This window comes from Streptomyces sp. WMMB 322, from assembly GCF_900090145.1.
In the GTDB taxonomy this organism is placed as follows: domain Bacteria; phylum Actinomycetota; class Actinomycetes; order Streptomycetales; family Streptomycetaceae; genus Streptomyces.
Map to the genome: position 1 here is coordinate 227,314 of NZ_FMHI01000006.1, position 57,384 is coordinate 284,697.

Annotated in this window: 47 protein-coding genes and 1 tRNA gene (1 of these 48 only partly in view); 18 read left to right on the top strand and 30 right to left on the bottom strand. The window is 71.7% G+C overall.

What is annotated here, in order from left to right; translation table 11 throughout:
- From H180DRAFT_RS12730 to H180DRAFT_RS12740, 3 genes are all read right to left on the bottom strand, one after another.
- On the bottom strand, positions 1-478 hold the beginning of the coding sequence (locus H180DRAFT_RS12730; protein WP_074466786.1) for a tetratricopeptide repeat protein. 1,283 nt of this gene lie to the left of the window's left edge; 478 of the gene's 1,761 nt are visible here — the first part of the coding sequence; the start codon lies at positions 476-478; its stop codon lies off the left edge, out of view.
- A gap of 578 nt (positions 479-1,056) precedes the next feature.
- Positions 1,057-1,130 (bottom strand) — tRNA-Met (locus tag H180DRAFT_RS12735).
- A gap of 75 nt (positions 1,131-1,205) precedes the next feature.
- Positions 1,206-4,076 carry a UPF0182 family membrane protein gene (locus H180DRAFT_RS12740; RefSeq protein ID WP_079100067.1) on the bottom strand — a complete coding sequence of 957 codons (2,871 nt, stop codon included), beginning with the start codon at positions 4,074-4,076 and terminating at the stop codon, positions 1,206-1,208.
- A 131-nt stretch (positions 4,077-4,207) separates the two neighbouring features.
- On the opposite strand from H180DRAFT_RS12740, the gene H180DRAFT_RS12745 reads away from it, so the two are divergent.
- Positions 4,208-4,780 carry a PPA1309 family protein gene (locus tag H180DRAFT_RS12745; protein WP_175437762.1) on the top strand — a complete coding sequence of 191 codons (573 nt, stop codon included), beginning with the start codon at positions 4,208-4,210 and terminating at the stop codon, positions 4,778-4,780.
- Positions 4,781-4,861: 81 nt separating this feature from the next.
- Here H180DRAFT_RS12745 and H180DRAFT_RS12750 read toward each other — a convergent pair whose 3' ends face one another.
- From H180DRAFT_RS12750 to H180DRAFT_RS12765, 4 genes are all read right to left on the bottom strand, one after another.
- Entirely contained in the window at positions 4,862-5,956 is a 1,095-nt protein-coding gene (locus H180DRAFT_RS12750) for a YlbL family protein (RefSeq protein ID WP_055486132.1), read from the bottom strand.
- A 25-nt stretch (positions 5,957-5,981) separates the two neighbouring features.
- Positions 5,982-6,236: a hypothetical protein gene (locus tag H180DRAFT_RS12755; protein ID WP_055486133.1), complete on the bottom strand. Its 255-nt coding sequence runs from the start codon at positions 6,234-6,236 to the stop codon at positions 5,982-5,984.
- 336 nt (positions 6,237-6,572) lie between these two features.
- The gene (locus H180DRAFT_RS12760) at positions 6,573-7,031 is read right to left on the bottom strand and encodes a molybdenum cofactor biosynthesis protein MoaE (protein ID WP_055486134.1); all 459 of its coding nucleotides are present in this window, start codon (positions 7,029-7,031) and stop codon (positions 6,573-6,575) included.
- Positions 7,032-7,087: 56 nt separating this feature from the next.
- The gene (locus H180DRAFT_RS12765) at positions 7,088-8,185 is read right to left on the bottom strand and encodes an SDR family oxidoreductase (protein WP_055486135.1); all 1,098 of its coding nucleotides are present in this window, start codon (positions 8,183-8,185) and stop codon (positions 7,088-7,090) included.
- A 265-nt stretch (positions 8,186-8,450) separates the two neighbouring features.
- Here H180DRAFT_RS12765 and H180DRAFT_RS12770 point away from each other — a divergent pair, with 265 nt between their 5' ends.
- Together H180DRAFT_RS12770 and H180DRAFT_RS12775 are read left to right on the top strand one after the other, a co-directional pair.
- Entirely contained in the window at positions 8,451-9,998 is a 1,548-nt protein-coding gene (locus H180DRAFT_RS12770) for a zinc-dependent metalloprotease (protein ID WP_055486136.1), read from the top strand.
- Entirely contained in the window at positions 9,995-10,540 is a 546-nt protein-coding gene (locus H180DRAFT_RS12775) for an NUDIX hydrolase (protein ID WP_055486137.1), read from the top strand. The genes H180DRAFT_RS12770 and H180DRAFT_RS12775 overlap by 4 nt, the downstream gene beginning before the upstream one ends.
- Before the next feature lie 30 nt (positions 10,541-10,570).
- Here the strand turns inward: H180DRAFT_RS12775 and H180DRAFT_RS12780 are convergent, their stop codons facing one another.
- Positions 10,571-11,131 (bottom strand): M48 metallopeptidase family protein, encoded by a 561-nt coding sequence (locus tag H180DRAFT_RS12780; RefSeq protein ID WP_254666003.1) that lies wholly within the window; start codon positions 11,129-11,131, stop codon positions 10,571-10,573.
- Between the two features lie 198 nt (positions 11,132-11,329).
- Here H180DRAFT_RS12780 and H180DRAFT_RS12785 point away from each other — a divergent pair, with 198 nt between their 5' ends.
- Complete coding sequence (locus H180DRAFT_RS12785) at positions 11,330-12,430, top strand: ThiF family adenylyltransferase (protein ID WP_368073122.1); 1,101 nt, start codon at positions 11,330-11,332, stop codon at positions 12,428-12,430.
- Between the two features lie 55 nt (positions 12,431-12,485).
- Positions 12,486-13,934 carry an ABC1 kinase family protein gene (locus tag H180DRAFT_RS12790; protein ID WP_055486139.1) on the top strand — a complete coding sequence of 483 codons (1,449 nt, stop codon included), beginning with the start codon at positions 12,486-12,488 and terminating at the stop codon, positions 13,932-13,934.
- A gap of 305 nt (positions 13,935-14,239) precedes the next feature.
- On the opposite strand, the gene H180DRAFT_RS12795 is transcribed toward H180DRAFT_RS12790, so the two are convergent.
- The 4 genes from H180DRAFT_RS12795 to H180DRAFT_RS12810 form a co-directional block, all read right to left on the bottom strand.
- A complete protein-coding gene (locus H180DRAFT_RS12795) occupies positions 14,240-14,563 on the bottom strand; it encodes a hypothetical protein (RefSeq protein ID WP_055486140.1) in 324 nt (107 codons plus the stop codon).
- Positions 14,560-14,925 (bottom strand): WhiB family transcriptional regulator, encoded by a 366-nt coding sequence (locus H180DRAFT_RS12800; RefSeq protein ID WP_302622440.1) that lies wholly within the window; start codon positions 14,923-14,925, stop codon positions 14,560-14,562. The genes H180DRAFT_RS12795 and H180DRAFT_RS12800 overlap by 4 nt, the downstream gene beginning before the upstream one ends.
- 131 nt (positions 14,926-15,056) lie before the next feature.
- Positions 15,057-15,332: a hypothetical protein gene (locus H180DRAFT_RS12805; RefSeq protein WP_107097638.1), complete on the bottom strand. Its 276-nt coding sequence runs from the start codon at positions 15,330-15,332 to the stop codon at positions 15,057-15,059.
- Between the two features lie 149 nt (positions 15,333-15,481).
- Entirely contained in the window at positions 15,482-17,818 is a 2,337-nt protein-coding gene (locus tag H180DRAFT_RS12810; protein ID WP_055486141.1) for an ATP-dependent DNA helicase UvrD2, read from the bottom strand.
- Between the two features lie 180 nt (positions 17,819-17,998).
- Here H180DRAFT_RS12810 and H180DRAFT_RS12815 point away from each other — a divergent pair, with 180 nt between their 5' ends.
- Positions 17,999-18,241, top strand: a complete 243-nt coding sequence (locus H180DRAFT_RS12815; RefSeq protein ID WP_055486142.1) for a mycoredoxin — start codon at positions 17,999-18,001, stop codon at positions 18,239-18,241.
- 36 nt (positions 18,242-18,277) lie between these two features.
- Here the strand turns inward: H180DRAFT_RS12815 and nudC are convergent, their stop codons facing one another.
- The 5 genes from nudC to H180DRAFT_RS12840 all read right to left on the bottom strand — a co-directional run bounded on the left by nudC (position 18,278) and on the right by H180DRAFT_RS12840 (position 28,643).
- Positions 18,278-19,183 (bottom strand): NAD(+) diphosphatase, encoded by a 906-nt coding sequence (nudC, locus tag H180DRAFT_RS12820; RefSeq protein WP_055486244.1) that lies wholly within the window; start codon positions 19,181-19,183, stop codon positions 18,278-18,280.
- A 190-nt stretch (positions 19,184-19,373) separates the two neighbouring features.
- Positions 19,374-20,828, bottom strand: a complete 1,455-nt coding sequence (locus tag H180DRAFT_RS12825) for a dipeptidase (RefSeq protein WP_055486245.1) — start codon at positions 20,826-20,828, stop codon at positions 19,374-19,376.
- A 10-nt stretch (positions 20,829-20,838) separates the two neighbouring features.
- Positions 20,839-24,414 (bottom strand): ATP-dependent DNA helicase, encoded by a 3,576-nt coding sequence (locus H180DRAFT_RS12830; RefSeq protein ID WP_055486143.1) that lies wholly within the window; start codon positions 24,412-24,414, stop codon positions 20,839-20,841.
- Positions 24,415-24,546: 132 nt separating this feature from the next.
- Positions 24,547-27,987 carry an ATP-dependent helicase gene (locus tag H180DRAFT_RS12835; protein ID WP_055486246.1) on the bottom strand — a complete coding sequence of 1,147 codons (3,441 nt, stop codon included), beginning with the start codon at positions 27,985-27,987 and terminating at the stop codon, positions 24,547-24,549.
- A gap of 290 nt (positions 27,988-28,277) precedes the next feature.
- On the bottom strand, positions 28,278-28,643 hold the full coding sequence (locus tag H180DRAFT_RS12840; protein WP_055486247.1) for an MGMT family protein: 366 nt from the start codon (positions 28,641-28,643) through the stop codon (positions 28,278-28,280).
- Between the two features lie 123 nt (positions 28,644-28,766).
- Here H180DRAFT_RS12840 and H180DRAFT_RS12845 point away from each other — a divergent pair, with 123 nt between their 5' ends.
- A complete protein-coding gene (locus H180DRAFT_RS12845; RefSeq protein ID WP_074466770.1) occupies positions 28,767-31,886 on the top strand; it encodes a lysylphosphatidylglycerol synthetase family protein in 3,120 nt (1,039 codons plus the stop codon).
- 146 nt (positions 31,887-32,032) lie between these two features.
- Here H180DRAFT_RS12845 and moeZ read toward each other — a convergent pair whose 3' ends face one another.
- The 7 genes from moeZ to H180DRAFT_RS12880 form a co-directional block, all read right to left on the bottom strand.
- Positions 32,033-33,211 carry an adenylyltransferase/sulfurtransferase MoeZ gene (gene moeZ / locus H180DRAFT_RS12850; RefSeq protein ID WP_055486145.1) on the bottom strand — a complete coding sequence of 393 codons (1,179 nt, stop codon included), beginning with the start codon at positions 33,209-33,211 and terminating at the stop codon, positions 32,033-32,035.
- A gap of 61 nt (positions 33,212-33,272) precedes the next feature.
- Positions 33,273-34,127 carry a spherulation-specific family 4 protein gene (locus tag H180DRAFT_RS12855; protein WP_055486146.1) on the bottom strand — a complete coding sequence of 285 codons (855 nt, stop codon included), beginning with the start codon at positions 34,125-34,127 and terminating at the stop codon, positions 33,273-33,275.
- On the bottom strand, positions 34,115-35,041 hold the full coding sequence (locus H180DRAFT_RS12860; RefSeq protein ID WP_055486147.1) for an NAD-dependent epimerase/dehydratase family protein: 927 nt from the start codon (positions 35,039-35,041) through the stop codon (positions 34,115-34,117). The genes H180DRAFT_RS12855 and H180DRAFT_RS12860 overlap by 13 nt, the downstream gene beginning before the upstream one ends.
- Before the next feature lie 173 nt (positions 35,042-35,214).
- Positions 35,215-36,678: a hypothetical protein gene (locus H180DRAFT_RS12865; protein WP_055486148.1), complete on the bottom strand. Its 1,464-nt coding sequence runs from the start codon at positions 36,676-36,678 to the stop codon at positions 35,215-35,217.
- Positions 36,675-38,687: a DUF3492 domain-containing protein gene (locus H180DRAFT_RS12870; protein ID WP_074466771.1), complete on the bottom strand. Its 2,013-nt coding sequence runs from the start codon at positions 38,685-38,687 to the stop codon at positions 36,675-36,677. Before H180DRAFT_RS12870 ends, H180DRAFT_RS12865 begins: the two co-directional genes overlap by 4 nt.
- A gap of 373 nt (positions 38,688-39,060) precedes the next feature.
- Positions 39,061-40,551, bottom strand: a complete 1,491-nt coding sequence (locus H180DRAFT_RS12875; protein WP_254666004.1) for a DUF3152 domain-containing protein — start codon at positions 40,549-40,551, stop codon at positions 39,061-39,063.
- Positions 40,551-41,582, bottom strand: coding sequence for an alpha/beta fold hydrolase (locus H180DRAFT_RS12880; protein ID WP_074466772.1), 1,032 nt, complete (start codon positions 41,580-41,582; stop codon positions 40,551-40,553). The genes H180DRAFT_RS12875 and H180DRAFT_RS12880 overlap by 1 nt, the downstream gene beginning before the upstream one ends.
- A 113-nt stretch (positions 41,583-41,695) precedes the next feature.
- Between H180DRAFT_RS12880 and H180DRAFT_RS12885 the strand changes: the two genes are divergently transcribed.
- The 4 genes from H180DRAFT_RS12885 to H180DRAFT_RS12900 all read left to right on the top strand — a co-directional run bounded on the left by H180DRAFT_RS12885 (position 41,696) and on the right by H180DRAFT_RS12900 (position 43,529).
- On the top strand, positions 41,696-41,926 hold the full coding sequence (locus H180DRAFT_RS12885; protein WP_055486150.1) for a hypothetical protein: 231 nt from the start codon (positions 41,696-41,698) through the stop codon (positions 41,924-41,926).
- A gap of 120 nt (positions 41,927-42,046) precedes the next feature.
- The gene (locus H180DRAFT_RS12890; protein ID WP_055486151.1) at positions 42,047-42,670 is read left to right on the top strand and encodes a TetR/AcrR family transcriptional regulator; all 624 of its coding nucleotides are present in this window, start codon (positions 42,047-42,049) and stop codon (positions 42,668-42,670) included.
- Positions 42,671-42,857: 187 nt separating this feature from the next.
- On the top strand, positions 42,858-43,088 hold the full coding sequence (locus H180DRAFT_RS12895) for a DUF3107 domain-containing protein (protein WP_055486152.1): 231 nt from the start codon (positions 42,858-42,860) through the stop codon (positions 43,086-43,088).
- Positions 43,089-43,238: 150 nt separating this feature from the next.
- A complete protein-coding gene (locus tag H180DRAFT_RS12900; protein ID WP_055486153.1) occupies positions 43,239-43,529 on the top strand; it encodes a hypothetical protein in 291 nt (96 codons plus the stop codon).
- A 160-nt stretch (positions 43,530-43,689) separates the two neighbouring features.
- Here H180DRAFT_RS12900 and H180DRAFT_RS12905 read toward each other — a convergent pair whose 3' ends face one another.
- Entirely contained in the window at positions 43,690-44,421 is a 732-nt protein-coding gene (locus tag H180DRAFT_RS12905) for a ferritin-like fold-containing protein (protein WP_055486248.1), read from the bottom strand.
- Between the two features lie 331 nt (positions 44,422-44,752).
- On the opposite strand from H180DRAFT_RS12905, the gene H180DRAFT_RS12910 reads away from it, so the two are divergent.
- Together H180DRAFT_RS12910 and H180DRAFT_RS12915 are read left to right on the top strand one after the other, a co-directional pair.
- Positions 44,753-46,522 (top strand): DEAD/DEAH box helicase, encoded by a 1,770-nt coding sequence (locus H180DRAFT_RS12910; RefSeq protein WP_055486249.1) that lies wholly within the window; start codon positions 44,753-44,755, stop codon positions 46,520-46,522.
- Positions 46,523-46,695: 173 nt separating this feature from the next.
- Complete coding sequence (locus tag H180DRAFT_RS12915) at positions 46,696-47,583, top strand: alpha/beta fold hydrolase (protein ID WP_055486154.1); 888 nt, start codon at positions 46,696-46,698, stop codon at positions 47,581-47,583.
- Here the strand turns inward: H180DRAFT_RS12915 and H180DRAFT_RS12920 are convergent.
- The 3 genes from H180DRAFT_RS12920 to H180DRAFT_RS12930 form a co-directional block, all read right to left on the bottom strand.
- On the bottom strand, positions 47,573-48,466 hold the full coding sequence (locus tag H180DRAFT_RS12920; protein WP_055486155.1) for a PHP domain-containing protein: 894 nt from the start codon (positions 48,464-48,466) through the stop codon (positions 47,573-47,575). The genes H180DRAFT_RS12915 and H180DRAFT_RS12920 overlap by 11 nt on opposite strands.
- A gap of 186 nt (positions 48,467-48,652) precedes the next feature.
- Positions 48,653-49,291, bottom strand: coding sequence for a DUF6758 family protein (locus H180DRAFT_RS12925; RefSeq protein ID WP_055486250.1), 639 nt, complete (start codon positions 49,289-49,291; stop codon positions 48,653-48,655).
- A 126-nt stretch (positions 49,292-49,417) separates the two neighbouring features.
- Positions 49,418-50,005: a suppressor of fused domain protein gene (locus H180DRAFT_RS12930; protein ID WP_055486156.1), complete on the bottom strand. Its 588-nt coding sequence runs from the start codon at positions 50,003-50,005 to the stop codon at positions 49,418-49,420.
- Between the two features lie 495 nt (positions 50,006-50,500).
- Between H180DRAFT_RS12930 and H180DRAFT_RS12935 the strand changes: the two genes are divergently transcribed.
- Positions 50,501-51,616 carry a magnesium and cobalt transport protein CorA gene (locus H180DRAFT_RS12935; protein ID WP_055486157.1) on the top strand — a complete coding sequence of 372 codons (1,116 nt, stop codon included), beginning with the start codon at positions 50,501-50,503 and terminating at the stop codon, positions 51,614-51,616.
- Between the two features lie 105 nt (positions 51,617-51,721).
- A complete protein-coding gene (locus H180DRAFT_RS12940) occupies positions 51,722-52,252 on the top strand; it encodes a hypothetical protein (RefSeq protein WP_055486158.1) in 531 nt (176 codons plus the stop codon).
- Between the two features lie 46 nt (positions 52,253-52,298).
- Here the strand turns inward: H180DRAFT_RS12940 and H180DRAFT_RS12945 are convergent, their stop codons facing one another.
- Entirely contained in the window at positions 52,299-53,006 is a 708-nt protein-coding gene (locus H180DRAFT_RS12945; RefSeq protein ID WP_254666005.1) for a hypothetical protein, read from the bottom strand.
- A gap of 283 nt (positions 53,007-53,289) precedes the next feature.
- Here H180DRAFT_RS12945 and H180DRAFT_RS12950 point away from each other — a divergent pair, with 283 nt between their 5' ends.
- The 3 genes from H180DRAFT_RS12950 (at position 53,290) to H180DRAFT_RS12960 (ending at position 56,566) form a co-directional block, all read left to right on the top strand.
- Entirely contained in the window at positions 53,290-54,630 is a 1,341-nt protein-coding gene (locus H180DRAFT_RS12950) for a magnesium transporter MgtE N-terminal domain-containing protein (RefSeq protein ID WP_055486159.1), read from the top strand.
- On the top strand, positions 54,620-55,300 hold the full coding sequence (locus H180DRAFT_RS12955) for a DUF1003 domain-containing protein (RefSeq protein WP_079100082.1): 681 nt from the start codon (positions 54,620-54,622) through the stop codon (positions 55,298-55,300). Before H180DRAFT_RS12950 ends, H180DRAFT_RS12955 begins: the two co-directional genes overlap by 11 nt.
- Positions 55,301-55,378: 78 nt before the next feature.
- The gene (locus tag H180DRAFT_RS12960; RefSeq protein ID WP_055486160.1) at positions 55,379-56,566 is read left to right on the top strand and encodes an Mrp/NBP35 family ATP-binding protein; all 1,188 of its coding nucleotides are present in this window, start codon (positions 55,379-55,381) and stop codon (positions 56,564-56,566) included.
- A 126-nt stretch (positions 56,567-56,692) separates the two neighbouring features.
- Here H180DRAFT_RS12960 and H180DRAFT_RS12965 read toward each other — a convergent pair whose 3' ends face one another.
- On the bottom strand, positions 56,693-57,346 hold the full coding sequence (locus tag H180DRAFT_RS12965; protein WP_055486161.1) for a hypothetical protein: 654 nt from the start codon (positions 57,344-57,346) through the stop codon (positions 56,693-56,695).
- Between the last annotated feature and the right edge of the window lie 38 nt (positions 57,347-57,384).

Genomic DNA, 57,384 nt, shown 5'->3' on the forward strand with positions numbered 1-57,384 from the left:
CAGCCTCGCGGTGGCCCTGTTCGGCGGCGGCGCGGAACCAGGCTTCCGCGCCCTCATCACCATGGTGGTCGAGCAGATCCGCCAGGGCGTACGCGCCCAGCGCGTGGCCGCACTCGGCGGCATGGAGAAGCCAGTAGTGCGCCGCGGCCTCGTCCCCCCGCTCGCGGTGGTGCCTGCCGAGGGAGTGGGCGGCGGCGGCCGACCCGGCGACGGCGGCAACCCGCCACCAGCCGGCGGCCTCGTCGGCGCTGCCTCGCTGGTGAAGCAGAACCCCCAGGTTGTTGGCGGCCGCACGGTCCCCCGCCGCGGTGGCCGCCCGCAGCGGCGCCTCCGCACCGTCGAGATCGCCGCTGCGCAGCAGCCGCGCCCCGAGCACGCTCAGCTCACCGATGTCCTCGACTTCTCCCGCCCCGCTGTCAACTCCCGCCGGAGCCGTACCGGTACCCGGCGGAGCCTCCAGTCTCACCTTGTCCCCCATGAACCCCATGTTCGCACCACCCGCAACCCACGTACACCTGGAATACCACCACCGGGTGAGGTCAATTCAGAGGTTTGTCGACTTCCCGACAGAGAGACACCTCAAACCGTCTGCCACGAAAGGGAGTTGAGTTGTCCTGCGTTGACGCGTGCGAAGGGGCCGGATCCTTGAGAATCCGGACCCGCCACCGGCCACCCGTTCTCGTTCTTCTGCGACCTCGGCGTCAGGTCCTCGCCGACATCGCTTCGACCCCGGACTTCCGGCACGAGCCGGGAGCCCGAGGCGAACCGCCGGCGGCTGCCCGACGTGCACAGCGACAGCCGGACTCACTGCGGACGCGTCGGGTTCTCCGGGTCCTGGGTCTTCTTGCCGGCGGGACGCCCTCGCCGGCTGCTCGTGCAGACCCCGGTCGAGGTGTGCCGGGACGAAGTCACGTTCCCCTGAGCCCTGCATGCCCGCGGGTGACCGTCTCTGCCCCACGGGGCGCGCGGCTTCCTTCGGCCAACGGATCCGGTCATCACTACGCGAGTGGGCCCCCTTCTGTGTCAGAAGGGGGCCCACTCATCTGCGATCTTCAGTAGCGGGGACAGGATTTGAACCTGCGACCTCTGGGTTATGAGCCCAGCGAGCTACCGAGCTGCTCCACCCCGCGCCGTTGTGTGACAACTCTACACCACGGTGGGGAGTGCTCCGCACCCGGGCGGGTGTGACCGCCCGGGTGCCCCAACTACTCCTTCTTCGCTGCCTTTTCGGCGTCCTCCTCGGCGTCCTGCGCCTCCTGGATGGCGTCCTCGAGGTCCTGCTGCGCCTTGCCGTACGCCTTCCAGTCGCCCTTCTCCAGCGCGTCCTGGCCCGCGTCGTACGCGTCCTGGACGTTCTTCAGGGCTTCACGCACCGATGCGTCACCTGCCGCCGGCGGCTTCTCCGACTGATCGTCGGGTTCGGAGGCGTCCGGGTCGCCCTTTGCGTCGAAGACCTTGTCGAGGGCCTGACCCAGGGTGTTCTCGAAGGCGATGCGTTCGCCGTAGGTGACCAGAACCTTCCGCATGCGCGGGTAGTTGGTGCCCGCGCCACGCACGTACACCGGCTCGACGTAGAGCAGGCCGCCCTCCAGCGGCACCGTCAGCAGGTTGCCGTACTCGATCTCGGAGTCGCCGCGCTTGAGGAGGTTGAGCGACTCGGCGATGGCGGGATCGGAGTTGAACTTGCTCTGCACCTGCGAAGGACCGGAGACCGTCGTGTTGGACGGCAGCCTCAGCATCTTGATCTTGCCGTACCCCGGACTGCGCGGATCCGCGTCGATGGCCATGAAGGCGCCAAGCGTCTCCCGCTTGTTGGGGTTGAAGGTCGTGGTGAGCGAGAAGGTCTGCTTCTTCTCGTCGGGCATCTTCAGACTCAGGTAGTACGGCGGTACCGCATTGCCCTTGTGTGTCGGGTCGTCGGGGATCTGCCAGCGCTCACTGCCGCTGTAGAACTGCGAGGGCGACGTGACGTGGTACCGGGTCAGCAGTTCCCGCTGCACCTTGAACAGGTCCTGCGGATACCGGAGATGGTCCATCAGGTCGTCGTCGATTTCGCTCTTCGACTTGACCGTTCCGGGGAAGGCCTTCATCCAGGTCTTCAGGACGGGGTCCTTCTTGTCCCACTGGTACATCTCGACGTCACCGCTGTAGGCGTCCACCGTCGCCTTCACGGAGTTGCGGATGTAGTTGACGCGGTTCTCCTTGGTGACCACGGCGCGCTGACCGTCCGTCAACGAGTCCTCGGTGGTGTCGCCGAGGGTCGTACGCGAGGAGTACGGGTAGTTGTCGGACGTCGTGTAGGCGTCGACGATCCACTTGATCCGGCCGTTGACGACGGCCGGGTAGGGGTCACCGTCGATCGTCAGCCACGGGGCGACGGCCTCGACGCGCTTCTTCGGCGTCCGGTTGTAGAGGACCCGGGAGCCCTCGCCGATCGCTCCGGAGTAGAGAATCTGCGGCTCGTTGAAGTTCACGGCGTACGCGGCGCGGTTGAGCGGGTTGGCGAGGTTGACCCCGCTCTTGCCCGTGTACGTGTACGTCTTCTCGCCCTCGTCGTCCGCGTAGTCCAGCTCCTTCTGCGGACCGCCGACGATCGAGTACTGGTTCGTCTTCTCCCCGTAGTAGACGCGGCCTTCGTACTTGCCCTTGTCGCCCTTGGGCGGCAGATCCTTCTCGGTGAAGGACGGCGCGCCGTCATTGTCGACCGTGGTGCCCTTGGCGGCGACCATGCCGTAGCCGTGGGTGTACTTGAAGTGCGTGTTGATCCAGTTCTTCTCGGGGATGCCGTCGGTGTTGATCTCGCGCAGACCGACGACGGTGTCCTGCTCCTTGCCGTCCTTGGTCTTGTAGCGGTCCACGTCGAGCACTGCCGGGAACTGGTAGTAGCCCCTGACCTGTTGCTTCTGCTGGAAGGTCGGCGAGACGACATTGGGGTCGAGCAGACGTGTGCTCGCCGTGGTGTCCGCGGCGTCGCGCAGTTGCTGCTTGTCCGCCTTGCTCGTGCCCGAGTAGTCCTTCACCTGTGAGTCGTCGACGTCGTAGGCCTCACGCGTGGCCTTGATGTTCTTCTTGATGTACGGCGTCTCCTTGGCCTGCTCGTTCGGCTGGACCTGGAACTTCTGGACTATCGCCGGGTACAGGCCGCCGATCAGGATCGCCGAGAGGACCATCAGTCCGAAGCCGATGACCGGCAGCTGCCAGGTGCGGCGCCAGATGGTCGCGAAGAAGAGCACGGCGCAGATGATCGCGATGCAGAAGAGGATGGTCTTGGCCGGCAGGTATGCGTTCGCGTCGACGTACTTCAGACCCGTCCAGTTGTCGGTCGCCTTGAAGTCGCCCGACTTCACGGCCAGCCCGTACCGGTCCAGCCAGTAGGCCACGGCCTTGAGGGCCACGAAGAAGCCCAGCAGCACGGACAGATGCCCCGTGGCCTGCGCCGTCGCGCGGGCGCCCGGGGTCGTCACCCGCAGACCGCCGTACAGGTAGTGCACCAGGGCGGAGGCGAGCAGGGACAGGACCACGACGGCGAAGCCGAAGGCGAGCAGGAAGCGGTACCAGGGCAGATCGAAGGAGTAGAAGGAGATGTCCTTGCCGAACTGCGGATCAGTCTTGCCGAACGGCACGGAGTTGACCCACAGCAGCCACGTGCGCCACTGCCCGGCCGCCGAGGCGCCGGCGATCAGCCCGACGAGAGCGGTCACGCCGAGCAGCACCCACTTCTTGTACGGGGCGATGCTCATCCGGTAGCGGTCGAGGCTCTGCTGCTCCAGCGACATGGCGCTGAGCGGCGGACGCATGCGGTGCGCGATCCAGACGTTGAGCCCGACGGCCGCGGCCATCACCAGACCGAAGACGGCGAACATGCCGACCTTCGTCCACAGCGTCTTGGTGAAGACCGAGCTGTACTGGACCGAGCGATACCAGAGCCAGTCGGTCCAGAACCCGGCGAACATGACGAAGAGCATGGCGAGCACCGCGAGCACGCCGGCCGTCATCAGCAACGTACGGGAACGCCGGGAAGGCCGGCCCACTCTGATCCGTGGCCCTGAAGGACCGGCTGGCCCACGGTCCGGCATTTGAAAAGCCAAGGTGCGCACCTCGAAGATCGCTGTGACAAGAAGGGCCCAGCATCGTAAGCCCACTCATGCAACTTACCGAAGCTTTACCCAGTTCCCGATCCCGGGGTGGAAGCGGGCACGATATACCCATGGACAACCTCCCCACCGACGGCACGCCCCCCGCCTCCGACCCGCTCACCCGAGCGGTGCTGGAACTGGACGAGTACGCGGCAGGTCTGGGCTGGGACCAGCCGAGCCGGCTGTTCGCCCTGGTCGACACGGCCCGACTGCGCGCGGAAGAGCCCGAACTCGCAGGTCAGCTCGGTTTCGACGACAGCGGCCCGGCGGCCTCCTCCCTCACGCCCGTCGAACAGGACGAGCTGCCCACAGGTGCTCCGCTCGATGAGTTCCTGGCGACGATCGCCTGGCCCGAGGCCGTCACGGGCTGTGCGATGACCGTCGAGCGGCTGATGCTGCCGCAGGCCGCCGAGGAAGCCGTGCCGGAGGAGCTCCAGCGGGAGGGGGCCGAGGAGAAGCTCGCGGAATGGGTCGGCGAACACCCCGAACGTCAGGAGGTGCGGCTCACGGTCGCAGTGCTGCGGGACGGCACGCGCGAGTCGGCTCTGCGCCTGCGCTCAAAGGACAGCCCGACGGAGGTCCTGACCGGCTCGGGCCTGGTGCCGGGACTGGCCGACGCCCTGGCGGCGACGTTCGAGGAGTGACCGAGGAGGGCAGCTCCGCCGGGCCGATGCCCGGGAGGGGCAGCCTTGCGGACACAGCAGACACAGCGGACACAGCGGCCGTCAGCCCGCCTTGCAGCGCGGGAGGGCGGCCGTGTCGTCGTTGCGGATCTTCTCCAGCGCGTCCATGGCCTCGTCCATGGTGCCCGTCCTGACGAGAGTGAGACCGTCCGGTTTGTCCTTGGAAGCCGAAGGACAGTTGGCGGACGGTGTCAGGAAGTACTTGGCGCCCTTGGCGCGTGCCGCGACCGTCTTCATCTGAATGCCGCCGATCGCTCCGACCTTGCCCTTGTCGTCGATGGTGCCGGTGCCCGCGACGAACGAGCCGCCGGTGAGGTCCTCCCGCGTCAGCTTGTCGACTATGCCCAGGGAGAACATCAGGCCCGCGCTGGGGCCGCCGACGTCGGCGAGCTTGATGTCGATGTCGAAGGGGAAGGAGTGACCGGCCGCGGGCTGGATGCCCACGATCGCGCGCCCGTCGTCCTCTGCCTTCTTCGTGCCGACGACCACCTGCCGCGCGTCACGCGGGGAGGGCTTCTTCCCTGCCTTCTGGGCCGCCTTGACATCAGCGGCCGGGATGATCGTGAAGCGGACCTTCTCCCCCGGCTTGTGCTTGGTCACGATGTCCGCGACGCCCTTGGGGTCCTTGACCGGTTCGCCGTCGACGGTGCGGATGAGATCACCGGCGTGCAGCTTGCCCTCCGACGCCCCGCCCTTCACGACGGACCCGACGATGATGTAGCTGGGCACCCGTATCCCCAGCTCCCTCAGCGCCGACACCTTCGCGCTCTCCTGCGAGGCGCTGAACTCCTCCGCGTTCTGCTGGTCGACCTCCTTGGCCGACTTGTTCTCCGGGTAGAGAGTCGAATGCGGAACCACCGCGCTGTCGTGCTGCAGCCAGCCGCCGACGGCCTCCAGCAGATTCATCCGGTAGTCGGCGCCGGTGACGCGGACCGTCGTCATGTTCAGGTGGCCGGACGTCTCGTAAGTCCTGCGGTCCTTGATGCTGAGCACCGGCTCTCCGTCGTGCTCGCCGAGCGTGTTGACCGTCGGCCCGGGCGACATCTCCGCGTACGGCACCTTGATCAGCAGCCCGGCACAGAGCATCGCTATGAGGAGCAGCGTGGACGCGAGCATCGTCGCGGTGCGTCGTGGCATAGCACGACAGTACGGGACGGGACCGTCAGTCCGCCGTCCGGGCGGAACGATCCGCGGCCCGCCCGGCGGCCGTCACAACGGGCTCCGCAGGAGGTTCCGGACGGAATCCTCCGCCCGCCTCCTCGACGCGTGAGCGTTCCATCGCGGCGCGGAACCTTTCGTAGCCCGCGACGCCCGCGGAATCCGGGATGCCCGACCGGCGCCGGCTGGCCCAGCTGCCCCACACACCGGCAGCGACCGCGCCCATGATCGGAATCAGCAACCAGGAGAGTGCCGCCATGATGACCTCCCGACCCCTTGAAAGACGCTGTCCGACCGAGTCCTGCCGGGCAGAACGGCCGATGAGCAGATTAACTCCCGGCATGACAACGCTCTTTCCCGGGATCCGGTTCCGCAACCGGAATGTGCACCGTATGGGTGCCCCGGTCGCCTCCCCCGGTGACGCCGCTGCGCCGTCCCGACCACCGGACGGACGCGCACCGCGCGGGGGCGCGGACAGGGCCGGGCACCGAGAGCACCGGACGGGGCGCAGACCTCGCCCAGGAGGCTCACCCACGTCACCGGGTCACCGGCCACCGGCCCTCCACGAGGGCGCAGCACGCCTGGCCGGGCCCGGTCAGGCCCCGACCCACTCCTCGGTACCGTCCGCGAAGGTCTGGTGCTTCCAGATCGGGACCTCGCGCTTGAGGTCGTCGACGAGACGGTGGCACGCCGCGAACGCCTCCGCGCGATGGGGGCAGGAGACAGCCACGACCACGGCCAGATCGCCGATCGCCAGTTCCCCGACCCGGTGCACCGCCGCGAGCGCGCGGACGGGGAAGTCGGCGGCGGTCTTCTCCGCCACCCTTCGCAGCTCCGCCTCCGCCGTGGGATGCGAGGAGTACCCCAGACGGGTGACGTCCGCGCCGCCGTCGTGATCGCGCACCGTGCCCACGAAGAGCGCGGTGCCGCCCGCCGAGTCGTCACCGACGGCCCTGAACACCTCGTCGACGGAAAGCGGTGCGTCGCGGATGCCCAGCAGCCTGATCGGATCGGGGGCCGCCTGCTCACCGGGGTGTTCGTGTTCGTGCGCCATGGCCTCATGCTGCCCCACGCCCGGCGCCGAGGGAACTGCCCCGCCCTCGCCCGCCGCTACAGGCCGCGGCGCTTGCGGGCCCTGCGCACCAGTGCTGCCGTGCCCAGGAGTGCCACGGTTGCACCGGCGCCGGCCGCGGTGGCGGCTTCCGTACGCCCGAGCCTGCGCCCGGCGACCGTGTGACGGCCCGCGACCTCCTCCAGCAGCTCCGCGAGGACCTCCTCGTTGGTCCAGCGGGGTCGCCAGCCCGCGTCGTGCAGGCGGGCTCCGGAGACGACCCAGGGATGCATCGTGTAGGCGAGATCGCCTGCCGGGGAGGGTGTGAGGCCCAGCCGGTGCAGTCGTGAGGCGGCCCCGAGCGCGACGGCGGAGGGCAGCTCCATGCGGCGGATGCCGGTGAGCTCCTCGACCTCCTCCTGTTCCAGCCAGCCGTCGCAGCCGACGGCCATCTCGCCGTCGGCCTTCTCCAGGACGGCGAACTCCAGCGCGCTCACCAGGTCCTCGACGTGGCAGAACTGCCAGCAGGGGCGGGAGTCGGCGACGACCAGCAGACGCGGCGACTCGAAATAGCGGGTCAGCGCGGTGTCCATGCCCGCGCCCACGAGCACTGAGGGGCGCACCACCGTCACGTTGAGCCCCGGATGGGCCCGGGGCGCCCGGCGTGCGAGCCGTTCGATCTCCAGAAGGTCCCCGACGGCGGTGGCCTCGGCGGTGGCCCGCAGTTCGGCGTCCTCCGAGAGCGGAACGTCGTTGTCCGGCAGGGCTCCGTAGACCATCGTCGACGTGCAGAGGATCACACGGGGGACGCCCGCTGCCGCCGCCGCGGTCAGCACGGTCTGCGTCCCGCGGACGTTGAGAGCGGTGCGGGCCGTCGGGTCCGTCTCCAGGTCCAGGTCGAGGGCGAGGTGCACGACGACGTCCACCGGATCGGCCTCGTTGCGAAGCCGGTCGGCGATGGCCGGATCGCGCACGTCGAGGGTGTGCCACTGTGCCTCGCTGACCTCGCCGCGGCGCTCGTCCAGCGCGACGACGCCCTTGATCTCCTCCGATGCCGCGAGCCGCTCCGTCAGCAGCGCGCCCACTCCTGACGCGGCACCGGTGACGGCGACGGTCGGGGTTCGCGCTGCGCGAACGTTGCCTTCGGAGGAACTCACCAGTCGTCTCCAGCGGTTGTTTCTGGTAGGAGGTGCGCAAGCTCCATCCTGCCTGACGCGTGTCTAGGCTGGAGGTGGAGCCTGTGTTGGCTGAGCAGGCTCACCCGTGTCCCGATTGGCCCACTTCGACCAGTCGAGACAGTCCAACGTAGTCCACGCACCGGCCTCCGCGAGCAGACCGCCGACGCACGGGCGCACCTTCCCGCGAGACCCGCACAACCGTACGAAGACCCACGAGACCCACACGACAGAGCCGAGGAAACCCGTGAGTGACACCCCATTCGGATTCGGCGTACCTCCTGAGGAGCCCGAAGACGGGGACGAGGGCAAGAAGAAGGGCGACGACGCGGACCGGAGCGGCCAGGGCGACCGGAGTGGCCAGGGCAGCACTCCGAATCCCTTCGGTTTCGGCGGCGGTGCCGGCGGGCCCGGTGCGGACAATCCGCTGGCGGCGATGTTCGGTTCGCTCGGTGGCGGTCAGGGAGGCATGGACCCGGGTGACCTGGGCGCGGCCTTCCAGAAGCTCGGCCAGATGCTCTCGTTCGAGGGCGGCCCCGTGAACTGGGAGATGGCCAAGGACATCGCCCGCCAGACCGTCGCGGCCGGAGGTCCGGCCGCGGCCCAGGGCGGCCAGGCAACGGGCACCAAGGACGTCAGCGTCGGCCCGGCCGACCGCGCGGTCGTCGAGGAGGCGGTGCGTCTGGCCGACCTGTGGCTGGACGGGGTGACGTCCCTGCCGTCCGGCTCGACCACGGCGGAGGCCTGGAGCCGCGCGGAGTGGGTGGAGAACACGCTGCCCGTGTGGAAGGACCTGGTCGACCCCGTCGCGGAACGCGTCGGCACGGCAATGGGCGACGTGCTGCCCGAGGAGATGCAGGCCATGGCGGGCCCGCTCCTCGGAATGATGCGTTCCATGGGCGGCGCCATGTTCGGTACGCAGATCGGCCAGGCGCTGGGCGTCCTGGCGGGCGAGGTGGTCGGTTCCTCGGACATCGGCCTTCCGCTGGGCCCGGACGGCAAGGCCGCGCTCCTTCCCGCGAACATGTCCGCGCTCGGTGAGGGGCTCGGCGTGCCGCAGGAGGAGGTGCGCCTGTACCTGGCGCTGCGGGAAGCCGCTCACCAGCGGCTTTTCATGCACGTACCGTGGCTGCGCTCCCACCTCTTCGGCGCTGTGGAGGGCTACGCCCGCGGGATCAAGGTCGACACCACCAAACTCGAGGACGTCGTCGGCCAGTTCGATCCGCAGAACCCGGAGGAGCTCCAGCAGGCCCTGCAGCAGGGCATGTTCCAGCCGGAGGACACCCCGGAGCAGCGGGCCGCGAAGGCTCGCCTGGAGACCGCTCTGGCTCTGGTCGAGGGCTGGGTCGACGCAGTCGTGCACGCCGCGGCCGAGCCGCACCTGCCTTCTGCTTCCGCGCTGCGCGAGACGCTGCGCCGCCGCCGTGCGTCCGGTGGGCCCGCGGAGCAGACCTTCGCCACGCTGATCGGGCTCGAGCTGCGTCCGCGCAGGCTCCGTGACGCCTCGCGGCTGTGGGCGTCCTTGACGGACGCGCGCGGCGCGGACGGGCGTGACGGGCTGTGGGCACACCCCGACATGCTGCCGACGGCTGACGATCTGGACGACCCGGACGGTTTCGTCCACCGCGAGAACGCCGATTTCTCGGAGCTCGAGTCGCTGCTGGGCGACGCCGCGGCGCAGGACCCGGGCAGCGGCCGCACCGGAGGCGGCAGCGGCGACGAGGGCGAAGCCCGTGCCGACGGCGACGAAGACGGAGACGACAAGGGCGACGGCGACGGCGGAAAGAAGCTGTGAGTCTGCACGAAAGTGCGATGCGCACATTGACGGAGTGGTCCCCCGGAGCGGACGACGGGCAGGAGGAACTGCGGCGCGAGTACCTCACCTTCCTGGGGGCCCATGAGAACGCCATGTGGAAGGCGTGCTCCGACGGTCACCTCACGGCGAGCGCGCTCGTGGTCGACCCGGCGGGCGGCCGCGTCCTGCTGACGCTGCACCGGAAGCTGCGGATGTGGCTGCAGATGGGCGGCCACTGCGAGCCTGAGGACACCACGCTGGCCGGTGCCGCGCTGCGCGAGGCGCAGGAGGAGTCCGGGATCGACGGGCTGACGCTGTTTCCCGGCGGTCCGCTGCGGCTCGACCGTCATCTCACGCCGTGCGCCTGGCACTTGGACGTGCAGTACGCGGCGCTCGCTCCCGCGGGTGCGCTGGAGCGGGTGAGCGAAGAGTCGCTGGATCTGCGCTGGTACGGCTACGACGAAGTGGCGGCGGCCGCCGACGAGTCGGTGGTGAGGCTCACCGAGTGCGCCCGCGCCCTCGTCGGGGACGGAGCGCGCTGAGGACGCCGACGCCGGACGGCCGTCGGGCTCCTACTCCTCGCGGGCCTCGCGAGCGGCGGGGAGGTGGGGCAGCCGGTCGGCTGCGACGACGCCTTCGAGGAAGCCGCGCGCCCGTTCCGTGCGGGGGTAGGCGTCCAGCAGCTGCCAGAAGCGCGACCCGTGCCCCGGCACCAGCAGGTGGGCCAGTTCGTGCAGGAGTACGTAGTCGATCACGTACTCGGGCATGCCGCGCAGCCGGTGCGAGAGCCGGATACTGCCCTCCGCCGGGGTGCATGACCCCCAGCGGGTGTTCTGATTCGTCACCCAGCGGACGGTGTGCGGTCTGGCCCGGCCGTCCAGGTACTGCTCGGAGAGCCTCGCGGCGCGTTCGGCCAGCTCGGCGTCGCCCAGCATGCGCTTGCTCTCCTGTGCCGCCAGCTTGTCGAGCATGAGGTCGACCCAGCGTCGCTCCTCGTCCGTCGACATACGGGCGGGAATCATCACGACTGTCCGGTTGCCCTCGCGGTAGGCGGAGACGGTGCGCCTGCGGCGCGCGCTGCGACGCACTTCGACCGCCGGCTGGCCGTTGCTGTTCAGCGGGTCGACGGACACGCCTCGACCGTACCCGCTGATGGGAGCGGAAGTCCCACCTCCGGACGGGTTCGCGGTCATCGCCCCATACCCGGTCCCTTCATATGACTGCCTCCCAAGGCTGTGGATAACTTCCGGCGCCGCCTGCCCGGCCGATCGCATGCTGTCCGAGGCAGTGACGAGTACCGCAGAACAAGGACGGGGAGAAGCATGCATCCGATGATCAAGCCTGCGCTGCGGCGTGCCTGGCGGGACAGGCAGACGGTGCAGTACGGCGTCGCGCCCGCCCATGCTGTGCTGCTCGGGCCGGTGGACAACACGACGGCTGTGTTCATGGAGTCGATGGACGGCACACGCTCCCTGGTGCAGCTGCGTGAGGAGGCGTCCCGGCTGGGGCTCCCCGAGGGCACCACGGAGCGGCTCGTCGACAGGCTCGCTTCGGCGGGGGTGCTCGACGACGCAACGGCGGACCGCGAGGCCTCGGCCATGGTGCACGAGCGGCTCCGGCCGGATCTGGCCTCACTGTCTGTCGTGCACCGGCGCCCGGGCGACGGCCTGCGCAAGCTGGTGGCACGCAGGACGGCCTGCGTACAGGTACGGGGAGCCGGGAGGGTCGGTGCCCTCGTGGCGTCGACTCTTTCCGCGGCCGGCGTGGGAGAGGTCACGGTGGTGGACGGCGGCCATGTCGAGCCCTGGGACACGGCGCCGGGAGCCGTCTCCCCGGACGACTGCGGAGAGCGGCGCGACGTGGCCGCGCGCAGAGCGGTCTCCCGTGCGCGGCCATGGGATTCCCGGCCACGCTCCCGCTCGCGGCCGGTTCCGGGACTCGTGGTGCTCGCCCCGCGTGACGGCCTCGACGCCTACGCTCCGGACCCCGGCGCCGCAGAAGGATTCGTCGGGGCGGGGACGCCGCATCTCTACGGCGGCGTGGTGGAAAGCACCGGCTTCGTCGGGCCGTTGGTCACACCCGGAGTCTCTCCCTGCGCCGGCTGCATACTGCGGGCACGAGCAGAGCGGGAACCGAGCTGGCCGCTGGTGGTGGGCCAGTGGCGCATGTCGGCGAGGCGGCGGTCGGGGGTCCCGGCTTGCGACTCGGCGCTGGCGACGGTGGTCGCGGGGGCCATCGCCTCCTACGCTCTCAGCTTCCTCGACGGCGACGGGGCCTGCGCCTCCGGATACCGGATGCGGTTCTCCCTGCCGCATCTCATCGGCAGCACCGAGCAGCTCTCCGCTCATCCTGAGTGTCCATGTGGTGCCGCTTCCGTGACAGCGGATCACCCGCACTCGGCGGATGCCGAGGAAGAGGTCACAATGGCCTGATGGCCGCCGTTTCTCGGTGCGCTCAGACCGAGCCGTCTGGAAGTTGGAGGGGCCCATGTCTGATCTTCCCCGTAAGGCAGTCACCCGTACGGCCAAACTGGCCGCGCTGCCGCTGGGGTTCGCCGGACGCTCCGCGTGGGGCCTCGGCAAACGGATCGGAGGTCTGTCCGCCGAACTCGTCGGCCACGACCTTCAGCAGCGCACCGCGGAGCAGCTGTTCAAGGTGCTGGGGGAGCTCAAGGGCGGTGCCATGAAGTTCGGGCAGGCGCTCTCGGTCTTCGAGTCGGCGCTGCCCGAAGAGATAGCCGGGCCTTACAGGGCGACGCTCACGAAGCTGCAGGAAGCCGCTCCCCCGATGCCGACCAGCACCGTCCACGAGGTGCTGGCTGAACAGATGGGTGAGGACTGGCTCGAGCTCTTCGAGGAGTTCGACGACATGCCCTCCGCGGCCGCGTCGATCGGGCAGGTGCACCGTGCCGTCTGGCACGACGGACGCGAGGTCGCGGTGAAGGTTCAGTATCCGGGGGCCGGGGAGGCTCTGGTCTCCGACCTCGCCCAGCTCGGCCGGTTCGTGCGCATGCTCGGGCCGCTCATACCCGGCATGGACATCAAGCCGCTCGTCACCGAACTGCGGGACAGGGTGACCGAGGAGCTGGACTACGGCCTGGAGTCCCAGGCGCAGAAGCTCTATGCGGAGGAATTCGCCGAGGACCCGGACGTCGTGATCCCGGATGTGGTGCACCAGTGCGAGCGAGTGCTGGTGACCGAGTGGATGGACGGAGTGCCGCTCGCAGAGGTCATATCGGAGGGCACACAGGACGAACGGGACCGTGCGGGGCAGTTGCTGGCCCGTTTCCTCTGCTCCGGGACGGCCCGCACCGGACTGCTGCACGCGGATCCGCACCCGGGGAACTTCCGTCTGCTTCCCGCCGAGCAGTCCGGCGAGGGTGAGGGGGAATGGCGGCTCGGCGTGATGGACTTCGGAACCGTTGACCGGCTCCCGGGAGGGCTGCCGCCCGTGATCGGCACGGCGCTGCGCATGGTCATCGACGGTGAGGCCGACGCCGTCTACGAACTGCTCTGCGCGGAGGGCTTCGTCAAGGACTCCATCGAGCTGGAGCCCTCAGCGGTGCTGGACTATCTGGTGCCCGTCATCGAGCCGGCCCACGCGGAGAGCTTCCACTTCCACCGGGGATGGATGCGGGAGCAGGCGGCCCGGATCGCCGATCCCCGTTCTCCGGCGCACCAGTTGGGCAAGCAGCTCAATCTGCCCCCGGCGTATCTGCTCATACACCGGGTGACGCTGAGCACCATCGGCGTGCTGTGCCAGCTGGGAGCGACCGTCCGGATGCGTGAAGAAATGGAAGCATGGGTGCCGGGCTTCGCCCGGGGCGAGGACATCGCGGAAGACGACACTTCCCACGAGGAGGCCAGGGTCGACCGCATGCCGGCCGGGGAGGACGGCGAGGAGGGCTCGCCGGCTGCCGCGCAGGCCTCCGCCTGAAATCAGGGACGGCCACAGGGGGTCAGGCCCGGGTGGGGGTTGGAGCCGGGAGCGTCACGCCCGGGTGCCGGACCGGAACCGCAAACAACATGCCCCGGTGCCGCACCGGAACCACGAACGACAGGCCCCGGTCCGGACCGGAGTCGGGAGCGTCAGGTCCGGGTCGGATGTGCTGCCGCAGGAGCGGCCGGTCACTGCCCCCAGCGATCGGCGCGGGGCAACAGGCTCGCGGAGGCCGGCCACCGGGAGTCCATGCCCGCCGCAGACAGCGGGAGCCGGGGCTTGCGCCCCGGCTCCCGGATTGATCACTGCATGACCGCCATGGCCAGCGCTCTGCGGGCGCGCAGTGAAGCGCGTTCCGCGCGGCGCTGGAGGCGACGGGCCGAGGTGACACGCAGTGCCCTGCGTTCCGACTCGGCCTCGTACAGACGGTCGTTCATATGGGCTCGGGCCAGGGATTCTGGCATGAGTTGCATTTGTCGGGTCCTGTTCTGGCGCAAGGAGTCCGCGTCGATTCCGCGGTGGTTCGGGATGTCGGAGTCGGATGTCATCGTCGGGTCCTGCTTCGGGAGGGGACGCTGCTGGGGATCGCGCGTCATCGGGCGGTCGATCGTGCCGGCGGTGTTCATGCTGTGACCGGGTTCTTGCGGGGACGGCCACGCGGACGCTTCCGGGGCACAACCACGCCCTGGACGAACAGTTCGCCTCCCCAGACACCCCAGGGCTCGCGGCGGTCCTTGGCACCGGCGAGGCAGGCCTCGCGCAGCGGGCAGGTCTGGCAGAGCGTCTTGGCGTACTCCACGTCGGCGGGTGCCTCGGCGAAGAAGACCTCCGGGTCGTATGAGCGGCAGGGCACGGTCACACCGAGCCGCTCGATGGCTTCGTCGAGCTCGGTGAGCGTGATCAGCGGGGCGGTCACGAGATCCTCCGTGGTGGCAGCAGGCGGCATCAGGTCTGTCGTGGGTGACGGGGTGTGCGTTTCGGGGTGCACTGCCGGGTTCCTCGTCTGTTGATGTCTGTTGTGTTGTCGGCCCGGCTGGTGGCCGGGCGGGGCAAACAGAAGGGCCGCGGATCCCGGTGTGGGTTCCGCGGCCCTGGAAGGTGCCGACCTGATCTCGCCGATCAGGCTGGATCTCTCCAGGGTTCGAGCCCACGGAAGGCCCACATCGGGTTGTGCTTCGTCTTCTGGCTGCCGTTGCCGACACGGACGGCCGCGAGCGCAAAGGCGTAGGCCACTGCCTTCGCCACTGCTGCCGCTACCTCGGGTGCAGTCGCCGGTCGCTTGCCGGCGCCGGGGACGACGCGGGACAGACCCGTGCCATCGATCCGGGAGCCGAGCAGACAAGAGGCGACGACCGAGCGGTCGGTCATCTTGGTGGTGGTAATGAAGTCGATCACTGGGCTCGCCTCCTTTCGGCGACTCGGGGGATCAGCTGGAGCCGATCCGCAAACGTGCAAGAGTCAGTACAGCATGGATGGGTTGGAGCGGAAAGCCCCCGCCCTGTCCACGTCCGGAAGGCTATGGGGCTCCGGACAGCCCGCGCAAACTATTTTTCCGCCGTCTCCGAAAAAGCTTCCGGGACGGTTTCCGAGGACGCTGCCGAGGAGGCGGCCGGAGGCGCTTCTTCCGCCTCGGTCACGGCCTGTTCGGAAGCCTCTCCGCCCGCCTGGCCGCTCTCGGGCTCCAACTCCCCGCCCGCGCACAGCGCGAGAACGTCCGCCCCGAAACGCTCCAACTTCCGGGCGCCCACACCGGAGATGCGGGCGAGGGCCGCGTCGTCGTCCGGCACCGTCTCGGCGATCGCCATCAGCGTCTTGTCGGTGAAGACGCAGTACGCGGGCTGACCCAGCTGCCTGGCCCGCTCGGAGCGCCAGTCGCGCAACCGCTCGTAGAGCTGCTCGTCGAGATCCGAGGGGCAGTCCTCGCAGCGCATCAGCTTCATCTCCCCCGCGTCCGTCAGAGAACGGCCGCACACCCGGCAGCGGACGGGACCGCGGCGCTTGCGCGCACGGCTGCCGGAAGCACTCCCCCGCTCGACACCCCCGCGGCCGCCGGAAGTCCCCGCCCCCGGAGCCGCGGACCCCGGCCGCAGCCCGTTGAGGAACCGGCTGGGGCGGCGTCCGCCACGGCCGCCGGGCGAACGCGAGAGCGCCCAGGAGAGGTTGAGGTGGATACGGGCCCGGGTGACGCCGACGTAGAGCAGGCGGCGCTCCTCCTCGATCTGGGCGTCGCTCTTGGCGTGGGTGATCGGCATCATGCCCTCGGTGAGCCCGACCAGGAACACCGCATCCCATTCGAGCCCCTTGGCCGAGTGCAGCGATGCGAGGGTGACGCCCTCGACGGTCGGTGCGTGCTGGGCGTTGGCCCGCTCGTCCAGTTCGGCGACGAACTCGGAGAGCGTCGGCTCCTGCCCGCCCGCGGCGGAGCGGCCGGCCGAAAGGGACTCGGCCAGCCGCACGAGGGCCATCAACGACTCCCAGCGGTCACGGACGGCGCCCGAGCCCGCCGGCGGCTCGTCCGTCCAGCCCTTGCCGCTGAGAACGGCGCGCACCTGCGAGGGGAGGCCGACGGCCCCGTCCAGCAGGGTGTCGTTGCCGCCGAACCGGGCGGCGCTGCGCAGCGCCACGCCCGCCTCACGGACCTCGGGACGTTCGAAGAACCGTTCGGCGCCGCGGAGTTGATAGGGCACACCGGCGTCGACGAGGGCCTGTTCGTAGATCTCGGACTGGGCGTTGATGCGGTAGAGCACCGCGATCCGGCTGGCCGGAACGCCCGAGTCGATGAGCGTGCGAATGCGCTTGGCGGTGCCCTCCGCCTCGGAAGGCTCGTCCGCGTATTCCGTGTACGCCGGTTCGGGCCCGGCCTCGCGCTGCGAGATCAGCTCCAGGCGGTGTTCGGCCGCGCGGCCCGACGCCTGGGAGAGCAGACCGTTCGCGAGGTGCACGACCTGGGGCGTCGAGCGGTAGTCCCGCACGAGCTTGACGACGGTGGCTTCGGGGTGACGGACGCGGAAGTCGAGAAGGTGGTCGGGAGTGGCACCGGTGAAGGAGTAGATCGTCTGGCTGGCGTCACCGACCACGCAGAGGCTGTCCCGGTCACCGACCCACAGCTCCAGAAGCCGCTGCTGAAGCGGGCTGACGTCCTGGTACTCGTCGACGACGAAGTGCTGGTACTGGGCACGGACCGTCTCGGCGATGTCCGGCCGGTCCTGGAGCACTCCGACGGTCAGCAGCAGCACGTCCTCGAAGTCGATCGCCGAACGTTCCCGCTTCAGCTGTTCGTAGAGGCCGAAGACCCGTGCCGTCTCGGCCGGGTCCCGCGGGGGGACGCGGTCCGACTTGGCGATGACCGCCGGATAGTCCTCCGGCACCGTCTGCGTCACCTTCGACCACTCGATCTCACCGGTGAGGTCCCGCAGTTCGCTGCGGTCCAGACGCAGGCGGCAGCGGGCCGCGGCCTCGGCGACGAGCTGCACCTTGCGCTCCAGCAGCCTCGGCAGCTCACCGCCGACCGCACGCGGCCAGAAGAACTGCAGCTGCCGCAGTGCGGCGGAGTGGAAGGTGCGGGCCTGGACCCCCTCCGCCCCCAGCTGCCGCAGCCGCCCCCGCATCTCACCCGCGGCCCTGCTGGTGAAAGTGACGGCGAGCACACTGGCCGGGGGCAGCATCCCTGCGCGCACCCCGTATGCGATCCGGTGCGTGATGGCGCGGGTCTTGCCCGTGCCCGCGCCGGCCAGCACGCACACGGGACCGTGCAGTGCCGTCGCCACTTCACGCTGCTCCGGGTCGAGGCCCTCCAGCACCGCGTCCGCGTCGCGCGGCGGGCCCGCGTACGCGTCCTGGTCGACGTGGGAGAAGAGAGTGGAGTCAGTTGCTGCTGTCACCCCGCCATGCTGCCAGGTCGTACGAGACGGGCGTGACGCTTGTCCACAGCCGGAGCCGGATCGTCATACGGCACTCACCACTCCCCCGCCATGGAATGGTCCGGTCTCCCCGGCCCGGGAATGGTCCGGCTCGTCCACACGTTCCACAGTGACCAACGGACGCGAAGGAGAACAGGACCGATGACGGGAAACGTGACGATGTACAGCACCACGTGGTGCGGCTACTGCCGTCGGCTCAAGGGCCAGATGGACCGCGCGGGCATCCCGTACACCGAGATCAACATCGAACACGACCCGGCGTCCGCCGACTTCGTGGAGAAGGCCAACAACGGCAATCAGACCGTGCCCACCGTGCTCTTCCCCGACGGGTCCACCCTGACCAATCCCTCGCTGGCGCAGGTCCAGCAGAGGGTCGGCGTCTGACCGCCGGGGACTCGGCTGTCCGCCCGGCCCGGAGCCTCAGCGCCCGGGCCGGGGCAGCGGCTCCCCGTACCAGCGCTCCACCAGACGTGACGCGATGGAGATCCCGGACGGCGGCCGCACCTCGCCGGTGGCGAAGGCGTCCTTGAGATCTTCCCGGGAGAACCAGCGGGCCTCCTCGATCTCGTCCCCGTCCACACGGATCTCCGGCGAGGTCGCGCGCGCCATGAAGCCCAGCATCAGGCTCGCAGGGAACGGCCAGGGCTGGCTGGCCACGTAGTCGACCTGCCCGACCGTCACGCCCGCCTCCTCGGCGACCTCCCTGATGACGGCGGCCTCCAGGGACTCGCCCGGCTCGACGAAACCGGCGAGCGTCGAGAAGCGGCCCTCCGGCCAGTGGACCTGACGGCCGAGCAGCGCCCGGTCCTTCTCGTCCGTCACCAGCATGATCACGGCGGGATCGGTGCGCGGGTAGTGCTCGGCGCCGCAGGCGGGGCAGCGGCGCAGGTGTCCGGCGGCGGCGATGACGGTGCGTTCGCCGCAGCGGGAGCAGAAGCGGTGCGTGCGCTGCCAGTTCTCCAAGCCGACGGCGTGCGCCATCAGTTCGGCGTCACGGGCGGAGAGCAGCACGCCCGCCTCCCGGAGCCCGGCGGGCCGAGCGATGTCGTCCATGCGGCCCGGCAGCGAGTCCTTCTGGAGGGCGAAGTAGCGCACCCCCTCCTCGTCGACGCCGAGGAAGTACCGGTGGGCTTCGGTGAAGGGCGCGTCGAACGAGGGCATCATCACCAGTTCGGTGCTGCCCTCGTCGTCGTCCTCGATCAGTGCCTGGCCGCCGGAGACGACGAAGCACCGCGTCGTCGGGTGGCTCCAGGCGGCCGCCAGCCACGCCTCGTCGATGCGGTGGTGGGCGGCACGGTCGATGCCGCCGGTGGGGGTCAGGGTGATCGGGCGGTCCGCGGCGGTGTCCGTGTCCGTGTCCCTGTGCGTGCCCGTGGCGGTCCCCGCCGGGGCGGCAGCCGCGGTGCGGTCACGGGTGCCGGCGCCGGAACCCGCGGTCGAGTCGGTTCCAGTGGTCACTTCAGCTTCCCTGCTCCTCTTCATGCTCCTGTGCCCGGCCTCATGCTCCTGCCCGGCCTCACCGGTCGTCCCGGCCCTCCTGCGAGCGCGACCAGGAGGCGCGCTCCTCGGCACTCCAGTGCTCGGCGAGATCGCCCCAGAGGTATGCGGCGCTCTCCACGCCCTTCATCAGCAGGTCGAGTTCGACCTTCTCGTCCGGGGAGTGCCAGCCGTCCGACGGCACGGAGATGCCCAGGAAGAGCACCGGGACCCGGAGCACGTCCTGCAGATCGGCCGCCGGCCCCGACCCGCCCTCACGCGTGAAGCGGACCCGCTGCCCGAAGGCGCGCTCCATCGACCGTACGACCGACCGGAGTGCCGGGTGCCCCGGCGGCGTCAGGCAGGGGCGGGTCGCTCCCCAGAAGGTGATCTCGTGCCGGATGCCGTCCGGCAGGCTGCCGGCGACCCATTCCCGGACGGACTGCTGGACCTTCTCCGTGTCCTGACCCTCGACGAGCCGGAAGGACAGCTTCAGCTGTGCCTCGGAGGGGATGACGGTCTTGCCGCCCGGCCCCTGGTAGCCGCCGGAGATGCCGTTCACCTCGGCCGTGGGACGGGCCCAGATCCGCTCCAGCGTCGAGTGGCCGGCCTCGCCGAGCGTCGCGTGCGAGTGGGCGGTGCGGAGCCAGGCGGGCTCGTCGAAGGGAAGCTCGGCGAACAACTCACGCTCGCGGGGCGTCAGTTCGACGACTCCGTCGTAGAAGCCGGGGAGCGTCACCCGCCGCTCCTCGTCGTGGAGTCCCGCCGCCAGCCGCGCGGCCTCCGTGGCCGGGTTGGGGACGGCTCCGCCGAAGGAGCCGGAGTGGATGTCCTGGTCCGGTCCGTACAGGTCGATCTGACAGTCGGTGAGGCCGCGCATGCCGGTGCACACGGTCGGGGTCTCCGGCGACCACATGCCGGTGTCGGAGACGATCACGGCATCGCATTCCAGCCGCTCGGCCTTCTCCTCCAGCAGCGCCGGGAAGTGCGGTGAGCCGGACTCCTCCTCGCCCTCGACCAGCAGTTTGAGGCTCACGGCCGGCGACGTGCGCCCCGTCGCGGTGAGGTGCGCCCGCACGCCGAGGGTGTGGAAGAAGACCTGGCCCTTGTCGTCGGCGGCGCCCCGCGCGTACAGACGCCCTTCGCGCTGCTCCGGAACGAACGGCTCCGAGTGCCATCCGTCGGAACGGGCCGCGGGCTGGACGTCGTGGTGCCCGTAGACGAGCACCGTCGGTGCGTCCGGATCGTCGGACGGCCACTCCGCGAAGACGGCGGGAGCGCCGGGCGTCTCCCAGACCTCGGCGACGGGGAATCCCGTGGCCGCCAGCTTCCCGGCCAGCCATTCGGCGCTGCGCCGAACGTCACCGGCGTGCTGCGGGTCGGCGGAAACGGACGGGATGCGCAGCCACTCCACGAGGTCGTCGAGGAAGGCGGCACGCCTGTCTTCGATGCAGGCCCGGACCGCGTCGTCCGGAGCTGCCGGGATGGTGCTCATGCCGGGCAGCCTATCCGGCATCCGGGGGACGGCTCCCATCCGTACCGGCGCCGCGGCCGAGGAGCAGCTCCTCAAGGCCGGCGCGGCCGAGGAGGCCCTCGGGGCGGACGAGTTCGCCGCCCCGTACATAGAGGAACGCCGCGCCGACGGATTCGAGCGGCACGCGCTGCTTCTCGGCCCAGGCGAGGCGGTAGACGGACAGCTGGAGGGGGTCGGCGCCGCGCGCGCGGCCCGTCTTCCAGTCGACGATGTCGTACGTCGCCGTGCCGTCGGGTGCGACGTCGCGGTACACGGCGTCGATGCGGCCGCGGACGACCCGGCCCGCCAGTTCGAGCTGGAAGGGCTCCTCGACGCGGTACGGCGTGCGTTGCCCGTACGGCGAGCGCCGGAAGGCCTCCTTCAGCGCTGCCAGGTCGCGCTCGTCGGCGATCCCGTCCGGTTCGTCGCGGCCTCCGCCGGCGCCGGACGGTCCGGCGGCTCCGTCCCCCGCGCCGGGAAGCTCGTCCGGACCGAGCATCGGAAGCGGCAATTCCTCGAAGCGGGATTCCACCCATGCGTGGAAGCGCGTGCCTCGGCGGGCCGCGTCCGGCTGCGGCGGGCGGGGCATCGGCCGGGCCAGTTCACGGGCGAAGCCGTCAGGGTCCGCGGCCATCCTCAGCAACTGCGACGCCGACAGCGAAGCCGGCAGCGGGACGTCCCGCACGGGCAGGCGGGAGCGGCGCAACTCACCGGTGAGCGCGTCCAGATCACGGTCCCAGGACTCGACGAGCCGTGACTCCTCCGGGCTCAGGTCAGCCGGTGCTTCAGCGGGCCCGGCGCCGGCGCTCGGCAGCGCGGGACGGGCGGCCTGCGGCCCGGCGGCGGCACCGGCGGCACCGGCGGCGCCGGGCGCGCCGTCAGAGGGACCCGGAACGGCGGAGCCGGCCGCGCCGTCAGGGGCACCCGGAACGTCGGCGCCGGCCGTGCGGTCGAATTCCTCCGAGTCCTCGGAGCCGCCCGGGCCGGCCGCCTCGTCCGCCGCCCGCAGCGGCCCGGCCTGAGCGAGGCGTTCCAGCACGGCGTCCGCCGCGGTACGCCGCCGGGCCAGTGCCGCCTCGTCCAGCGGAAGCGGCCAGGCCCGGACCTGAGCGGCGGCGGCCGAAAGGGCCGGGTTCTCCTCGCCGTCGGCGGGTGCTTCCGCCCAGTGCTCGACCTCGCCGTGCGCCGGGTCCTCCTCGCAGTGGCACCGCAGCGCTTCGAGGAACGCCGAAGGCCCGCGGGGCCTCTTCTGGTGCGGACCCCACCAGTGCCCCGAGCCGAGCAGCAGCGACCGCGGACGGGTGAAAGTGACGTAGCCGAGGCGGAGTTCCTCAACGGCCTGGTGGTCCCGCATCGCGGTCTCGTAGTTCTTCACGCCCTTCGCCGTCCACTCCGCCACGTCGGGGAGAGTCGCGGCGTCGCCGCGCAGCGCATGCGGCAGGACCTTGGGCCGGCTGAGCCACGACTCACGCGGCAGCTCGCCGGGGAACTGCTTCGACACCAGCCCGGGCACGGCCACGACGTCCCACTCCAGGCCCTTGGCCTTGTGCGCGGTGAGCACCTTCACCGCGTTCTCACCGCCGGGCAGCGAGCTGTCGAGCCCCTTCTCGTACTGCGCCGCCGTGCGCAGAAAGCCGAGGAAGGCGAGCAGCGTGGCCTCGCCGTCGACGGCTGCGAACCCGGCGGCGACGTCGAGGAAGCTGCTCAGCGTCTCGCGGCGGCGGGCGGCGAGCGCGTGCGGGGAGGCGGACAGTTCGACTTCCAGGCCGCTCACCGCGAGCACCCTGTGCAGCACGTCCATGAGCGGGTCGGCCAGCGAGCGCCGCAGATCCCGTATCTCGGCGGCGAGCCTGGTGAACCGCACCCGCGCCTCCGCCGAGAACGGCAGCCCGTCCTCGTACGGCCCTCCGGCGTCGAGGAAAGTCTCCAGAGCATCCGCGAGGGAGACGACCTCTGCCGGGTCGACGCCCTCGACAGCCGCGGCCAGGCGCCGGTCCGGGTCGCCGCCGCCGTCCTCCCGGTGTTCGACGAGCAGCCGCGCCCTCCGGCCCAGCAGCGCCAGGTCGCGCGGGCCGATCCGCCAGCGCGGGCCCGTCAGCAGCCGTACGAGGGAGGCGTTCGCGGTCGGGTCGGAGAGGACCTCGCACATGGCGACGAGGTCGGCGATCTCGGGGAGGTGCAGCAGACCCGTCAGACCCACCACTTCGACGGGAAGTTCGCGGGCGACGAGGGCGGCCTGAATCTCCGCGAAGTCGCCCGCTCCGCGGCACAGTACGGCGATCTCGCCGGGGGGTGTGCCCGTACGCACGAGATGGGCGAGGGAGTCGGCGAGCCACTCCAGCTCCTCCTCGTGCGTGGGCAGCAGCGCACACCGCACCAGGCCGTCGCGCTCGGCGCCCGGCGCCGGCCGCAGCGCCTCGACGCCCTCGTGGCGGCTGCGCAGCGGCGCGGCGAGGGAGTTGGCGAGGGAGAGCAGGCGGCCGCCGCTGCGGCGGTTCTCGCTGAGGGAGTGGCGGCGGGCGGGACTGCCGTCCGCGTGGGGGAAGTGCCGTGGAAAATCGTCGAGGTTGGCCACGGAGGCGCCGCGCCAGCCGTAGATGGCCTGGCACGGGTCGCCGACGGCGGTGACGGCGTGACCGGCCCCCTCCCCGGGCCGGCCGTCCTGCCCCGGGCCGCTCTGACCCGGGCCGCTCTGCTCTCCGCCGAACAGCCCTGCGAGCAGGACCCGTTGGGCCACGGAGGTGTCCTGGTACTCGTCGAGGAGGACGGCGGAGTACTGGGCGCGCAGCGCCCTGCCGACCTCCGGGACATCGCGCGCGAGGGTGGCGGCGAGGGCGATCTGGTCGCCGAAGTCCAGCAGGTCCCGCTCCCGCTTCCTCGCCCGGTACTTCTCGACCAGACCGAGAAGTTCGCCGCGGCCGAGAGCGGCCTGCGGCACCTTGCGCAGCGCGGCGTTCCCGAGGGGGACGCCGTCGAGTGCGGCGAGCAACTCCTCGTCGTACGCGCGGAGTCTGCCGGGCGGGACCAGATGTTCGCTGAGCTCGGCGTCGAGGGCCAGCAGATCCTCGACGAGCGCGGCGACCGACTTGGTCAGTGCCGCGAAGGGGCCCGGGTCCGCGCGCAGCACGCTCGCCGCGAGCTGGAAGCGCGTGGCGTCGGCGAGGAGCCGGGAGCCGGGCTCGATGCCGAGGCGCAGCCCGTGCTCGGTCAGCAGCCGCCCCGCGAACGCGTGGTAGGTGGAGATCTGCGGTTCGCCGCGGGCCTGTTCGGGATCGTCGGGGTCCGGGTCGGTGATGCCCGCCTGTACGAGCGCCTTGCGTACCCGCTCGGCGAGTTCACCCGCGGCCTTGTTGGTGAACGTGAGGCCGAGCACCTGCTCCGGCTGCACCTGTCCGGTGCCCACCAGCCACACCACGCGCGCGGCCATGACCGTCGTCTTGCCCGAACCCGCACCCGCGACGATCACTTGGGGAGCGGGAGGGGCGGTGATGCAGGCGAGCTGCTCCGGGGTGAACGGGATACCGAGAAGCTCTGCGAGCTGTGCGGTACTGGTGAGTCGGGCGGGCACGGAAGAGACGCTAACGGCTCGCACCGACAGCCGCCGTCGAACGTGACCCGCGGGACGGCCGGTGCCGGCGAGGGCTGCAACCCCAGGCGTCCCGTGGCCCCGTCAACCCGCCCTGCCCACAGGGCAGTTCGGTCATTCGATGATCTGGCGTCCCTCACTGCGGGCGGAGCATACGGCGCGGAAGGAGCAGTGCGTGCACTGCGAACCCGGCGAAGGAGTGAAGCGTTCGTCGAGAACGCGCCCGGCCGCCGTCGCAAGCAACTCGCCGACCCACTCGCCGCCTTCGGCCTCGCCGCCGGCGGGGAGACCTTTGTCACCCGGCGGACGGCTCCCGCTCAGCGCCTCCTGACGCTGGACCACCGGCAGCCCGTCGCCGCCGTCCCGTTCGGACGCCCCCAGCCGGAGGTGCACCAGCTCTGCGCCGCCGGGTTCCGGGCGCTCTCCCCCGAAGAGGTGGTCGGCCGCGCCCTCCCGGACCGCCAACTGGTAGACGGCGAGCTGCGGATGGCGCGCGACCTCCTTGCCGGTCGGCTTGGTGCGCCCGGTCTTGAAGTCGACCACGTACGCGCGCCCCCGGCCGTCGCTCTCCACGCGGTCGACGCTGCCGCGGATGCGCACCTCGTACTCGCCCGCCTCCAGCGTGACGTCGAAGCCGAGTTCGCTTCCGGCGACGGCCGTCCGAGCACCTGCCGCGCCCTCCGCGTCCCACTCCGCGCCCGCCCGCATCACGTGCCAGCGCAGGAACCTCTCGAGCGCCGCCCGCGCGTTCTGCTTCTCCTGCCGGGACTTCCACGGCGCCTCGAACGCGAGCCCGTCCCACACCGTCTCCAGCCGCTCCATGAGGACGGCGAGATCGGCGGGCGTCCCGCCGGAGGCGACCTCGTCGGCGAGCACGTGCAGCACGTTGCCGAAGCCCTGCGCGGCGGTGGCGGGTTCGTCCGCCTTCACCTCGCGGGCCAGGAACCACTGCAGCGCACAGGAGTTGGCCAGCTGGTCGAGCGCGCTGCCCGAGAGCGTGACGGGCTGGTTCCGGTCGCGCAGCGGCGTCGCGGAGCGCGTCGGCTCGTGCAGCCCCCACCAGCGGTGGGGATGCGCCGCGGGCACGAGCGCGTGGCCCTCCTCGTCGCACAGCCCGGCAAGCCGGGCGAGCCGTTCGGCGGCTGCCTCGCGCAGCGCCGGAGAAGCCTCCGGGTCGACGGTCGTGGCACGCAGCTCCGCGACGAGCGCCGGGACCGAAAGGGGGCGCCGCGGACGGGAGTTGACGGCCCTCGGCTCGACGCCGAGTTCGCTCAGGAACCTCGACGGCTGGTCACCGTCGTCCGCGGGAGCACGGACGGCGCTCACGACCAGCCGCTCCTTCGCGCGCGTCGCCGCCACGTAGAACAGTCTGCGCTCCTCCGTCAGCAGCGCGCCGGGGGACAGCGGCTCGGCCAGCCCGTCGCGGCCGATGCGGTCGGCCTCCAGCAGCGAACCGCGGCGCCGCAGATCGGGCCACAGGCCCTCCTGCACTCCCGCGACGACGACGAGACGCCACTCCAGGCCCTTGGAGCGGTGCGCCGTCATCAGCCGCACCGCATCGGGACGTACGCCCCGGCGGGTGAGCGTGTCGGCGACGATGTCCTGGGCGTCGATCTCCTCGAGGAAGTTCAACGCGCCCCGGCCGCCGGTGCGTTCCTCGGCGCGGGACGCCGCGTCGAACAGCGCGCACACGGCGTCCAGATCGCGGTCGGCGTTGCGCCCGGCCGCTCCGCCGCGGAAGGCGGCACGCTCCAGCCGCTGCGGCCAGGGGGTGCCGTCCCACAGCTGCCACAGTGCCTCCTCCGCGGTGCCGCCGCCCGCCAGCAGCTCCCGCGCCTTGCGCAGCAGCAGACCGAGCCGCTGCGCTCCGCGCGCGTACGCCGGGTCGTGCGCCACCAGGCGCTCCGGCTCGGCGAGTGCTTCGGTGAGCAGTACGTCGGAGGGGCGCGGAACGCTCTCGCCCGCCGCACGCTCCTCTTCGCGCAGGGCACGGCCGAGCCTGCGCAGGTCGGCGGCGTCCATGCCGCCGAGCGGCGAGCCGAGCAGGGTGAGGGCGGTCGCGGTGTCGAGCCACCCGGCCGCCGGACCTCCGCCGTCACTGCCGCCCCGGCCGCCGTCGCCGCGGTTGCCACTGCCCTCGCCGCGGGAGTCGCCGCTGACGTCGCCGAGGGGAGCGTCGCCGGGTTCGTCGCTGCCGTCTACCGGGGAGGCGCCGCCGTCGCCGCCTTCGCCAACGTCGCCCGGGGCAGGGTCCACATGGGCGGCCGCACGCGCCACCGCCCGCAAAGCCGTCAACAGCGGTGCGACGGCAGGTTCATGACGCAGCGGGACGTCGGCCCCGTCCACGTCCAGCGGGACGCCCGCCGACGACAGCGCACGCCGCGCGGCCGGGATCGTGCGGCCGCCCGCCCGGACCAGCACGGCCATCTCACCCCAGGGGACGCCCTCTTCGAGGTGCGCACGGCGCAACAGGTCGGCGATGTTGTCGAGTTCGGCTCCGGCCGTGGGGCAGGTGAACGCCTCCACCCGTCCTCCCGGCCGCTGCGCCACGAGGCCGCGGTGCGCCCGTACGGCCTCGGCGGGCAGCCGCGTCAACGGGATGCGACGGGTGATCTCACGCGTGGCCTCCATCAGCCGGCCACCGCTGCGGCGCCCGGCGCGCAGCATACTGACCGGGGCGGGGGCGCCCGAGCGCCGGCGGAAGACCTCAGGGAAGTCGAGGATTCCGTTCACGTCGGCCCCGCGGAAGGTGTAGATCGACTGGTCGGGGTCACCGAAGACGACGAGGGTGCGGCCCCCGCCGGCCAGTGCCCGCAGCAGCCTCACCTGGGAGGGGTCGGTGTCCTGGTACTCGTCGACGTAGACGGCGTCGTAGCGGTCACGCAGCTCGTCCGCAACGCCGGGGCTCTCCGCCAGCAGCACGGCACGGTGCACCAGTTCCGCGTAGTCGAGCACGCCCTGCGCGTCGAGCACGTCGAGGTACTCGGCGAGGAAGCCCGCCGCCGCCGACCAGTCGGGCCGCCCGGTGCTGTGTGCGAAGTCGCCGAGTTCGCCGGGGCCCAGGCCGAGTTCCCGGCTGCGGGCGAGCACGGCCCGCACCTCGTCGGCGAAGCCGCGCGTCGTCAGGCACGCGCGCAGCTCGTCGGGCCAGGCGATGCGGGCGCGTCCGTCGGCCTCCAGGGCCAGCTGGCCCTCCAGCAGTTCGCGGATGTACAGGTCCTGTTCGGGGCCGGACAGCAGCCGCAGCGGTTCGGAGAAGAGTTCGGCGTCCTGGTGCGCGCGGACCAGTGCGTAGCAGTACGAGTGGAAGGTGGTCGCCTGCGGGGCGGAGGTGTGTTCAGGGAGCCCCGTCAGTCGTGCTGCCATCCGGTCGCGCAGCTCCACGGCTGCCCTGCGGCTGAAGGTGAGGACGAGGATGCGGTCGGGATCGCCTCCCGCCCGTACCCTCTGCGCTACGGCTTCGGTGAGCGTGGTGGTCTTCCCCGTGCCGGGTCCCGCCAGCACGAGCAGCGGGCCGCCGGAATGGTCAACCACATCGCGTTGCTGTGCGTCCAAGGCAGGAGGGTCCTCGGGCTCCGGCCTCGTGCGCACCAGCCGGTACGTGCCGGCGACCGGACCGTGGCCCGGGGCCGGGCCGGGGCCGGCGCCCGGCCGGTACGCATCGGGCGGGATGGAGGAGCTCACGTGGATCGCCTCGGGGAGGGTCTGTGCTGACTGGTGCAGACGCTACGCCAGCGGGCACACGGGCCGCAGCGCGGTACTCGTGTACTCCGTACGGGTGGCCGGATAAGAGCTGGGAGCGAAGATGTCGGAAGGTGGTAGCCGTGAGCAGCCGCAGTACGTGGTCACGTCTCGCCGTTCCACCTCGCCCGTCGCATGTCGATCCGCGGGAGGTGTCCTTCCGTGGCACGGCCCGCCTCCCGCAGCGGCGTGCCCTCCGCCCTGTAGTGCTCCAGCGCGCGCAGCTCGCTGCCGGGCAGCAGCGCGCCGTCGGCCCGGACCACGCGCCACCACGGCACGGCACCTCCGTAGAGCGCCATGACCCGGCCCACCTGACGGGGACCGCCCTCCTCGAGCCACTCGGCGATGTCCCCGTACGTCATGACGAGGCCGGACGGGATGTGTTCGGCGACGTCGAGAACCCGTTCCGCGTACTCGGGCAGTTCGGGCGGACCGGGTGGTCCCGGCGGCCCCGGTTCGCTCGCATGCATGCCGGCAATGGTGCCGTACACCACCGACAGCCGCCGCGCCGCAAAGCTCCCCCTGCCTGCCCGGCGACCCTGCCCGGCCGCTGCCCCTCCGCGCCGTGCCACGATCGTGCGGGGCGGTGACGAGTGATACGGGACCAGGACGGAGCGGCAGCCGGGCAGCGGCAAGGTGAGCGACTCGCCGGGGGTGCGGGCGCCACCTCCCCCCGCGCTGCCCAAGGCCGGGCGGACGGGATCTCCGGAAGGGCGGGACGGCACGAACCGCACGGTGCCGTGCAGTGGCACCGCCCTGACGGGGCGGGCGCGGACGAGAGCCCCGAGAGCCCCGAGGAGTCTGGAACCCCCGGGGACTCGGGAACCTCCGAGGGCTCGGGAACGCCCGGGGAACCCCGGCAGCCGGAGGAGCCGTCGCACCCCGGGGAGCCCGGGCGCCCGGCAGCCGGCCGTGAGCCCGGCGGGAGAGCGGCGGCGGACGGACGGCCCGGGGCCGAGCCGGACTCCGGACGGCCCGGCCGCACCCCCGCCACGACCGGCGCCGAGGACGGCGCCGCCGGGGCCCGCGCCCCTCGTGACCGCGCCGCAGACGGGGCCCGCGTGGAGGGCGACGGCGCGGCCGGTGCCGGAGCGTCACGGAGCGACGGTTCCGGGACGCCCGAGCGGTCCGACGCCCTCGACACCGACGAACCCCTGCTCTCGGCACGCGTGCACCGCCCCTCCGACCTGCTCCGCCTGGGGCTCGGCCTGCTGGGCATCACGGTCGTCCTGATCATCGCCAACTTCGCGCACGGCACCACGGCCGGCCTCGAACAGGACATCGACAAGGGCACTCAGCAGGCACCGCCGCTGCTGATCAGCATCACCGGGCTCGCGTCCAGCATCGCGATCCTGCTCGTCCCCGTGGCCTTCGCCATCGAGCGGCTCATCAAGCGGGACGGGCTGCGCATCGCCGACGGAGTCCTGGCCGCCGTCCTGGCTCACGGCGCCTCGCTCGCCGTGGACCTGTGGGTGGCCCAGGCTGCGCCCGACTCCGTGCGCGACGCCCTCACCAAACAGATCACCGACACCGATCTCACCACCCCCGTGCACAGCTATCTCGCGCCGGTCATCGCCTACATGACGGCCGTGGGCATGGCGCGCAGACCACGCTGGCGGGTGCTGCTGTGGGCGGTGCTGCTGCTCAACGCCTTCGCCATCCTCTTCCCCGGCTACTCGACGCTGTTCTCGATCCTCGTCACCGTCCTGATCGGCTGGACGGTCGCCTACGGCACCCTGTACGCCGTCGGCACCCCGAACGTGCGCCCGACCGGGCACACCCTGCTCGCCGGGCTGCGGCGCGTCGGCTTCACCCCGGTCAGCGCCAAGCGCGTGGCGGACAGGGAGGGCCTCGACGGCACCGAGCCGGGCGACCACGGCCGGCGGTACCTCGTCACGCTGGAGGACGGCCCGCCGATCGACGTGACCGTCGTCGACCGCGAACAGCAGGCGCACGGCTTCTTCTACCGCGTGTGGCGGCGCCTGACGCTGCGGGCCATGATCCACAACCGCAGCCTCCAGTCCCTGCGGCAGGCCCTGGAGCAGGAGGCGCTGCTCGCGTACGCGGCCATCGCCGCGGGAGCCAACGCCCCGCGGCTGATCGCCACTTCGGAGCTCGGCCCGGACGCGGTGATGCTCGTCTACGAGCACGTCGAGGCCCGCACCCTCGACTCCCTCCAGGACGAGGAGATCACCGACGACCTGATGCGCGCGGCCTGGCGGCAGGTCGAGGCGCTTCAGTCGAGGCGCATCAGCCACCGGCGGCTCGTCGGCGACGCGCTGCTCGTGGACAGCTCCGGGACGGTCTATCTGACGGACATCCGGAGCGGGGAGATCGCGGCCGGCGACGTGGTGCTGCGCATGGACGTCGCCCAGCTGATGACGACCTTCGGACTGCGTGCCGGAGCGGAGCGGGCGGTCGCCGCGGCGGTCGACGTCCTGGGCCCCGACGCGGTGGCCGACAGCCTGCCGATGCTTCAGCCCATCGCGCTCAGCCGCCGCACCCGCACCACGCTGCGCAGGCTCGCCAAGGAGCGTGCGCAGCGTGAGCGCGACGCCGTCGTCAACGCCTCACGCAGCGGCAAGGAGGCCAGGGACCAGGCCGGGGAGAGCACGTGGCAGGCCGCCGCGCACAAGTCGGACCGCAAGTCGCTGCGCGCGGAGAAGAACGCGGAGAAGCGCGCCATCGACGACGCGCTGGAAGAGGCACGGGAAGAGGACCTGCTGGCGCAGATCCGCAAGCAGGTGCTGCTCATCAGGCCGCAGGCGCCCATAGAGCCGGCTCGCCTCGAGAGGGTCAAGCCACGCACCCTCGTCACCTTCATCGCCGGTGCGCTGGCCGCGTACTTCCTGCTCTCGCAGCTCACACAGGTGCAGTTCGGAGAGGTCGTCGGCGAGGCCAACTGGGCCTGGGTGGGCGGCGCCGCGCTCTTCTCCGCGTGCACCTACTTCGCGGCGGCCATGGCGCTGCTGGGCTTCGTGCCGGAGAAGGTGCCCTTCCTGCGCACCGTCGTCGCCCAGGTCGCGGGCTCCTTCGTGAAGCTGGTCGCGCCGGCGGCCGTCGGCGGCGTGGCGCTGAACGCACGCTTCCTGCAGCGGGCCGGGGTGCGGCCGGGGCACGCGGTGGCGAGTGTCGGCGCCTCGCAGCTCTTCGGGCTCGGAAGCCACATCACGCTGCTGCTCTTCTTCGGCTACCTCACCGGCACCGAGCACACGCCGACGCTCTCGCCGTCGAGGACGGTCATCGCGGGACTGCTCGCGGCCGCCGTGCTGGTGCTGATCGTCACGGCGATCCCGGCGCTGCGCCGGTTCGTCTCCACCCGGCTGCGTTCGCTCTTCGCAGGCGTCGTACCGCGGATGCTGGACGTGGTGCAGCGGCCGCGGAAGCTCGTGACGGGCATCGGCGGGATGCTGCTGATGACGCTGCTGTTCGTGATGTGCCTGGATGCCTGCGTACGGGCCTTCGGTTACGACGCGAGCTACGCGAGCATCGCCGTCGTCTTCCTCGCGGGCAATGCGCTGGGGTCGGCAGCCCCGACGCCGGGCGGTCTCGGTGCCGTGGAGGCGGCGCTCATCGCCGGTCTGATCACCTTCGGCGTGCCGAAGGAGATCGCGACCCCCGCGGTGCTGCTCTTCCGGCTGCTGACGCTGTGGCTGCCGGTGGGGCCGGGCTGGCTGTCGTTCTCCCACCTCACCCGGAAGGGTGCCATCTGAAGCACCGGCGCCCGCCCGTCCCGGGACGCGCGCACTGCCGGGGCCCGGACGCAGCGTGTGCGTCCGGGCCCTCAGCAGTGGTCCAGCCCTGAAGCAGTGGCGCATGCGGGCGCGGTCGGCGCCACGGGTGCGGCCGGTCGTCGGGCTCAGTACACCGGCTTGTCCGGCTCGATCTGGTTGACCCAGCCGATGACGCCGCCGCCGACGTGCACGGCGTCCGAGAAGCCGGCGTCCTTCAGCACGGCGAGGACTTCCGCGGACCGGACACCCGTCTTGCAGTGCAGGACGATCTTCTTGTCCTGCGGGAGGTCCTGCAGCGCGCTCCCCATCAGGAAGCCGTCCTTCGGGACGAGCCGCGCGCCGGGGATCGAGACGATCTCGTACTCGTTCGGCTCGCGCACGTCGATGACCTCGATGGACTCGCCGTCGTCCATCCACTCCTTGAGCTGCTTGGGCGTGATCGTCGACCCGGCGGCGGCCTCCTGGGCCTCGTCGGAGACGACGCCGCAGAAGGCCTCGTAGTCGATGAGTTCCGTGACGGTCGCGTTCTCACCGCACACGGCGCAGTCCGGGTCCTTGCGGACCTTCACCTGCCGGTAGCTCATCTCCAGGGCGTCGTAGATCATCAGGCGGCCGACCAGCGGCTCGCCGATGCCCGCGATCACCTTGATCGCCTCGTTCACCTGGATCGATCCGACCGAGGCGCACAGCACGCCCAGGACGCCGCCCTCGGCGCAGCTCGGCACCATGCCGGGCGGCGGGGGCTCCGGGTACAGGCAGCGGTAGCAGGGGCCGTGCTCGCTCCAGAAGACGGACGCCTGGCCGTCGAACCGGTAGATGGACCCCCACACGTACGGCTTGCCGAGCAGCACACAGGCGTCGTTGACCAGGTAGCGGGTGGCGAAGTTGTCCGTCCCGTCGATGATCAGGTCGTACGGGGCGAAGATGTCCATCACGTTCGAGGAGTCGAGACGCTCCTGGTGGATCTGGACAGTGGTGTGCGGGTTGATGCCCAGCACCGTGTCCTTGGCGGACTCGGCCTTGGAACGCCCGATGTCCGACTGGCTGTGGATGATCTGGCGCTGCAGGTTCGATTCGTCGACCTCGTCGAACTCCACGATGCCCAGGGTGCCCACGCCCGCGGCGGCCAGGTACATCAGGGCGGGCGACCCGAGGCCGCCCGCACCGACGCAGAGCACCTTGGCGTTCTTCAGCCGCTTCTGCCCGTCCATCCCGACGTCGGGGATGATCAGGTGGCGCGAGTACCTGCGGACCTCGTCAACGGTGAGCTCGGCAGCCGGCTCGACCAGGGGTGGCAGCGACACGGGGACTCCGTTGGTCGGTGGAACGTACGGTTGTTCTCCCGTAACACTGCCACGCACGGTCTCATTCCGAGACACCCGGTCCGAGACGCGAGACGAGCTCGTCCCAGTAGCCGGGCAGGGCCTCCCAGGGGTTCTGCCCCTGCCTGTCCGTCCTGTCGGTGAACCAGACGGTGCCCGCGCCCTGCCAGCGCGCGATGCGCAGCGCCTCCTCGATGTGCAGCTGCGGGACGCCGTGCACGAGATGGCAGAAACGCTCCGGCGGATGGTGGGCCGTCCACTCCGGGGCCTGCGACCACCGGTAGTCGGTCCAGCGGCCGGAGAAGGTCACCAACTGGTCGGCCATGTCCGCGTATCCCGGATGCGGATGGGTGCCGTGCCCGAGGACCAGGGCGGCGCCGGGCCGGGCTCCCGGCGCCCGCACACGTCCGGTCCCGGCCGCCCCCGCCGCGCGAGGGCCGGGGACCGGCGTGTGCCTGCCCTGGTAGCGGCGCTGCTGTGCGCACAGCGCCCGCAGCATCGTCACCGTCCGCGCCGTCTCCGCCAGTTGGGCCCGCTCGGCGGGAGCGTCCGCGAGGTAGAAGCCGTCCACCCGGTACCAGTCGAGGAAGCGGTGTGCGTCGGCGACGAGTTCACCGAACGACCGTGTCCCGTCCCGCATGGCGAGATGGCCGAGTACGGTCACGCCGGACTCGCGCAGCCCGGCCGCCGCCGCCAGGCAGTACGGGTCGGGCCTCGCCCCGGGCCCGCCGGCCACGTCGAGGACCGCCCAGTGCAGCGGCAGCCCCGGCCGGGAGAGCGCCGCCCACTCGACGGGCGCAAGCATCGGGTGCGCCCAGCCCGGCACACCGAAGCCGGTGCGGCCGGTCGGCCCGGCCGGCGCGCGCACCGCATTGCCGGGAGTCATCAGATGCGGCATGCCGCCTCCATCCAGATGTCGGCCAGCGACTCCTCCAGTCCGATGCGCGGACGCCATCCGAGACGGTCCCGCGCTGTTCGCACATCCGCCTGCTGCCAGCTGCCGCAGCCGTCCGGATAGGGAGTGGCGGGAGCGGCGGACGGCTGTGCGCCCCCGACGGCGGGCTCCAGCTCGTGCAGCGAACCCCCGAAACCGGCCACCCGTGCGAGCACGCCCGCCGCCTCGCGCAGCCGCACCGCCCTGCCCGTACCGATGTTGATGACGCCCTGCGCCGCCGAGAGCGAAGCGGCGTGCACCGCTCGCGCGACGTCACGCACGTCGACGAAGTCCCGCTGCACGCTCAGCCCTCCGAGCTTCAGCTCGCTGTCGCCCTGCTGCATCGCCCGCCGCATGCCTTCCGCCAGCCGGCCCAGCGGGGAACCGGCCGGAGTGCTGGGCCCCGCGGGCGAGAAGACCCGCAGCACCACGGCGTCCAGGCCGGAAGCGAGCACAAGCTCCGTGGCCGCCAGCTTGCTCACCCCGTACGGTCCGCCGGGCCGCGGCACGGCCGCCTCGCCGATGGACGAACCCGAGGTGGACGGCCCGTACTCGGCGGCGCAGCCGATGTGCACCAGGCGCGCGCTGCAACTGCTGCGCCGCAGCGACTCGCAGACGGTGGCGGTGGAGACGGTGTTGTGCCGGGTCAGCTCCCGCGCACCGCCGCGGGTCGCCCCCGCGCAGTTGATGACGACGCCCGGGTGCACCGCGTCCAGGAAGCGGGTCAGCGCGCCGGGACTTCCCGTCGACAGGTCGAAGCGGACGTCCGCGTCGTCGTTGCGTCCGAGGGCCGTCAGCTGTACGGCGGGGTCCGCCAGCAGCCGGTCGGCGACGAAGCGGCCGAGGTAGCCGCCGGCGCCCAGCAGCAGCACTCTCATCGCGTGTCCCCCTGTTCGGACTTGCGGTACGGCGGCCGTGCAGTGTTCATCCGGTGTTGCTCCTTGTCGTTCTCCGGGTCGTTCTCCGGGTCGTTCTCCGGGTCGTTCTCCGGGTCGCGTACGGAACCCTCGGCGGGCGTCGTACGCAGGGTGTGCGGGTACGGCGGCGGCGGTCAGATCTCCGTGCCGCCGGGGCTCCCGCAGTGGCCGCGTTCGCATTCGCAGCGCTCGCGGAGCCCTCGGGCTCCGGCCGCGCCGGGCGGCCCGGCCTTAGGGCCTGTCCGGCGGATCTTCGCGGGCTCGCGACTCCCGGCACCGCACCTTGCTGCGTTGTCGGAATCGCCCGAATACGCCCAGTATGAGGACGACCCTCCGCCTTGCGATGCACGGCGCCGGACGCCGCTCGCTGATCCACGATGACCCGCCGGACAACCCCTGGCGGGGACGTCCTGCGGACGGTGCGCGGAGGCCCTGCCGAGCAGGCGGTACGTGCAGGCCAGCAGGAACAGCGCCGCGCATCCGCAGGCGACCGCGGCGGACGGACCGGTGCCGCCCGCCGACGGCGGTGCGGCTGCCGCCACGGAGGCGGCGGCCGCCTGAAGCGCGCAGGCGGCGACGAGCCCGGCGGCGGCGGTTCCACGGAATCCGTGCACCGCGAGCAGCAGTGCCGCGAAGAGCAGGACTCCGAGCGCGGAGACCGCCGCAACCAGCTCGGCGGGCGGCGGGACCGCGTTCCCGCCGGGGCCGAACCGTGCACCGGCGACCGCCACGATCTCGTGCGTGGCGAACTGCAGACCGGTCAGCGCGACTGCGAAGAGCGCCACGGCCGCGGTCAGCAGCGGCCGCACTCCGGCCGCGAACTCCTCCAGGCTGCGGCTGCGTTCGAGTCCGCGCCGCGCCCGCACGGCGAACCAGCGGGCGCACCAGGCGGCGGGCCCCAGCGCGCATGCGAGCCCGTGGGCGGCCACGAGACCGGCGCGGGCCACGCCGGGCACCTCGCCCGTTCCCGTGCCGGCGATCGCCAAGACGGCGACGGCCGCGGCGGCGAGCACGCCCGGAAGGACCACCAGCAGCGGAACCAGCACGCGCGGCACTGCGTGCGCCGGCAAGGCAGGCACTGGCCTGCCGGCCCCGACCGCGGCCTCGGCAGCTGCTCCGGCATCGGCGGCCGCTCCGCCCGCGACGGCCGGGGCCGTGACCTCGCGGCGCCGGTCCTCGGCCCGTGGCACACGTGCGAACAGTTCCTCGGCGAGTGAGAAGACGTCCCGGTGCCGGAAGCGCGCGGCCACGCGGTCGGTGACGCCGTGCGCCTCCAGCGCGGCGGCGATCTCCAGCGGGTCCACGACCTGTTCGCACAGTGCCCGGTGCCGGTGCATCAACTCCCGTACCGGGTCGGCGGGATGACCGATAGCCGCTACGCTCCGCTGCCCGGGGACCGCGGGGACGGGCCGCACCCCGGCGCCCCCCTTCGCCTTCTGTGCGCTCGCGTCGGCCAGGGCCGCCCTGGAGCGGGTGTCCCACGCGTCGGCGGCCTCCGGGGTGCGGGGCTCGTACGGGCGGGTGGCGGGGCCGGGAGGCGCAGCGGTGCCGGCCCCCGCGTCGGCCGCCGTGCCGGACGTGTGTCCGTGGACGCTCATCTGCCCTCACACTCCCGGCTGTCGGCTCCCGCATGTGCCGCGGTCAGAAGCGCCGGCCGGGCCGATGCCGCGGAGAGCGCGAGCGGTACGAAGGCTGCCCGCGCCCGCCCTCCCGGCAGCGCGTGTCCCGTACTCCTGCCGCCGGCTCCGGCCGTACCCGCGGCCCATCGGCCGGGCACGTGTGACTCGGGCGGCCGCGCGAAGGGCAGCGGCTCGCCGCCGTCGCCGCCGGCGGACACCCCCGCAGGACTCCCGCCGACGGGCCAACGGGACATCAGCTCCAGGTAGATGGCCCGGAACGCCGCGACGTTCTGCTCGACGGTGAAGAGTTCGAGCGCACGCGCACGCGCTGCGGCGCCCAGCCGCTCGCGGCGCTCCGGATCGCGCAGCAGCGCGACGCAACTGTCCGCCAGCGCACGCGGGTTGCGCGACGGTACGACGAGACCGGTGCCGCCGATCACCTCGCAGACCGCGCCCACGTCCGTCGAGACCGTCGCACGTCCGCTGAACATGGCCTCGATCAGCGTGACGGGGAAGCCTTCGGCCGAGCTGGAGAGCACCACCACGCAGCCCGCGCCGTAGGCGTCGGCCGGGGCCGGCACAGCGGGAGTGCCCAACTCCTCGAAGGAGACGGGGTTTTCGCCGACGGCCACGGAGTCGGGTGCCTCGTCCGGGAAGAGCTGCGCGGCCAGTGTCCGGCACCTCGACTCGTACTCGCGCGCCTCGGAGCCGCGTGCCGGCGCGGTCGTGACGATGCGCAGCCGTGCTCCGGGGACGGCCCGCCGTACCTCGTCGAACGCGTGGAGCAGGCCGATCAGGTCCTTGGAGGGCTCGATGCGGCCGGCCCACACGAGCGTGGCGTCCTCCGCCGCACGCCCGGTGGCTGCGGACGGGACTGCGGACCCGGCTGCGGCTGCGTCTGCCGATGCGGCCCGTGCGACCAGGGCGTCCGCCCTCCGGGAGTGGACCGGCCCGGTGCGCGGTCTGCCCGCCTCCTCGCCCAGCTCGGCGAACGGCCCGGCATCCATGCCCGGGTAGACGGTACGCAGCTTCGCGCGCGGCGCGCCGCAGTGCTCCTGCCAGCGGCGCGCATGGGTGTTCCCCGGCGTGATCAGCTGGGCCTGCGTGTAGGCCTCGTGCGCCAACTGCCGCTGGAACGAGCCGAGAAGCGCCCGTACGGCTGCTCCGGCTGCGGCAGGGGAGACCGCATCGGCGGCACTGGCGAGATAGTGCTCGCGAACCCGGACGCCGTACTCGGTGACCAGCAGGGGCGTCCCGAAGAATCGCTTCGCCACGAGGCCCGCGAGCGCCGCGGGACCGCCCCCGACCGCGTGGCAGACGTCGACACCCGCCAGGCCCTCGGCGTCTTCGTCCGCAGGCCCTCCCTCTCGGTCTCCGTACCAGTCGAGGGAGAGCGGACGCAGTGCGCGCTCCAGCCTCTCCGAGACCGCCAGCAGGTCACCGACCCGCGCCGACTGCACGGCACGGAGCGTTCCCGGTGCGCGGCAGGCGGACTGCAGGATGCGTACGGCCGGTTCGGAACGGAGCGCGGCGCGGAGGCCTCCGCCGCACTCGCGGGCCAACTCGGCGAGGCCGTAGAGGCCGGCGGCGAAACGGTCCGCCGGGAGCCCGTCCGCGAAGTCCTCGCCCGCGGGCACGTCGGCGCCCGCTCCCCCGCCCCGGCGTCCGGCACCGCACACGGCCGCGGCCAGGTCGCCGAAGCACTCCTCGAAACGCCGCCTCTCCCTCCGCCCGTACGAGCCGGACGAGCCCGCCCGCGCACCGGCTGACCCTCTGCCGCCTGCGGCCCCCCACAGCGCAGCGGTGTACAACCGGGTCACGTTGCCGGGCAGTTCACACCGGCGCCCGTTCTCCTGCCGGGCGCTGCGGCTGAGCGCGTACACCTCGAACTCGTGCCCGCCGAGACCTCGCAGCAGCCGGTCGCACCAGACGACCGCCTCACCACGCGCGTAGGGATAGCCACCCTCCGTAAGCAATGCGATGCGCATGGACGCACCACCCCCGACCGGTTCTCCGAGTGGGCCACCGCCCTCTGCGGGCCGATGGCGTGACGCGGATGACGCTATGCGCGGCTTTCTCACACGGTGGACGGTTGTCCGTCGCGCCACCAAAAGGGGTGAATGACGGTGACTTACCGTCCAGTCGGACGTTCCGGTGCGCTACGTGTCCAATGCGGACTCATGGCACGGCACCCACTCACACGTCCCGTACCGCGCCCCGAACGCAGGCAGCAATCCCGAACGCAGGCAGGAATACGGCAGGACCCTGACGTGCGCGGCACAGCACCGGGCAGCACGGAGAACGCAGGAGAGCGCTGGTCGGCGTCGTTACAGGACGGGAAGGCGGAATGACGAGAGGGCGCTATCCCCGCGGGTACGGCCAGGGGTTGGGGCGGCACTTCGCCCCGGCCGTGCTGAGCGACTTGGTCTGCTGCATCATGACCGGCGCGAGCGCCCCGTCCTCGGGGCAGCCGACGTGATCCCGGCCCAGACGGTGCCCGACCTCGTGATTGATGAGCATCTGCCGGTAGGCGAGCATCCGGTCGTCCCCGAAGGTCTTCGAACCGTGCGCCCACCTGTAGGCGTTGATCATGATCCGGTCCGTGGAGGCCGAGTCGCAGGAGACGTTCTCCTCGCTGGTGTCCAGTCCGGACTTCGCACACCAGTCGTCCGTGGTCGGCGAACTCGCCAGCGTGACGACGAAGTCGGCGTCTCCCTTCGAGACCCGCTCGAAGCTGCGCTCCCCGCCGCGCGCCCAGCTGCGCTTGTCGTTGAGCGTCTTGTGCACGGCCTCCGCGAAGAGTTCGTCGTCCAGCGGGAGGCCCTTCTCGACGTCCACGCGGTAACGCACCACCTCTCCGCCGCCGGCGCCCTCGACCCTGCCCGGCACCGCGCCGAACTTCCCCTTGCCCTTGAACTCCGAGTCCAGGTCGAAGGTCTTGCCGAGTTTCTCCGTGTACGTCGGCGCCGCGCCCTGGGCGTCGTCCTGGGTGCGCCTGCCCTTGTCCGAGCGGGACGCCGGGCCGTCCGCCGACTGACCGCGTTCGGGGCCGGCGCCCTTTTCCGCCACGTTGCCGGACGGGGTGCTTCCGGCGATCTGCCCCGCGACGGCGACCGCGATCACGCCCGCGACGGCGACGGCGATCAGGCCCGTGAGCACCCGGCCCGACCTGCTGCCGCCCTTTTCCGTGCGCTCGGCCTGCGCCGGCACGAAGGGAGCGGCCTGCGGAAGGCCGCCGGCGGGCGTCTCGTCCCGGTCACGCTCCGGATCCGGCCCGGGCGGGCCTCCCTGCGGGAAGACCGGCGGGCCCTCGTAGCCGTTCCACGGCCCCGGAGTTCCGGGCCTGCGGCCTCCGGTGCTCCGCACCGGGCCCGTGGCGGGCCTGTCGCCGGGCCGCCGGTTGCCCGGACGGCGTGGCGCGGGGGTCCATACCGTGCTCGCCGCGCCGGTGGCGCCCCTGCCGAAGGCGTCGTCATCGAAGGCGTCGTCGTCGAAGGCGTCGATGTACTCCTGCCGGGGACCGGACGGGCGCCCCAGGCCGGCCGACGAACCGGGCATGCCCTGGAGCACCCGGCCGACCGCGTCGCCCTTCTCCGAACCCCGGCCCGCGCCGTCGGCGCCCCAGCCGCCGCCTCGCTCGCGGTGCTCGGGATGACCGCCGCGCACGTTCCGCCCGGCCGGATCGTCCGGGGAACCGGCGCGCGGCTCGGGCGGACCGCAGGAGGCCCGGAGGCCGGAGGCCCCTGCCGGTGACTCCGCCGTGCCGTACGCAGGCGGGGCTTCGCCGCGCGGCACCGCCTGCTCGGACGGTGGACCGGCCTTTGCGCGCCCCTTGCGGCTATGGCGTCCCACTAGTCACCTTTCCGGGGTACGGGCCTCGGCGGCGAAGAGTCGCCCACCTCGGTACGAGCCGTCAACCGTGCTGTATCGACGAGCAGTTCACGAACGGCGCACGCGACGACCCCGGGGTACTCCATCATCGCCACGTGACCGGCGTCGGGCAGGGCCAGCATCCTGCTGTCGCGGAACGCCGCAGCGGCGCGTCGTGCCATCCGGAAGCTCACGAGCTGGTCCCGCCCGCCGTACACCAGCAGCGTCGGTGCGAGCACGCGCTCCGCCTGCCGCCACAACGAATGCTGACCGCCCAGAGTGTAGGCGTCGACGAGGCCCCGCGCGGAACGCGCGAGGGAATCCCAGAAGTACGGCAGCCGCAGCCTTCGTTCGAACTCGGCGACCGCCGCGTCGAAACCCACCGGCGAGACCCGCCCCGGGTCGCCGTAGCACAGCCCCAGCACTCCCCTCGTCCGCTGCTCCGCCGACCAGTCCTTCGTGAGCCTCGCGAACAGCCCGGCGACGCCCGGCACCGCCAGGAGGGCCGTGGGCAGAGCGGTCCGCTGGGGCGGAACCTCCGGCAGTGCCGGGGAGATCAGCGTCAGGGTGCGCACGAGGTCGGGGCGCAGCGCCGCCGCGCGAGTCGCGACTGCGCCGCCGAGCGAGTTCCCCACGAGATGTACGGGAGCGCGCCCGCACGCGTCGAGGTAGCGGATCAGTGCACGCGCGTGTGCGGAGAGGGAGTAGTTGCCGTCGTCGGGCGGAGGGGAGAGGCCGAAGCCCGGCAGGTCGACGGCCTCGCTGTCCAGATCACCGGCGAGTTCCAGCATCAGCGCGGACCAGTTGAGCGAGGACCCGCCGAGCCCGTGCACGTACACGGCGGGCGGCAGGCCCGAACGCGCCGGGGGGCGCGAGCGGATGTTCAGAGTCAGGCCGGTGAGGGACACGGACCGTACGGCCTCACCGTCATGGACCGGTGGATCACCGGCCGGCGGCACCGTCTGCGCCGGCTCGGATGCTCCCCGAACACCGGGCTGCTCGGTCGATGACATGACGCAATATTACGAGACGATCACAGGGGTTCACCGGTGTTCGTCGTCACAAGAGCACCACGGCCACGACGTAGCCTCGAATAAGAGGCGTCCTTCTGGAAAGGGGAGCGAGCATGTCTGTTGACCCGACCGACCCGGACAACTTCGAGGACACCTACGAGGAGGAGCCGGATCTGGCAGCAACCGGTATCGAAGCGCCTCCGGAGGACGCCGCCGAACAGCACGCCGACCTGCTCCGTCAGCGGGACGAGCCCATCACCGGCCGCGAGGACATCGAGGTCGATCCCGCCGACGCCGCCGAGCAGGCCCGCGTGGTCGAACTGAACGAGGACGAATACCGATGACGCGCCCGCTGTCAGTGCCGGAATGAAATTTTCGGCCCGCGGCAGTCACAGCCCGGTTACCGAAAAGTACGATGGCAGGCGCAGCGCAGACCGCGCACAGAGATCGATCAGGGAGGCGGCGTGACAGCCATCGAGCAGACAGAGGCGCGCCCTCGCGGCACGCGCCTGCCGCGCCGGGCCCGACGCAATCAACTCCTGGGAGCGGCGCAGGAGGTCTTCGTCGCGCAGGGATACCACGCGGCGGCCATGGACGACATCGCCGACCGGGCGGGCGTGAGCAAGCCGGTGCTCTACCAGCACTTTCCGGGCAAACTCGACCTCTACCTTGCGCTGCTGGACCAGCACTGCGAGTCGCTTCTGGAGGCGGTACGGGCCGCCCTGGCCTCCACGACGGACAACAAGCAGCGCGTCGCGGCGACGATGGACGCCTACTTCGCGTACGTCGAGGACGAAGGGGGGGCGTTCCGGCTCGTCTTCGAGTCCGACCTCACCAACGAGCCCGCCGTCCGCGACCGCGTCGACAGGGTGAGCCTGGAGTGCGCGGAAGCCGTCAGCAACGTCATCGCCGAGGACACCAAGCTCTCGCGCGACCAGTCGATGCTGCTCGCCGTGGGGCTGTGCGGCATGGCGCAGATCACCGCCCGGTACTGGCTCGGCTCGGGACGTCCCATCCCGCGGGACGCCGCAGCGAAGCTGATCTCGTCCCTGTCGTGGAGGGGCATCGCCGGATTCCCCATGCAGTGAACCGCGGGTCCCGGCGGGACCCGGCACGGGAGTGGAAGGAGCCCTTGCGCAACAACCGGCGGGGGCTCCCGCCTGTTCGCTGCGGGCGTGCGGAGCCGGACCCCGGCACCGGCCGCCGTGGGGCTAATGTTGGCCCGTACAGCGCGGCTGACCGCGTATTCAACTGCCCGTTCGGAGGGACATAGCCGTGGAGGTCAAGATCGGCGTGCAGCACGCGCCCCGCGAGATCGTCTTCGAGAGCAAGCAGTCTCCCGAAGAAGTCGAGAGCGCGGTGTCGGCCGCACTGGCCGGCAGCGGCTCGAACATGCTCAACCTGGCGGACGAGCACGGTCGCAGGATCCTGGTTCCGGCGGACCGCGTCGCCTATGTCGAGATCGGCGAACACAGCGGCCGCAAGGTGGGGTTCGGCACGATCTGAGTGCCCGGGCACTCATTCGTCGGGCATGACGGCGGCTTCCCGAATCTTTCGGGGAGCCGCCGTTTCGCGTGCCTGCCACACGGGGAGTACGGGAGCGACTCGAACTGCACGGCGGCCGGACCGGCCGCCGTCCACCCCGAGGAGGTCCCCATGATCTGGGAGGCACTCGGCGCCATGGCCGTGGGACTGGCCATCGCCTACGCCGCCACCCGGCAGCTGCCCGAGCGACTCCCCGACCGTTCACTCGTGCTCGCCACGGGCCCGGCAGCAGCGCTTCTCGGCGGGCTCATCTGTCACATCGTCCTCGGCGGCGGGCACCCGCTGGTGACGTTGACGGTCGCGGCGCTCGTGAGTGTGGCGATCCTCTCACTGCTTCTCGGCGAGAGCGCCCGCCCGGCACAGCGGCTGGGTCGCAAAGTCCCCAGCGCGCCGCACGTTTAGGAGCACGGCGGGACAGCCGGCCCGGGTGCGCCCGGAGGGCGATCGTGCCCGGTCAAGCGCCGCCCGCCCGTCCCCGTCGCTCGTTCGGGCGTCGGGGGCCGGCCACCGGAAGCGCCGTCCCGTTGGCGGCCTCAACCGGCAGTCCCCGTAGGGTCCTTGGTCAGGCCGCGAGCCCAAGTGCCGCCATGCGCTTCGTGTGCGCCTCGGTGATACGGGAGAACATCCGGCCCACCTCGGCCAGGTCGAACCCGTCCGCTAGGCCGCCCACCAGCATCGTCGAGAGCGCGTCGCGGTCGGCGACCACGCGCTGCGCCTGCGAGAGGGCCTCCCCCATCAGGCGCCGCGCCCACAGCGCCAGTCGTCCGCCGACCCGCGGGTCCTCCTCGATGGCGGCCCGCACCTTCTCCACGGCGAAGCTCGAATGCCCGCTGTCGTCGAGGACGCCCAGCACCAGGGCACGGGTGTCGGAGTCCAGGCGCGTGGCGACCTCGCGGTAGAAGTCCGCGGCGATCGAGTCGCCGACGTACGCCTTGATCAGGCCCTCGAGCCAGTCGGAGGGGGCGGTCTGCCGGTGGAACTCGTCCAGCGCGGCGGCGAAGGGCTCCATGGCCTCGGTCGGCTCCGCGTCGATCACCGCCAGCCGGTCGCGCAGCTGCGCGAAGTGCTGGAACTCGGCGGCCGCCATGGACGCCAGCTGGGCCTTGTCGGCGAGAGTGGGCGCGAGCTTCGCGTCCTCCGCGAGCCGCTCGAAAGCGGAAAGTTCCCCGTAGGCGAGTGCACCCAGCAGATCCACCACTGCCGCCCGGTACGTGGGATCGGCGGAAGCCTCGGTCCAGTCCTGGGTGGCGGTCCCTGTGTGCACCGGCTCGGGGCTCTTCCCATTGGTCTCCATGACGAGCACGATAGCCCGCGTCACCTGGCCCGGAAGCCCCTGGTTCCGGGCTCGGAGGCCACAGTGGACTCGTACACAACAATCGCCCCGGTACACATGCGCGGATCCGGGGTACAGTGATATTGGATCCCGCCGGACCACGGCGGGAGTCCTGTACGCAATGCGGATGCCCGGTCGGAGGCCCGATCGGCTCCGACCCCGACAGCCCTCCGCGTGGCGCGGTGATCCCCACCGTCCCGTGACCATGAGGGACCGCTCGCGTGAAGAGCGCTTGAGCGAGAGCCAGTGGTCCCGCACAGACCGGCGGGCCGGCAAGGCGCCGCCCCGGTTGATGCGGTACGACCCTCCTCGCCGCCTCCTCGCGCGTCACACAGAAGAGGCCAGCATCCTGTCCACCACGACTTTCCGCGAACTCGGAATCCTTTCCGAGACGGCCGAGGCTCTCGAAGCCGTCGGCATCAGCACTCCCTTCCCCATCCAGCAGATGACGCTCCCCGTCGCCCTCGCCGGCGGCGATGTGATCGGCCAGGCGAAGACCGGCACCGGCAAGACGCTGGGCTTCGGCCTTCCGCTGCTCGAGGCCGTCACCGTGCCCGCCGACGTCGAGGCCGGCCGGGCCGCGCCGGAGCTGCTCACCGACTCTCCCCAGGCGCTCGTCGTCGTCCCCACGCGTGAGCTGTGCCAGCAGGTCACCAACGACCTGCAGACCGCAGGCAAGGTCCGCAACGTCCGCGTGCTGTCGATCTACGGCGGGCGCGCGTACGAGCCGCAGGTCGAGGCCCTGAAGAAGGGCGTCGACGTCGTCGTCGGAACGCCCGGGCGGCTGCTCGACCTCGCAGGCCAGAGGAAGCTGCGGCTCTCCGACGTGCGCACCCTCGTGCTCGACGAGGCCGACGAGATGCTCGACCTGGGCTTCCTCCCGGACGTCGAGAAGATCATCCAGATGCTGCCGGTGAAGCGGCAGACCATGCTCTTCTCCGCGACGATGCCGGGGCAGGTCATCTCCCTGGCCCGCCGGTACATGAACCGCCCCACGCACATCCGTGCGTCCGAGCCGGACGACGCCGGCCAGACTGTGGCCAACACCACACAGCACGCCTTCCGCGCCCACTCCATGGACAAGCAGGAGATGGTGGCCCGCATCCTGCAGGCCGAGGGCTGCGAACTCGCGATGATCTTCTGCCGTACGAAGCGGACGGCGGCCGACGTCGCCGACCAGCTCGCCCGGCGCGGCTTCGCCGCGGGCGCCGTCCACGGCGATCTGGGCCAGGGCGCTCGCGAGCAGGCGCTGCGCGCGTTCCGCAACGGCAAGGTCAACGTCCTGGTCTGCACGGACGTGGCGGCACGGGGCATCGACGTCGACAACGTGACGCACGTCATCAACTACCAGACCCCCGAGGACGAGAAGACGTATCTGCACCGGATCGGGCGCACCGGCCGGGCCGGTGCCTCCGGTACGGCCGTGACCCTCGTCGACTGGGACGACATCCCGCGCTGGCAGCTGATCAACAAGGCGCTGGAGCTCGGGCTGGCCGACCCGGAGGAGACCTACTCCACCTCCCCGCACCTCTACGAGGCACTCGGCATCCCCGAGGGCACCAAGGGTGTTCTGCCGCGTGGCGAGCGCACCCGCGCGGGCCTGTCGGCGGAGGAGGTCGAGGACCTGGGCGAGACGGGGCGCGGCCCGGCGCGCGGCCGTGGCCAGAACGCCGAGGCCGGCGAGCGTCCGAAGCGCACACGCCCGCCGCGCCAGCGGCGCCGCACGCGCAACGGCAGGCCCGTCGGTGACGACGTCGCCGGTACGAAGGACGGTGCGGCCGACGGCGCACCGGTCACGCCGGCAGGCGGACCGGACGAGGACGGCACGGCCGCACGCAAGCCGCGCCGCAGGCGCCGCACCCGTGGCGGTGCCGGGAACGCGGCCGACGGGGTCTCCGCCGCCGACGGGTCCGCGGCCACCAAAGCGACAGCCACGGCACGTCACCAGCAGGACGCCTCCCCCGAGGAGGGCGCCAAGCCGCGCCGCAGGCGCCGCACACGCGGCGGCGGCAACGGCGGGACCAAGGCCGCTCAGCAGGCGAACGCGGGCCCGGAGAGCTGATCCGCCGGCAGATCACATCGCGCCGAGGCCCGGCAGCCCCGACGAGGGGCGCGCCGGGCCTCGGCGCGTGCCGGGCCCGGATGTGCCGGGCTCGGATGTACCAGGCCGCGGCGCCGGCCGGGGAGCGGGTGCGCGGCGGTGACCCGCGGCGGCAGCAGCGGTAGCGTCGTCGCATGAGCAAGCCGCCGTCCCTCGGGCTGCCGCCCACGGTCCGCGCTTACCGACTGCCCACGGTGCGCGGCGAGTTCGCCGTACTCGACGCGGGCGAGCCCCGTCTCGGTACGGCACTGCTGATCCCTGGCTTCACCGGCAGCAAGGAGGACTTCCTCGCCCTGCTCGACCCGCTCGCCGGCATGGGGTACCGAGTCGTGGCGGTCGACGGGCGCGGCCAGTACGAGACGGGCGGCCCGCGTGAGGAGTCCGCGTACGCCCAGCCCGAACTCGCGCGGGACGTGCTCGCCCTGACCGCGGCGCTCCGGGAGGACGGCGCCTTCGGCGTTCACCTGCTGGGGCACTCGCTGGGCGGTCTCGTCGCACGGGCCGCCGTGCTCCGGGACGACTCGCCCTTCACCTCCCTCACCCTCATGAGCAGCGGCCCCGCTGCCGTCTCCGCCTCCCAGCAGCACCGTCTGAAGATGCTGCTCGGGGCGCTCGGGGTGATGGAGATGGAGGAGATCTGGCTCGCGATGTCCGAGCTGGACCCCGTCGAGGCGGCCGACGAGGCGACGCCGCCCGAGGTGACCCGCTTCCTCCACCGCCGCTGGATGGCGAACGTGCCGGAACAACTCTCCGCCACCGCACAGCAGTTGCTCGGCGAGCCCGACAGGACCGACGAACTCGCCGCGGCCCTCTCACGCCGCGCGGAACCCCTCCCCGTCCATGTGATCTCCGGGGCGGAAGACTACGCCTGGCCGATTCCGCTGCTGGACGAGACCGCGGCACGGCTCGGTGCCGTCCGCACGGTCGTGGCGGGGGCGGGCCACTCGCCGAACGCCGAGCGCCCGGCGGAGACGGCCCGCGCACTGGCATCGTTCTGGGACGGCGGCGGCCTCAGCCGGTGACGGGCCCGGCCGTCGGGGCGGCGCCAGCGCCCTCCCCGGGGCCCGTGACGGGCGAGGCGCCGGAGGCACGGGAGACGAGCGCCTCGTAGACCTCCGGGTCGGTGGTGTGGTCGCCCAGCAGGCAGCTCTTGCGGCTCCCGTGGTAGTCGCTGGAGCCCGTGGCGAGCAGGCCGAGGTCGTCGGCGAGGGCGTGCAGGCGGGCACGGGTCGCCGGTTCGTGGTCCATGTGGTCGGCCTCGACACCGTCGAGGCCGGCGGCTGCCAGGTCCGCGACGGCGCTCTCCGGAACGCACTGGCCGCGCTTGGCGGCGAACGGGTGCGCGAGGACGGCGACACCGCCCGCCCCCTTGATCAGGCGCAGCGCGTCGAACGGATCGAGCTCGTGCTTCTCGGCGTACGCGCGGCCGTCGTTCGCGATCCACTGCTCGGTGAAGGCGTCCGAGACGCTCTCGACGACGCCGGCCTCGACCATGGCCGTGGCGATGTGCGGGCGTCCCACCGCGCCGTCGCCCGCGATCTCCTGCACCCGCTCCCATGTCACGTCGACGCCGAGCTCCCGCAGCTTGGCGACCATGCTGCGGGCACGCGGGACGCGGTCGTCGCGTACGAGTTCGCGCTCCCGGGCGAACTCCGGCTCGGCCGGATCGAAGAGGTACGCCAGCATGTGCAGGCTGACACCGTCGAGGCGGCAGGAGAGCTCGGCGCCCGGAACCAGCGTGAGTCCGCTCGGCAGCGCACGCACAGCGGCGTCGTACCCGGAGACGGTGTCGTGGTCTGTCAGTGCGACGACGTCGAGTCCCGCGGCCGCCGCCCCCCGGACCAGTTCCCCGGGGGTGTCCGTGCCGTCCGAGGCGGTGGAGTGGGTGTGCAGGTCGATGCGCACGAGGCGGGCTCCAGCTGCGACGAGGGCGGACGACGGCGATGTCCAGGATAGTCACGCGCGAGTGCCGCCGTCCCGGTGCGGGGCCCGGGTCAGGAAGGACCGGCGGGGAGGGCGCCGTTCACGAGAGCGCCGTTCAGGAGAGCGCCGTACAGGAGAGCGCCGTACAGGAGAGCGCCGGGAACAGGCTCAGGAGATCAGTCGCGGGGAGAGCGTGCCGCACGGCAGCAGGTCGACCTCCGCACCGGCGTCGCGCAGGTCGGTGAGGACGAGTTCGTCGTACATCAGCAGCCCCGACTGCTCCGGCCACACGATCGCCCACAGCCACAGCCCGAGTGCCTCGCCGGCGAAGACGGCCCGGTCGCTGGCCGAGCCCGCCACGTGCCACAGCGGTGCAGGCCGTCCGGCGGCGAGCACCTTCACGGGCGGCGGCTGGTCGACGCACATGCCGGGGCCGGGGTCGGGCCCGTCGACGCCTGCGTAGCGCGCACCGAGGCCGACGCCCAACTCCTCCGCCACCAGGATCAGTTCGCCCGGGCCCCCAAGCGGCCCCGGACCGGAACAGGCCACCGCCGTCGCGCGCCCGCCGCTGCGGTCGTCGCCCGCGCAGGCGACGCCGGAGAAGAGCCAGCCCACGGGCAGCGGCCACGGCATCCAGACGGGCACCCTCGTACGGCCCACGGCCACGGCGAGAGCTTCGACGCTGGGGGGAACCACGGGCTGCAACGGATGCACCGTGCCGTGCAGATCGCACTGCCAGGTGTCGGCGAAGAGTCCGGGCGCCCGTACCCGGCCACCGCACTTCGGGCAACTGGGTTCGCCCCTCATGGTGAACAACGGTGCTCCCCGGCGGCCCCCGCGTCAAGGACGATCACCTCGCCGGGAGGACGGTGGAAGCGCGGACGCCGGCCCCTGCGCCCGGTTTCCGGGCACGGAGGACCGCAGGCCGGACGCTCAGCCCGCGAGCGGAACGGCTTCGCGCAGCGGATCACGCAGATCGGTGCCGTGCCGCAGCCAGCGCTCCTGAAGCGCCTCCGCTCCCCGCGCCCGCTTCCACGCCGCCTCGTTGGGCGTCATCGGCAGCAGCGGCAGGAACCGCACCGGTTCCAGGGGCGGCTCGAGCTCCAAGTCCTCGACGAGACCGCCCGGTTCGGCCACCAGGACGGAGGTGAACGAGGCCCCGGGCCACAGCGGTTCACCGGTGTCCAGTGAGGCACCCGGCGCGACGACGACACCCTCGACCTGCGGTGAGGCCGCGAGCACGGCCAGCGGTCGCAGCACCTTGTCGGTCTCCGCGGCTCCGGCCCGTACGGACAGCAGGAGTTCGGCGCGCGGGCCCCGGTCCGGATCGGCGAGCGCCGCCGCGGGATCGGTCATCGGGGCGGCCGACATCCCGAGCGTGGCATAGCGCACGACGCCCTCGTCCAGAAACCGCAGGACCTCGATGCGTTCGGTGCCGAGGAAGGTCACCGAAGCACGCGCGTCCGGCTCGCCCAGCGCCGAACGCAGCCGCGCCTCCACCAGTTCCGCCACAACTGCCATGACGCGAGCATAATCGCGTAAGGACGAGGCAAAGAGATGCGCCCGGCGGCCCGAACGGACACGGCAGCGCCTGACCGGTGTTACCGTTGGCTGCTGGTCAGGCATGCGAATCGTCCCCCGACGGGGACCGGCCGGAGGAGGTGGGACTGACATGGATCCGAGTCGACCGTGCAGTACCAACTGCTCTTCCGTCACGAACCCGCGCCCCCACTCCTGAGCGCCCTACTCCCCGGCCACTTCGCCGGTGAAACCTCACGGGGAAAGCTTTTCTCCCGGGGCAGTTCTCCACGGGTTCCGCAAGATGCGCGGGACGGAAGAGCGCAGAGCTTCGCTCCACACCGTCCGACAGCGAACCACCGAACGCCGTCGCGACCGGCACCGAGCGGTACCCGCTTTGCAGACCTCCGGCCGTCGGCGCACCGTGACGAATCCGTAGGTCCACATTCCGGGCAGCGCTGGGCCGGGCCGCCGTACGGCACCGACAAGGAGCCCGGCATGTCGATGATCCGAGACCTGCGCGCCGCCGTCCGCCCGTCCCTGCGCAAGGGGCCCCGTTCGGCTCACCCCTACGAGAACACCCGCACCGACGCCGCCGGCACCGCCGTCGTCGACTGCGCGGTCTACCGCGACGGAAGGCGCGTCGACGAGCGGCTGAGCCCGGACGAGGCGCTGCGCCGGGTGCGCGCCAGCGGGAGCCGCGAGTTCGTGTGGATCGGTCTGCACGAGCCGACGGAGCGGGAGTTCTCCGGCATCGCGACGGAGTACGGGCTGCACCCGCTCGCCGTCGAGGACGCGGTGCACGCACACCAGCGCCCGAAGCTGGAGCGCTACGACGACAGCGTGTTCACCGTCTTCAAGACGATCCACTACGTGGAGCACGCCGAACTGACCTCCACCAGCGAGGTGGTGGAGACCGGCGAGGTGATGTGCTTCACCGGCGGGGACTACATCATCACGGTGCGCCATGGCGGCCAGGGCTCGCTTCGGGCGCTGCGGCACCGCATGGAGGACGACGCCGAACTCCTCGCCAAGGGCCCGTCGGTGGTGCTGCACGCCATCGCAGACCAGACGGTCGACGGATATCTCGCGGTGGCCGACGCGGTTCAGGACGACATCGACGAGGTGGAGATCGAGGTCTTCTCGAACACCGCGGGCACCGGGCGGCGCGGCGGGGACGCCGGGCGGATCTACCAGCTCAAGCGCGAGGTCCTGGAGTTCAAGCGGGCCGTCTCCCCGCTGCTGCGGCCGATGCAGCAGGTGAGCGAGCGTCCGATGCACGTCATCGACCCGGAGATCCAGAAGTACTTCCGCGACGTGGCCGACCACCTCACGAGGGTCAACGAGCAGGTGCTGGCCTTCGACGACCTGCTCAACTCGATCCTGCAGGCCAACCTCGCGCAGGCGACCGTCGCGCAGAACGAGGACATGCGCAAGATCACTTCGTGGGCGGCGATCTTCGCTGTGCCGACCATGATCGCCGGCATCTACGGGATGAACTTCAAGTACATGCCTGAACTGGGCTGGAAATACGGCTATCCCACAGTGATGGCCGTCACGGTGACCATCTGTGTCGCCATCTACCGAGGCTTCAAGCGCAACGGGTGGCTCTGACGAGGGGCCTCGTCGCACGGAGTTGACGCCCCGCGTTGACGGTCGGTGACGACAGGCGGCCACGCGGCCACCGGTCTCTCCGCCCCTTCCCGGTAGCCTGCGCACATGACGCTGCTCGATCAGGCCCTTATCGAGGAAGCCAGCAAGAAGTCCGGTCTCATCTGGGTGCGCGGCCCGGAGGGCCCTTCGCGCGCCCTGTGGCACGTGTGGCACGACGGTGCCGTCTGTCTCGTCGGCGGCGGACCGCTCGAACAGCCCCTCGACGGCCTCGGGTTGAGTGACGGCGGCACGGCGACGGTCAGCGTGCGCAGCAAGGACAAGGGCGGCCGCCTGGTCGTCTGGCCCGCGCGCGTGGTCGAGTTGGCGCCCGGCGGCGAGCAGTGGGAGACAGTCGTCGGCGAGCTGAGGAGCAAGCGGCTCAACGCGCCGGACTTCGCCACCCTCGCCGAACGCTGGGCCCGTGAGTGCCGGGTGCTGAGGCTGGTGCCCGCGGGTGCACCGGTGGAGAAGCCCGGCGCCATGCCGGATGCTTCGCAGGCGGCGGTGCCCCTGCCGACCCGCGCGACGACCCGGCGCCGCATTCCCGTGGGCCTGCCCAGGCTGCTCTTCCGCAGGCGCCGCCAGCACGGCACATGAGACGGACGCGGAGCGGGACACCGGGCGGGGCCGGCCTCCCGGCCGCTCAGCCCTTGTCCGCCACGATCTCCTTGCCGTAGTCCACGACTTGCTGCTTCGGCGGGGCCTCCAGCTCGAACGCCTTGTTCCAGTCGTCCAGTCGGAGCGTCCCCGCGCCGCCCGCGCGCTCGATGCGCAGCGGATACGGAGTGCCGGCCAGCGAGACGTCGACGATGCCGCCGCTTCCGCCGCCCCCGCGAACCCGCACGGTGCTGACGCCGCCCACCTCGCCGCGTTCGTCGCTGTCCCGCTTGCCGTTCATCACCAGCAGCCCGTCCAGCAGCACCTGCATGTCGGCGAAACCGCTGAGCTGCCGGTAGGCCGGATCGCCGGAGGGCACCTTCACGTACTTGTCGTCGAGCTTGCTCGCAGCCTGCACATCGGACTTGGACGGCTGCTTGCCGCCCTTCTCCTGCCGCGCCCAGAACCGCGCGTCCGCCTTGAGGTACAGCTCCTTGCCGATCCGCAGCAGCCAGAAGGTGGATCCGCCGTTGACGGAGACCTTGCCCATGGCTCCGTCGCGCTTGAGCCGCACGTTCAGGCTGTAGGTCTGGCCCTTGCTGACGACCTTCCCCGACAGCTTGACCGAGTCGGCCTTCTCGGCCGCCGCCCGTGCCTTCTTCTCGATCTTGCGCGCGGAGAGCTTGCCGACTCCGTTGGTACCGGCGTCGGGATCGGTGTTCCCGCACGCGGCCAGCACCACTGTGAGTCCCACGCAGACGGCGCCCCTGAGGATCGGGCGTCCTCGCGCCTCCCCCGCCTTCGTCGGGGAGACCCCATGTGCCTGCGGCGGGGAGGCCCCATCAGCGCTTCCAACCACGTCGGCAACCTCCTGGAGATCGAGCCGGGAGACGCACCTTACCGGTGCCCGCACCCGGGGGCGGACGGCAGCCGTCCGGACCATCGCGCAAGGTCCCGCAAGGCCGCGCCAGGCTAGGCTGAAGACGGCAAAGGGTGTGTATGCACCGGAGTACGGACGGACGAGGAGGGCCCGACCGATGGCCGCAGGCGCCTCCCGGGTCTTCGTGTCGCACCTGTCCGGAGTCGCCGTCTTCGACCCCAACGGCGACCAGGTGGGACGGGTGCGCGACGTCGTCGTGATGCTGCGCGGCCAGCCCGCGGCGGACGCCGGCGGCCCGCAGCACGAGCGGCCGCCGAGCGTCCTGGGGCTCGTGGTCGAAGTGGTCAGCAGGCGGCGGGTCTTCCTGCCGATGACGCGGGTGACCGGTGTGGAGTCCGGCCAGGTCATCACCACCGGGGTGGTGAACATGCGCCGCTTCGAACAGCGCCCCGCCGAGACGCTCATCCTGGGGGAGCTGCTGGACCGTCAGGTGACCATGGTGGAGACCGGCGAGCAGGTCACCGTCCTCGACGTCGGGCTCCAGCAGCTCCCGGCACGCCGCGACTGGCAGATCGACAAGGTCTTCGTGCGGCGCGGTCGCCGCGGCAAGGGCGGCGCGCTGCGGCGGCGCGGCGAGACCCTGACCGTCGAGTGGTCGGCCGTCACCGGCTTCTCCCTCGACGAGCAGGAGCAGGGCGCCGCCACGCTCCTCGCCACCTTCGAGAGGATGCGGCCCGCGGACATCGCCAACACCGTCCACCACCTCTCGGCGAAGCGCCGGGTGGAGGTCGCGGCCGCCCTCGACGACGACCGGCTCGCCGACGTACTGGAGGAGCTGCCCACCGACGACCAGGTCGAACTCCTCGACGAGCTGCCCGACGAGCGGGCCGCGGACGTGCTGGAGGCCATGGACCCGGACGACGCCGCCGATCTGCTCTCCGAACTCGCCGAGCAGGACAAGGAGCGGCTGCTCCAGCTGATGCGGCCTCAGGATGCGGCTCCCGTACGGCGGCTGCTGTCGTACGAGGAGGGCACCGCCGGCAACATGATGACGACGGAACCCATCGTGCTCCAGCCCGACGACTCCGTTGCGCTGGCCCTCGCGCGGGTGCGCAACGCCGACCTGTCGGCTCCGCTGGCCGCGCAGGTCTTCGTCTGCCGCCCGCCCGACGAGACCCCCACCGGGAAGTACCTGGGGCTCGTCCACTTCCAGCGGCTGCTGCGGGATCCACCGTTCACCCTCGTCGGCTCGATCGTCGACACCGATCTGCGTCCGCTGCCGCCGGAGACCACGCTTCCGGCGGTGAGCAGCTACCTCGCGACGTACAACATCGTGGCGGCGCCGGTCGTCGACGATGGCGGTCATCTCCTGGGTGCCGTCACGGTCGACGACGTCCTCGACCACCTCCTGCCCCCCGACTGGCGTGAGGAGGCCGCCGAGCGGCTACCCGACGCGGGTGGACCGCGAGCGGAGGGGATCGCACGGCATGGCGGCTGAACGGGACAGGGAACGGATCCGCGACCGCGAGAGGGGTCGCGGACGCGACCGTGAGAGGAACCGGGCACGCGAGGGCGCCCGCGAGCGCGAACGGGACCGGGAACGCGAAGAGGCACGCGAGCGCGAGAAGGAGCGGGAGCGCAGCTCCCGGGGCCGCCTGGACGTGCCGCGGGCACGGCGGCGCAGACTGCTGCCGGAGTACGACCCCGACGCCTTCGGGCGACTGTCGGAGGAGATCGCGCGCTTCCTGGGCACGGGCCGGTTCATCGTCTGGATGACGTTCGTCGTCATCGTGTGGATCGCCTGGAACGTGCTGCTGCCGGCGCCGCTGCGCTTCGACGAGTACCCGTTCATCTTTCTGACCCTCGCCCTGTCGCTTCAGGCGTCGTACGCGGCGCCGCTGATCCTGCTGGCGCAGAACCGGCAGGACGACCGGGACCGGGTCAATCTCGAGCAGGACCGCAAACAGAACGAGCGGAGCATCGCCGACACCGAGTTCCTCACCCGTGAGATCGCGTCGCTGCGCATGGGTCTCGGTGAGGTGGCCACCCGGGACTGGATCCGCTCCGAACTCCAGGAACTGGTCAAGGAGCTGGAACGCACGGGAAACCTGGAACGCCCCGTCGAGACGGCGGGCACCCGCGCCGGGGAGCCGCCGGAGGGAGGGTGATCCTCGTCACCGGCGCTCCGAGTCGCCGCGCCCGCCCGCGGCTTCGGGTGCCGCGCCGGGCGGCCGTACCATTTCCGCATGGCTACCGACACTCCCCCAGAGTCCGTACGGGAGGGGGACCCCTCTGCGACCCCTCCCACCGAGGACGCAGTACGGGCCGCGCTCGCGACCGTCGACGACCCGGAGATCCACCGGCCGATCACCGACCTCGGCATGGTGAAGTCCATCGCCATCGGGCCCGACGGCGCAGTCGACGTCGGAATCTATCTGACAGTTTCCGGCTGCCCGCTGCGCGAGACGATCACCGCGAACGTGACCGAGGCGGTCCAGGGCGTCGAGGGGGTCACACGTGTCTCCGTCGAGCTCGACGTGATGAGCGACGAGCAGCGGCGGGAGCTCGCCTCCTCCCTGCGGGGCGGCAAGGCCGAACGTGAAGTCCCCTTCGCCCAGCCCGGCTCGCTGACCCGCGTCTACTGCGTGGCCTCCGGCAAGGGCGGCGTCGGCAAGTCCTCGGTGACCGTCAACCTGGCCGCGGCGCTCGCCGCCGAGGGCCAGAAGGTGGGCGTGGTCGACGCCGACATCTACGGTCACTCCGTGCCGCGGATGCTCGGCACCGACGACCGGCCGACGCAGGTCGAGGACATGATCATGCCGCCGTCCGCACACGGCGTGAAGGTCATCTCGATCGGCATGTTCACGCCCGGCAACTCACCCGTGGTGTGGCGCGGCCCGATGCTCCACCGTGCGCTCCAGCAGTTCCTCGCCGACGTCTACTGGGGCGACCTCGACGTGCTGCTGCTCGACCTGCCGCCCGGCACCGGCGACATCGCGATCTCCGTCGCCCAGCTCGTGCCGAACGCCGAGATCCTCGTCGTGACCACTCCGCAGCAGGCCGCCGCGGAGGTCGCTGAGCGCGCCGGTTCCATCGCCGTGCAGACGCACCAGAAGATCGTCGGCGTCATCGAGAACATGTCGGGCATGCCCTGCCCGCACTGCGACGAGATGGTCGACGTCTTCGGCACGGGCGGCGGGCAGCGCGTCGCCGAGGGGCTCACCAAGACCACCGGCACCCAAGTGCCCGTTCTGGGCGCCGTTCCCATCGACCTGAGGCTGCGTGAGGGCGGCGACGAGGGGAAGCCGGTCGTGCTCAGCGACCCCGACTCGCCCGCCGGTTCGGCGCTGCGGGACGTGGCCTCGAAGATCGGTGCACGTCAGCGCGGGCTCTCGGGCATGTCTCTGGGTCTGACGCCGAGCAACAAGTTCTGAAGGAAGCGGGGCGGACGCGGCCATGACCGGCCCGGCTCGTTCCGTGGCACAGAACGCGTGAGGGGCGCCCCCGGGCCTGGATGCCTGGGGGCGCCCCTCACGCGTCGTCCATGCCGCGTACCGCGGTCACTGCTGATAGCTGGTGATGTCCTTCACGACGGCGAAGCCCAGCCCGTACGCGCTCATTCCCCGCCCGTACGCGCCGATGTGCACACCCTCCTGAGCCGCACCGGCGAGAACCCAGCCGTACTCCGACTCGCGGTAGTGGAAGTCCGTCGGGACTCCGTCCACCGGCAGTGTCAGCGTGGACCATCCCCCACCGCCGAGATCGTCGGCCAGCTCCCACGCCACCACCGTCTGCTGATCGAGCCAGTCCTGGCGCAGGCCGCGCTCCATCTCCTGCGGCCACGTGCACGACAACAGACCCGAGCCCGCGAGCCAGGCGGCCGTGGACACGGATGTCGCCTCGAGCACCCCGGTACCGTCGGCGCTGCGCCGCACGGGGCGGCTCGCGACGGTGACCGTGACCGCGAAGCGCTGATTGTCAGGATTCGCCTCGACCTTGAGTGAGGGCACCTCCCCGTGCCCCGTCGAACCGTGCTCGACGGTGCCGTCCGCCGTCGTGCCGACCTGCATCAGCCAGCGGGGTCCGGTGAACGCCTCGTCGAGGCCGTACCACGGGAAGGAAGCCGTCAGAAACCCGTCAACAGCCCGCTCGGCACCGGTCTCGTCCGGCGCGGCGGGCCCGGGTTCACCGGCCACCGTACTCGTCGTCTCCATCTTCGCGACGCCTCCTCAATGCCCTGTGCCACGGGCAG

Excerpts from the sequence above, each read along its gene's own strand:
- H180DRAFT_RS12740 (WP_079100067.1), bottom strand. The coding sequence starts at position 4,076 with ATGCCGGACCGTGGGCCAGCCGGTCCTTCAGGGCCACGGATCAGAGTG.
- H180DRAFT_RS12745 (WP_175437762.1), top strand. The coding sequence starts at position 4,208 with ATGGACAACCTCCCCACCGACGGCACGCCCCCCGCCTCCGACCCGCTC.
- H180DRAFT_RS12750 (WP_055486132.1), bottom strand. The coding sequence starts at position 5,956 with ATGCCACGACGCACCGCGACGATGCTCGCGTCCACGCTGCTCCTCATA.
- H180DRAFT_RS12755 (WP_055486133.1), bottom strand. The coding sequence starts at position 6,236 with ATGGCGGCACTCTCCTGGTTGCTGATTCCGATCATGGGCGCGGTCGCT.
- H180DRAFT_RS12760 (WP_055486134.1), bottom strand. The coding sequence starts at position 7,031 with ATGGCGCACGAACACGAACACCCCGGTGAGCAGGCGGCCCCCGATCCG.
- H180DRAFT_RS12785 (WP_368073122.1), top strand. The coding sequence starts at position 11,330 with ATGATCAAGCCTGCGCTGCGGCGTGCCTGGCGGGACAGGCAGACGGTG.
- H180DRAFT_RS12790 (WP_055486139.1), top strand. The coding sequence starts at position 12,486 with ATGTCTGATCTTCCCCGTAAGGCAGTCACCCGTACGGCCAAACTGGCC.
- H180DRAFT_RS12795 (WP_055486140.1), bottom strand. The coding sequence starts at position 14,563 with ATGAACACCGCCGGCACGATCGACCGCCCGATGACGCGCGATCCCCAG.
- H180DRAFT_RS12815 (WP_055486142.1), top strand. The coding sequence starts at position 17,999 with ATGACGGGAAACGTGACGATGTACAGCACCACGTGGTGCGGCTACTGC.
- H180DRAFT_RS12825 (WP_055486245.1), bottom strand. The coding sequence starts at position 20,828 with ATGAGCACCATCCCGGCAGCTCCGGACGACGCGGTCCGGGCCTGCATC.
- H180DRAFT_RS12840 (WP_055486247.1), bottom strand. The coding sequence starts at position 28,643 with ATGCATGCGAGCGAACCGGGGCCGCCGGGACCACCCGGTCCGCCCGAA.
- H180DRAFT_RS12855 (WP_055486146.1), bottom strand. The coding sequence starts at position 34,127 with ATGCCGCATCTGATGACTCCCGGCAATGCGGTGCGCGCGCCGGCCGGG.
- H180DRAFT_RS12860 (WP_055486147.1), bottom strand. The coding sequence starts at position 35,041 with ATGAGAGTGCTGCTGCTGGGCGCCGGCGGCTACCTCGGCCGCTTCGTC.
- H180DRAFT_RS12865 (WP_055486148.1), bottom strand. The coding sequence starts at position 36,678 with ATGAGCGTCCACGGACACACGTCCGGCACGGCGGCCGACGCGGGGGCC.
- H180DRAFT_RS12870 (WP_074466771.1), bottom strand. The coding sequence starts at position 38,687 with ATGCGCATCGCATTGCTTACGGAGGGTGGCTATCCCTACGCGCGTGGT.
- H180DRAFT_RS12880 (WP_074466772.1), bottom strand. The coding sequence starts at position 41,582 with ATGTCATCGACCGAGCAGCCCGGTGTTCGGGGAGCATCCGAGCCGGCG.
- H180DRAFT_RS12885 (WP_055486150.1), top strand. The coding sequence starts at position 41,696 with ATGTCTGTTGACCCGACCGACCCGGACAACTTCGAGGACACCTACGAG.
- H180DRAFT_RS12900 (WP_055486153.1), top strand. The coding sequence starts at position 43,239 with ATGATCTGGGAGGCACTCGGCGCCATGGCCGTGGGACTGGCCATCGCC.
- H180DRAFT_RS12905 (WP_055486248.1), bottom strand. The coding sequence starts at position 44,421 with ATGGAGACCAATGGGAAGAGCCCCGAGCCGGTGCACACAGGGACCGCC.
- H180DRAFT_RS12910 (WP_055486249.1), top strand. The coding sequence starts at position 44,753 with ATGCGGTACGACCCTCCTCGCCGCCTCCTCGCGCGTCACACAGAAGAG.
- H180DRAFT_RS12915 (WP_055486154.1), top strand. The coding sequence starts at position 46,696 with ATGAGCAAGCCGCCGTCCCTCGGGCTGCCGCCCACGGTCCGCGCTTAC.
- H180DRAFT_RS12925 (WP_055486250.1), bottom strand. The coding sequence starts at position 49,291 with ATGAGGGGCGAACCCAGTTGCCCGAAGTGCGGTGGCCGGGTACGGGCG.
- H180DRAFT_RS12930 (WP_055486156.1), bottom strand. The coding sequence starts at position 50,005 with ATGGCAGTTGTGGCGGAACTGGTGGAGGCGCGGCTGCGTTCGGCGCTG.
- H180DRAFT_RS12935 (WP_055486157.1), top strand. The coding sequence starts at position 50,501 with ATGTCGATGATCCGAGACCTGCGCGCCGCCGTCCGCCCGTCCCTGCGC.
- H180DRAFT_RS12940 (WP_055486158.1), top strand. The coding sequence starts at position 51,722 with ATGACGCTGCTCGATCAGGCCCTTATCGAGGAAGCCAGCAAGAAGTCC.
- H180DRAFT_RS12950 (WP_055486159.1), top strand. The coding sequence starts at position 53,290 with ATGGCCGCAGGCGCCTCCCGGGTCTTCGTGTCGCACCTGTCCGGAGTC.
- H180DRAFT_RS12955 (WP_079100082.1), top strand. The coding sequence starts at position 54,620 with ATGGCGGCTGAACGGGACAGGGAACGGATCCGCGACCGCGAGAGGGGT.
- H180DRAFT_RS12960 (WP_055486160.1), top strand. The coding sequence starts at position 55,379 with ATGGCTACCGACACTCCCCCAGAGTCCGTACGGGAGGGGGACCCCTCT.
- H180DRAFT_RS12965 (WP_055486161.1), bottom strand. The coding sequence starts at position 57,346 with ATGGAGACGACGAGTACGGTGGCCGGTGAACCCGGGCCCGCCGCGCCG.